The sequence below is a fragment of the Methanofollis sp. W23 genome (genome assembly GCF_017875325.1).
Taxonomy (GTDB): Archaea; Halobacteriota; Methanomicrobia; order Methanomicrobiales; family Methanofollaceae; genus Methanofollis.
In genome coordinates this window covers 1552683-1610353 of sequence record NZ_JAGGMN010000001.1, presented here as the reverse complement: position 1 = coordinate 1610353, position 57671 = coordinate 1552683, and the positions used below count along the sequence as shown (strand labels likewise).

At 58.9% G+C, this 57671-nt stretch carries 43 protein-coding genes and 2 tRNA genes (1 of these 45 only partly in view); 25 read left to right on the top strand and 20 right to left on the bottom strand.

All coding sequences use genetic code 11. The annotated features are described in order from the left end of the window. Positions 1–1104: 1104 nt before the first annotated feature. Positions 1105–2385 carry a HAMP domain-containing sensor histidine kinase gene (locus J2129_RS06840; protein WP_209630152.1) on the bottom strand — a complete coding sequence of 427 codons (1281 nt, stop codon included), beginning with the start codon at positions 2383–2385 and terminating at the stop codon, positions 1105–1107. 235 nt (positions 2386–2620) lie between these two features. On the opposite strand from J2129_RS06840, the gene J2129_RS06835 reads away from it, so the two are divergent. After that, a complete protein-coding gene (locus tag J2129_RS06835; protein WP_209630151.1) occupies positions 2621–3313 on the top strand; it encodes a 2,5-diamino-6-(ribosylamino)-4(3H)-pyrimidinone 5'-phosphate reductase in 693 nt (230 codons plus the stop codon). Between the two features lie 444 nt (positions 3314–3757). Here the strand turns inward: J2129_RS06835 and J2129_RS06830 are convergent, their stop codons facing one another. Together J2129_RS06830 and J2129_RS06825 are read right to left on the bottom strand one after the other, a co-directional pair. Continuing rightward, positions 3758–4252, bottom strand: a complete 495-nt coding sequence (locus J2129_RS06830) for a hypothetical protein (protein WP_209630150.1) — start codon at positions 4250–4252, stop codon at positions 3758–3760. Between the two features lie 943 nt (positions 4253–5195). Continuing rightward, positions 5196–5783: a Yip1 family protein gene (locus J2129_RS06825; protein WP_209630149.1), complete on the bottom strand. Its 588-nt coding sequence runs from the start codon at positions 5781–5783 to the stop codon at positions 5196–5198. 173 nt (positions 5784–5956) lie between these two features. On the opposite strand from J2129_RS06825, the gene J2129_RS06820 reads away from it, so the two are divergent. Genes J2129_RS06820 through J2129_RS06810 form a run of 3 tightly spaced genes read left to right on the top strand, consistent with a single transcriptional unit; the run spans position 5957 to position 9011 of the window. Next, positions 5957–7159, top strand: coding sequence for a hypothetical protein (locus J2129_RS06820; protein ID WP_209630148.1), 1203 nt, complete (start codon positions 5957–5959; stop codon positions 7157–7159). Then, a complete protein-coding gene (locus J2129_RS06815) occupies positions 7159–7836 on the top strand; it encodes an ABC transporter ATP-binding protein (RefSeq protein WP_209630147.1) in 678 nt (225 codons plus the stop codon). Before J2129_RS06820 ends, J2129_RS06815 begins: the two co-directional genes overlap by 1 nt. Then, on the top strand, positions 7833–9011 hold the full coding sequence (locus J2129_RS06810) for an ABC transporter permease (protein WP_209630146.1): 1179 nt from the start codon (positions 7833–7835) through the stop codon (positions 9009–9011). Before J2129_RS06815 ends, J2129_RS06810 begins: the two co-directional genes overlap by 4 nt. Before the next feature lie 1533 nt (positions 9012–10544). Here J2129_RS06810 and J2129_RS06805 read toward each other — a convergent pair. Together J2129_RS06805 and J2129_RS06800 are read right to left on the bottom strand one after the other, a co-directional pair. Then, entirely contained in the window at positions 10545–11210 is a 666-nt protein-coding gene (locus J2129_RS06805) for a dihydrofolate reductase family protein (RefSeq protein ID WP_209630145.1), read from the bottom strand. A 288-nt stretch (positions 11211–11498) separates the two neighbouring features. Further along, positions 11499–11572: transfer RNA gene (locus J2129_RS06800), tRNA-Phe, on the bottom strand. Positions 11573–11660: 88 nt separating this feature from the next. Here J2129_RS06800 and J2129_RS06795 point away from each other — a divergent pair. Next, entirely contained in the window at positions 11661–12626 is a 966-nt protein-coding gene (locus J2129_RS06795) for a phosphoesterase (RefSeq protein WP_209630144.1), read from the top strand. 661 nt (positions 12627–13287) lie between these two features. Here the strand turns inward: J2129_RS06795 and J2129_RS06790 are convergent. Beyond that, positions 13288–14058 carry a hypothetical protein gene (locus tag J2129_RS06790; protein WP_209630143.1) on the bottom strand — a complete coding sequence of 257 codons (771 nt, stop codon included), beginning with the start codon at positions 14056–14058 and terminating at the stop codon, positions 13288–13290. Between the two features lie 625 nt (positions 14059–14683). Here J2129_RS06790 and metG point away from each other — a divergent pair. Beyond that, positions 14684–16684: a methionine--tRNA ligase gene (metG, locus tag J2129_RS06785; RefSeq protein WP_209630142.1), complete on the top strand. Its 2001-nt coding sequence runs from the start codon at positions 14684–14686 to the stop codon at positions 16682–16684. A 1697-nt stretch (positions 16685–18381) separates the two neighbouring features. Here metG and J2129_RS06780 read toward each other — a convergent pair. The 3 genes from J2129_RS06780 to J2129_RS06770 form a co-directional block, all read right to left on the bottom strand. Next, positions 18382–18456, bottom strand: a tRNA-Arg gene (locus J2129_RS06780). A 56-nt stretch (positions 18457–18512) separates the two neighbouring features. Then, positions 18513–18905: a DUF473 domain-containing protein gene (locus J2129_RS06775; RefSeq protein ID WP_245320671.1), complete on the bottom strand. Its 393-nt coding sequence runs from the start codon at positions 18903–18905 to the stop codon at positions 18513–18515. 11 nt (positions 18906–18916) lie between these two features. Next, complete coding sequence (locus tag J2129_RS06770; protein ID WP_209630140.1) at positions 18917–19642, bottom strand: proteasome assembly chaperone family protein; 726 nt, start codon at positions 19640–19642, stop codon at positions 18917–18919. A gap of 514 nt (positions 19643–20156) precedes the next feature. On the opposite strand from J2129_RS06770, the gene J2129_RS06765 reads away from it, so the two are divergent. Further along, the gene (locus J2129_RS06765; RefSeq protein WP_209630139.1) at positions 20157–20465 is read left to right on the top strand and encodes a DUF5611 family protein; all 309 of its coding nucleotides are present in this window, start codon (positions 20157–20159) and stop codon (positions 20463–20465) included. Between the two features lie 674 nt (positions 20466–21139). Here the strand turns inward: J2129_RS06765 and J2129_RS06760 are convergent. The 4 genes from J2129_RS06760 to J2129_RS06745 all read right to left on the bottom strand — a co-directional run bounded on the left by J2129_RS06760 (position 21140) and on the right by J2129_RS06745 (position 31513). Beyond that, positions 21140–22183, bottom strand: coding sequence for a hypothetical protein (locus J2129_RS06760; protein WP_209630138.1), 1044 nt, complete (start codon positions 22181–22183; stop codon positions 21140–21142). Positions 22184–22200: 17 nt separating this feature from the next. Then, positions 22201–25848 carry a NosD domain-containing protein gene (locus tag J2129_RS06755; RefSeq protein WP_209630137.1) on the bottom strand — a complete coding sequence of 1216 codons (3648 nt, stop codon included), beginning with the start codon at positions 25846–25848 and terminating at the stop codon, positions 22201–22203. Between the two features lie 35 nt (positions 25849–25883). Continuing rightward, positions 25884–27065, bottom strand: a complete 1182-nt coding sequence (locus J2129_RS06750) for a hypothetical protein (protein WP_209630136.1) — start codon at positions 27063–27065, stop codon at positions 25884–25886. Positions 27066–27415: 350 nt separating this feature from the next. Further along, a complete protein-coding gene (locus tag J2129_RS06745) occupies positions 27416–31513 on the bottom strand; it encodes a NosD domain-containing protein (RefSeq protein ID WP_209630135.1) in 4098 nt (1365 codons plus the stop codon). A 1150-nt stretch (positions 31514–32663) separates the two neighbouring features. Here J2129_RS06745 and J2129_RS06740 point away from each other — a divergent pair. Continuing rightward, entirely contained in the window at positions 32664–33377 is a 714-nt protein-coding gene (locus J2129_RS06740) for a DNA alkylation repair protein (RefSeq protein WP_209630134.1), read from the top strand. 827 nt (positions 33378–34204) lie between these two features. On the opposite strand, the gene leuS is transcribed toward J2129_RS06740, so the two are convergent. Genes leuS through J2129_RS06720 form a run of 4 tightly spaced genes read right to left on the bottom strand, consistent with a single transcriptional unit; the run spans position 34205 to position 40154 of the window. Beyond that, positions 34205–36997 (bottom strand): leucine--tRNA ligase, encoded by a 2793-nt coding sequence (gene leuS / locus J2129_RS06735; protein ID WP_209630133.1) that lies wholly within the window; start codon positions 36995–36997, stop codon positions 34205–34207. A gap of 26 nt (positions 36998–37023) precedes the next feature. After that, on the bottom strand, positions 37024–38964 hold the full coding sequence (locus J2129_RS06730) for a PINc/VapC family ATPase (protein ID WP_209630132.1): 1941 nt from the start codon (positions 38962–38964) through the stop codon (positions 37024–37026). Between the two features lie 27 nt (positions 38965–38991). Further along, on the bottom strand, positions 38992–39354 hold the full coding sequence (gene hisI / locus J2129_RS06725; protein WP_209630131.1) for a phosphoribosyl-AMP cyclohydrolase: 363 nt from the start codon (positions 39352–39354) through the stop codon (positions 38992–38994). A gap of 5 nt (positions 39355–39359) precedes the next feature. Beyond that, complete coding sequence (locus J2129_RS06720) at positions 39360–40154, bottom strand: A24 family peptidase C-terminal domain-containing protein (protein ID WP_209630130.1); 795 nt, start codon at positions 40152–40154, stop codon at positions 39360–39362. 64 nt (positions 40155–40218) lie between these two features. Between J2129_RS06720 and J2129_RS06715 the strand changes: the two genes are divergently transcribed. The 13 genes from J2129_RS06715 to J2129_RS06655 all read left to right on the top strand — a co-directional run bounded on the left by J2129_RS06715 (position 40219) and on the right by J2129_RS06655 (position 52275). Beyond that, positions 40219–40512, top strand: coding sequence for a 4Fe-4S dicluster domain-containing protein (locus J2129_RS06715; protein WP_348632305.1), 294 nt, complete (start codon positions 40219–40221; stop codon positions 40510–40512). Continuing rightward, positions 40512–41072 carry a hydrocarbon binding protein (contains V4R domain) gene (locus tag J2129_RS06710; protein WP_209630128.1) on the top strand — a complete coding sequence of 187 codons (561 nt, stop codon included), beginning with the start codon at positions 40512–40514 and terminating at the stop codon, positions 41070–41072. The genes J2129_RS06715 and J2129_RS06710 overlap by 1 nt, the downstream gene beginning before the upstream one ends. A gap of 5 nt (positions 41073–41077) precedes the next feature. Next, complete coding sequence (locus tag J2129_RS06705; RefSeq protein WP_209630127.1) at positions 41078–42001, top strand: F420-nonreducing hydrogenase; 924 nt, start codon at positions 41078–41080, stop codon at positions 41999–42001. Continuing rightward, positions 41998–43401, top strand: a complete 1404-nt coding sequence (locus J2129_RS06700; RefSeq protein ID WP_209630126.1) for a Ni/Fe hydrogenase subunit alpha — start codon at positions 41998–42000, stop codon at positions 43399–43401. The genes J2129_RS06705 and J2129_RS06700 overlap by 4 nt, the downstream gene beginning before the upstream one ends. Positions 43402–43410: 9 nt before the next feature. Then, positions 43411–43758, top strand: coding sequence for a roadblock/LC7 domain-containing protein (locus J2129_RS06695; protein ID WP_209631286.1), 348 nt, complete (start codon positions 43411–43413; stop codon positions 43756–43758). A gap of 3 nt (positions 43759–43761) precedes the next feature. Then, positions 43762–44469 carry a roadblock/LC7 domain-containing protein gene (locus J2129_RS06690; protein ID WP_209630125.1) on the top strand — a complete coding sequence of 236 codons (708 nt, stop codon included), beginning with the start codon at positions 43762–43764 and terminating at the stop codon, positions 44467–44469. 386 nt (positions 44470–44855) lie between these two features. Further along, positions 44856–45065 carry a hypothetical protein gene (locus J2129_RS06685; protein ID WP_209630124.1) on the top strand — a complete coding sequence of 70 codons (210 nt, stop codon included), beginning with the start codon at positions 44856–44858 and terminating at the stop codon, positions 45063–45065. A gap of 125 nt (positions 45066–45190) precedes the next feature. After that, entirely contained in the window at positions 45191–45976 is a 786-nt protein-coding gene (minD, locus tag J2129_RS06680) for a cell division ATPase MinD (protein WP_209630123.1), read from the top strand. 116 nt (positions 45977–46092) lie between these two features. Continuing rightward, entirely contained in the window at positions 46093–46710 is a 618-nt protein-coding gene (locus J2129_RS06675; RefSeq protein WP_209630122.1) for a hypothetical protein, read from the top strand. Further along, on the top strand, positions 46703–49171 hold the full coding sequence (locus J2129_RS06670) for an ATPase, T2SS/T4P/T4SS family (protein WP_245320668.1): 2469 nt from the start codon (positions 46703–46705) through the stop codon (positions 49169–49171). Before J2129_RS06675 ends, J2129_RS06670 begins: the two co-directional genes overlap by 8 nt. Then, positions 49168–50091 (top strand): type II secretion system F family protein, encoded by a 924-nt coding sequence (locus J2129_RS06665; RefSeq protein ID WP_209630121.1) that lies wholly within the window; start codon positions 49168–49170, stop codon positions 50089–50091. Before J2129_RS06670 ends, J2129_RS06665 begins: the two co-directional genes overlap by 4 nt. Before the next feature lie 3 nt (positions 50092–50094). Continuing rightward, positions 50095–51132: a type II secretion system F family protein gene (locus tag J2129_RS06660; RefSeq protein ID WP_209630120.1), complete on the top strand. Its 1038-nt coding sequence runs from the start codon at positions 50095–50097 to the stop codon at positions 51130–51132. Positions 51133–51906: 774 nt separating this feature from the next. Continuing rightward, entirely contained in the window at positions 51907–52275 is a 369-nt protein-coding gene (locus J2129_RS06655; protein ID WP_209630119.1) for a hypothetical protein, read from the top strand. A 56-nt stretch (positions 52276–52331) separates the two neighbouring features. On the opposite strand, the gene yciH is transcribed toward J2129_RS06655, so the two are convergent. After that, complete coding sequence (yciH, locus tag J2129_RS06650; RefSeq protein ID WP_209630118.1) at positions 52332–52637, bottom strand: stress response translation initiation inhibitor YciH; 306 nt, start codon at positions 52635–52637, stop codon at positions 52332–52334. 210 nt (positions 52638–52847) lie between these two features. Here yciH and J2129_RS06645 point away from each other — a divergent pair, with 210 nt between their 5' ends. The 3 genes from J2129_RS06645 (at position 52848) to J2129_RS06635 (ending at position 55741) form a co-directional block, all read left to right on the top strand. Next, the gene (locus J2129_RS06645; protein WP_209630117.1) at positions 52848–53096 is read left to right on the top strand and encodes a hypothetical protein; all 249 of its coding nucleotides are present in this window, start codon (positions 52848–52850) and stop codon (positions 53094–53096) included. A gap of 777 nt (positions 53097–53873) precedes the next feature. Next, the gene (locus tag J2129_RS06640; RefSeq protein ID WP_209630116.1) at positions 53874–55358 is read left to right on the top strand and encodes a cobyric acid synthase; all 1485 of its coding nucleotides are present in this window, start codon (positions 53874–53876) and stop codon (positions 55356–55358) included. 38 nt (positions 55359–55396) lie between these two features. Continuing rightward, positions 55397–55741, top strand: a complete 345-nt coding sequence (locus tag J2129_RS06635; protein ID WP_209630115.1) for a type II secretion system protein E — start codon at positions 55397–55399, stop codon at positions 55739–55741. Positions 55742–56436: 695 nt separating this feature from the next. Here the strand turns inward: J2129_RS06635 and J2129_RS06630 are convergent. Beyond that, a complete protein-coding gene (locus J2129_RS06630) occupies positions 56437–56658 on the bottom strand; it encodes a hypothetical protein (RefSeq protein ID WP_348632304.1) in 222 nt (73 codons plus the stop codon). Between the two features lie 38 nt (positions 56659–56696). Beyond that, on the bottom strand, positions 56697–57194 hold the full coding sequence (locus J2129_RS06625) for a YkgJ family cysteine cluster protein (protein WP_209630114.1): 498 nt from the start codon (positions 57192–57194) through the stop codon (positions 56697–56699). Between the two features lie 81 nt (positions 57195–57275). Here J2129_RS06625 and J2129_RS06620 point away from each other — a divergent pair, with 81 nt between their 5' ends. Further along, positions 57276–57671, top strand: the beginning of a protein-coding gene (locus J2129_RS06620; protein ID WP_209630113.1) for an NDP-sugar synthase. It continues 783 nt past the right edge of the window; 396 of the gene's 1179 nt are visible here — the first part of the coding sequence; the start codon lies at positions 57276–57278; its stop codon lies beyond the right edge, outside the window.

The window sequence follows — 57671 nt, the reverse complement described above, 5'->3', positions numbered from 1 at the left end:
CTGGATCGATTCTTGCCCCTCATCCATTTTGTTCGAGAAGCGGATCGAAGTCGAGCACCATGTCGCCCCCAGGACCCCCCTGGCATGAAGATGGAGACTGGAAGGCAGAATATGACTATGATGAGAAGGTCATCCCAACACTCTCCCGCCCTCCTCCACCCAGAAGAGAGCAGTAGAGAGGATGAGAAATTCCTCCCCTTTTCGTTGCGGATCCATGCATGCCTTCTGCCTTCCCACACCCCCGCCCCGGGGGGCGGCTCGCCCCCGGACTCCCAGGATGGCGATTGGGGCGGGAAGGCAGAGCGATGATCGTGACGATGGGATGTGAACCTCCGTCACTCTTCATCAGTGGGGGTTGGGGGGTGGGACGCCCAAGGTGTAGGATGGGTCAGAATTTCTGGAAGAAAAGATTTTGGTTCGAAGAGATATTCGTCCCAGGAAAGTTTTGAGATTTGATCATCTTTAAAACTTCGGTGTTGCTTTTCGGCGAAAAGGAGAGGGAAGCGGTTCTGTAGAATTGGACATGAACCCCTGGCTCATGCATACGCGATGAAAACTCTGGTTGGGCTCTGGAAGGTGGATCCTTGCTCCCTCTTAGGAGTAGGACACCGGGAGGACCCCCACCCAATTGCCGCCCCGACCCTATCTTCGCCGTGGGGGGTCCGGGGGGTGCAACCCCCCGGTGCGAGATGACAGGAAAGAATCTGCGATGGGGGGGTACGTTCTGATCATCATGCCTTCCCTCACCATACGCCCCGGGGGCGCTGCCCCCGGACCCCTGGGATGGTGATTGGGCCGTGAAGGCAGAGGCCCGATCACAATGATGGATGTTGTATCCTATTTTTTTTGGATTAAAAGGGATCTGGTGAGCTCAAATACTTGTGAAAACCGAAAGCGATGATCTTCTGGATCATTTTCATGGTAAATCCTCGTGATGAATCTCTCTGGTTGGGGCTTGGCCGCCCCCCACAAACCCCCGCCACACGATAGGTCAAGGACAGCAGCGCCCCCGGCCAAAGAGGGTAGGAAGGCGGGTGACACACATCCCTTCCGCATAATAGGTGAGGGTTTCTACAGAGTCAGGGAAGCATCGATTCAGGCCCATCAGGCTACGTCGCTCTCTTCTCGTTCCAGCATAAGAGTGAAGGTGCTCCCTTCGCCCGGCACACTCTCCACCTCGATCCACCCGCCGTTCTGGCGGGCATACCGCTCGGCGATCGGCAGGCCAAGCCCCATCCTCCCATACCTGCGGCTCAAGGTCTCACTGTCGCCAAGGGAGAAGGGCTCGAAGATCCGCTTCAGTTTGTCGGGTGTGATCCCTGGACCATTGTCCCTCACCCTCACCCACTGCCGCCCCCCCTCCTGACCGCAGGTGATCGCAACGACCCTCGGGTCGTCGCTGTACTCGACCGCATTGGAGACGAGCCCTTCCAGGACCAGGTAGAGGTGCTCCTTATCGACCCGGACCGTCATACCCTCCGGGACCGAGACCTCGCACCTGGCCCTGGTGGTGAAGCCATGGCTCTTGAGCACTTCTTCGATCAGCGCGGCAAGGTCCACCTCGGTGGGCCTGCTCTTCACTTTTCCACTGTCCAGAAGGCTGAGTTCAAGCATCCGGTTTACGATACGCCGTTCCCGGTTGACATTCTCAAGGCAGACGCCGAGCATCCGCGCCGCCTCATCATTGATCCCATAATGGGTATGGTCGTCATGGAGGAGACCGAGATAGCCGAGCACCGGTTGGAGCGGGGTCCTGAGTTCATGGGCCGCCGTAGTCGCAAAGTCCTGCCACCTGGCCGCTTCGACCCCGGCCTTCTGCTCCATCTCCTGGTATGAACGAAGAGAGGTAAGGTCGAGGACAGAGCACCGGCATGTCGCGCCTTCACTGACGCAGGTGAGGAGGACCGGTACCTGCTCCCCTGCACGCCCCCTGAGGACGAGTTCACAGGGGGACCCTTCCATCATCCCGCTACGGGCCCGCCCGACGAGGACCCTGGCATCTCCGGGATCGACGCAGAGTGATGCCAGCGGGACTGTTTTTCCAGGGGAAAAACCTGGAAATCCCAGACGGTCAGCAAGGTCATGGCTGATCCCCCTGACCTCAAGGGATACCGGGTCCAGTGAGAAGAAGAGAGACGAGTCGTAGAGCGCGCCCGCACGATATGGCGGTTCAGAGGAGAAGAGGATGACCGCTGTCATCCCCCAGAGGTAGAGGAGAGTGAAGAGGAAGAGGAGGACCGGGTCAACAGAATACCCCCCGATGGCCAGGAAGAGGGTGACGACGACGTACCCCAGGGAGAGGGCCGCCGCCGTCCAGATCGAGCGGTTGGAGTACCAGACCGCCACTATGACAAGGGGTATGTAATAGAGGGATGACTGTCTCAATTCTACATCGTAGAAGATCGAATAAAAGACGGTAAGGATCAACAGGGCCAGTAAAAATCCTATTACACCTATTATGCGGATATCTGATGCCCAGTGATTAAAAGAGACATCTGATATGTTTGAACCCCTTGAAAACATTGTACAATTGAGAGGTAAACAGGATCGTTATTTATGCCCTTTCATTTCTTTCCGGGCAAAGCACACGAATAAGTAATTCTCCGTCAAACCTCAGGGCATGCGTCCATATATCTTTGTCAACCTCGCGATGAGCGCGGACGGCAAGATCTCGACACGGGAACGGCGGCAGGTAAAGATCTCTGGCGCAGACGATTTTAAACGGGTGGATGAGATTAAAGCCGGTGCTGACGGGATCATGGTCGGGATTGGCACGGTCCTTGCCGACGATCCGTCGCTCACTGTCAAATCGTCCGAACTGAAGGCCGCGCGCAGGGCGCGAGGGGAGGACGAGCATCCCCTCAGGGTCGTCGTCGATTCGATGGCCAGGACCCCCTTAGATGCCGACATCCTCTGCAAGGGGGAGGGGCGGCGGGTCGTTGCGGTCTCGGCGGCGGCACCGGCAGGACTGGTCGAAGCCCTGCAGGAGAAGGCCGAGGTCGTCGTCGCCGGCGAGGAGGGGATTGACCTCGCCCGCCTGATGCACGAACTGGCCAGCCGCGGCGTGAAGCGGTTGATGGTCGAAGGCGGGGGAACGCTGATCTGGGGGCTCTTCCAGGCAGGGCTGGTGGACGAACTGATCACCTATGTGGGTTCGGTCATCATCGGGGGAGAGGGCGCCCCCACCCCGGTCGACGGCGAGGGGTTTGTGAAAGAGTCCGAATTCCCGCGCCTCGAACTTGCCGGGGTCGAGCAGGTCGACGACGGCGTGCTGCTGCACTGGCGTGTCGAAAAAGAGACTCAAGCCCTGTAGAAACTCTTGCTCTTTCTGGGTGCGAGCGCGATTCAACCGTCTTCCCCCCTCTTCTCGTCCCGGCAAGAGACTATGGGGCGGCGGTCCAATCGCGCTCACACTAAGAATAAGTGAGGGTTTATTTTGGTTTGCATGAGAATCTGAACACATCAGATCCCATTAAAGCCAGGACGTAGAGGATAGAACATTCTTCAGTGTGATCGACCTGTCCGAATCGTCAAATCTTTATTGCCATCTCGCACCGGGATTGCGCCCCCCGGTCCCCCGGGATGAGGACTGGCATGGGTGGGGCAGTCGAGTGGTGGTCCCCCCGTGGTGTCCCTGCGTCTCAAGGGGAGCAAGGATCCCTCTCCTCCTGAGAAATTCAATCATTTTCATTGTGTTTACTTGAGCCCAGGATTCATGCCGAACTTTACCGAGCACAAAAAAAAGAGGTGAACAGGGTCAGTCGATGGGCAGGACCGAGTCGTAGATCTTGAACTCAGTCTCCCCGTCGGTACCGAGTGGGCGGTCCATGGTGACCCAGACCTGGATCCTGTCCTGCTGTGCAGTCCCGTTGAACTCAAGGGTCGACCCGGTCGCGACCGATTTCCCTGACGGCTTGGTCATGCTCTTTGTCTCGATCTCGTTGTCCGAGCGGGTGACCGTCGCTGTGAGTTCCTTCAGATTCATCTGGCCCTTGCCGCCGTCAAAGGTGACCGTGATCGTGTGATAGATCGGGTCTTTCTGGGCGGATGCCCGGACCAGATAATTGTCAGGCATCTCGTCGGTCGGTTCTGGCTGGATGGACGGGGCGGGCGTGGTCTCGGTCGGGGCCGCCGTCGTGGCCTCGGTCGGGGTTGGGGTCGGGGTCGCCTCGGGCGATGTGCCCGTGCATCCCGCAAAGACCGCCGCGACGGCTACGAATCCAAGAGCAAGGATGAACAATACATTTTTCATACCTTCGTCTGTGTAGAGTTACTCTATTTCTGTGTTGCGGTTCTCCCTTTGCCTGCATGTGACGCGGGATGAGGCTTCATGAGGAGCAGCACCCGCATTAGCGCAATTTTGACTCTGTAGAATATCTCGTCTTCTAAAGGGCCCGCAGATCAAAGATAGTCTTGAATGCTCGAAATTTGAGATTTCGGCCCTGTAGAAATCCATCTCGAGGGCTCTCTTCGACGGGGGGCTTGGCCGCCCCCCGAACCCCCCCGCGCCGAAGATAGGCGGCGAACGGCAATACTCTCTTCATGATCATTGATAGTGCCTTCCCGGTCCAATCTTTGTTCCAGGGGTCCGGGGGCAGCGCCCCCGGCACAAACATGGGGGAAGGCACGTCGATCAGGCGTGCCGCCCTCAATCGCAGCAACTTCCCTGGAATCTCGCACCAGGGGGCGAGTGCCCCCCGGACCCTCCACGACGAAGAGAGGTGGGGGCGGCGATGGAACATGATCCTCACCAATTCTCCGGTCTTAAAATAGAATGATCCAGCAACGAAAAATGTTCATCTCGTATGCTTGAGGCATGTTCTCGCCTCATGCTCATTCTACAGAGCCGAAATTCTGAACCCTCCTACACTGGGGGGCGTGCCGCCCCCGGTCCCCTCGCGGATGAAGGTCTGCAGGGGGCCGCCTCTCGTCTTCACACTCATCGCCCTTGTTTTCCCATTTCAATCGTCGTCCTGGGGGCCAATCAGGGGACGAGCGAGAGCGGACATGAGAAGACAAAACATTCGATGAACCCCTGGCAAGAAACTGAGGGGAAGTTGGAGCATTTTACTCGCGTCGGGAAAAGGAAGCCACTCTACAGGCCCCAAAAAAGAAGAGGTGGGATGAGGGAGAGTTCGTGTCCCACCGATGATGATGTGTGCGGGTTGGAAGGTCCAGGGGTGTGTTGCGCCCTCTCAGAGCAGGATAGAGAGGGCCATCGAGACGATGAAGACGATCGCGACGATCATGCCCGCCTTTGCAGTGGTGAGTTCATGGGCATGCTTGAACCCGAAGAACCAGATCACCACCGACCAGAGGGTGAAGATGAGTCCCAGGACGGTGATGCCGAGGGCGGCGCCCAGGTTCTCGATGTCCATATGGTAGACGAGGAGAAGGGCAAGGGCCAGGATGCTCACCAGGATCTGGGGGAGGTTCCCGTAGCCGATGACGGCGAGGGTCGACTTGAATGACCCGGTGCCGCCGAGAACCTTCGCGATCACGTGGAGGACCAGTGACTGGAGGCCCCAGCCGATGAAGACAGCGATGAAGGCGAAGACAGCGGCGAAGGGGGCGATCAATGTCTTGAACGCTTCTGCGTCGGCACCGCTTATCCCGGTCATGGGCACGGCCCCGGCAGCGAGGTAGCCGGTCATCGCCGCAAGCAGTGCGGTGATGAAGATGATGAGGCCCGGTACCTTGATATTCTCGATTCTCTCGCCCAGCGACCGAAAGAACCGGTCGGGGGCGGTAAGGATGTCGATAAGAGATGCGTCTGAATCCATAATGTGCTCCATATAGCAGTGGCCGCGGCCGCGGCCTGGTGCAGAGAAATGTAAGGTGGGTTTGTCTATATGAATGCTCCCCTTGACATATGGTAATGTATTAAATACAAAATGTACAACCTACTTTACACAAGGGTGGGCGCCGACGTCCACCCACGGAGATCAGTATATCCATGACATCTCGCACACCCCTCGCCCTTATCATAGGGCTGATGGTCCTTGTCTGCTCTGCTGCCGCCGCCGTCCCTGCGGCGATGACGGCCGGAGCGGCATCACCAGTATCGGTCACGAACACCAGCGTCTCCCCCGCGACCCTCATGCCCGGTGACACCGGCACTGTCACTGTCGAAGTCAAGAACGGCGGCCTCGAACCGGTCAAGATCAGCAGGGCCGTGCTGAAAGGGAATGATATCAGAACCCTCAGCGACACGAACTATGGAGCGGCAGGGGCCATCGGGCCAGGGAACACCGCCTCGTACACCTTCACGGTCAAGGCCGACCAGAACACTCGTGACGGCGTCTACTACCCCTGGTTCTCTCTGGACTATGGGGGAGACGGCACTCTCAACACCAATGTCCCGGTGAGAGTCGAGGAGACACCGCTCACCACGGTCGTCACCGGGCAGCCCGACGCCTTCACCGAAGGGAAGAAGGAACATATCACCCTCGTCGTCGGTAACCCCCGCGCCTCGTCGGTGACCGGGATCACCGTCACCCCGACCGGCGAAGGGATCGAGGCCGCCCAGACCGGATGGTTTGTCGGCACCCTCGCCTCCTCGGCCCAGGCCAATGTGAGCCTTGACGTCACCGCCCACCAGGAGACCGACCTTCACTTTGACGTCGCCTACCATACCGGGCCCAACACCCACACCGCCACTGTCACCATCCCGGTCGTCTTTGGCCAGTCCAACACCAGGGCCGAACTGGTGGTGAACAATATCGAGGTCCATGGCGGGTTTGGCTCGTACTCGGTCAGCGGCGACATCACCAATGCCGGTCTCGAGGCCGCGAAGTCGGTCGTCGTCACCTCAGACGACCCTGCCGTGCCTGAGAACCCCTACCCTGAGTACGCCATCGGCAGCCTCGACCCTGACGACCTTGCAAGCTTTGAACTCGACTTCAGTGCCGAGGACGCCACCTCGGTCCCCATCGTGATCACCTACCGCGACGCCGAGGGCACCCCATACACCAAGACGATGCAGGTCAACATCGACCAGCACCAGACCTTCTCAGGTGGTGCGCACGGCGCCGACGCCACCCAGCCCAAGGACGAGTCCATCCCCCTGCCGGTGATGATCCTCTTTGGCCTGGTCGGGCTTGGCGTCATCGGAGCGATCCTGAAGAGCACCGGGCTCCTGAACAGGTGGAGGAAATAATGGGAGACGAGCCGGTCATCCGCCTCGTTGACGTCGTCAAGGTCTATCCCAGGGTCGCCGGAGACGTCAGGTCGCTTGACGGCGTCTCGCTCTCCATCGACCCCGGGGAGTTTGTGGCGATCATGGGCCCGTCCGGCTCAGGCAAGTCGACCCTCCTCAACCAGGTCGGCTGCCTGGACACGCCGACCGAAGGAGACGTCATCATCAACGGGGTGAACACCAGGACGCTCTCTGACGACGCCCTCACCGAACTGCGCCGGGACGCCATCGGGTTCATCTTCCAGAAGTTCAACCTCATCCCGGTCCTGACGGCCAGGGAGAACGTGGAGTATCCCTATATCATCAAGCACAAACACCAGGAACAGAACGGCCGGGGTCTCGCCCTCCTGGAGAAGGTCGGACTTGACGCCGAACTGGCCACCCATACCCCCAACGAACTTTCGGGCGGGCAGCAGCAGCGGGTGGCCATCGCACGGGCCCTGGTCAATGACCCGGCGATCCTCCTCTGCGACGAACCGACCGGGAACCTGGACTCGAAGATGAGTGTCCAGATCATGGACCTCCTGAAGAGACTGAACGAGGCCGGCAAGACCGTGGTGATGGTGACCCATGACCCGAGCACGGCGGAGTACGCCGGCCGGGTGGTCAGGCTCAAGGACGGGAGGCTGGTGGCATGATCGGCACCGACATCTACTTCGACCTGGCCAAGCGCAATGTCCGTCTCCATCTCCTGAGGTCGGTCCTTGCGGCGATCGGGATCGTCATCGGGGTCTTTGCCATCACGACGATGGGGATCCTGGGCTCGGCCCTCCAGGTCTCGGTGACGAGCGGTTTCGGCGACGAAGGTGGGCAGATCACCGTCACTCCGGCAATGGAGGGGGGCGGGTTCTTCGGCGGGAGCGAGGAGAAACTCAGCATCCCTGAGATAAGAAAGATCGAGCGGGCAAGCATGGGCAACCCGGTCGTCCCGTTCTCTTCGACATTTTCGAGTATACGGGCTGCCGGCGAGGACACCTATGCCTCGGTCTATGGGCTCGACCCCGGCGATATTCCTCTCGTCCTTGAGGTCGAGAAGGGCGTGATGATCCATGGCGGCGACCGCGCCCTCATCTCCTCGGACATCGCCGAGGCGCATGACCTCAAGATCGGGAGCAGGATCACCATCGGCGATGAGGAGGAGGGCAAGAAGGTGAGGGTTGCCGGCATCCTGAAGAACACCGGGTTTGGTGGCGGGATCTCGACCTACAGTTCGATCATCATCACCGACCGGTTGTACCAGGACATCAACGGGAAAGACCGCGGCTACGACAAGGCCCTGGTCATCGTCGAGGACCTCGACGAGGTCGAGGCGGTGCGGGAGAACCTGGACAAGAGTCTCAACGGGAGAAAGGAGACGGTCGATATCTCGGACCCCAAGGCCCTGATTGAGATGATTTCGGGGGTCCTGGGTGCGGTCTCGCTGGCGGTCACCGGGATCGCCGGGATCTCGCTCCTGGTCGCGGCGGTGAGCATCTTCAATGTGATGATGATGTCGGTGACCGAGCGGACCCGCGAGATCGGGATCCTCAGGAGTATCGGGGTCAAGAGCAGGGAGATCATCAAGATGTTCCTGTACGAGGCCGCGATCCTGGGAGCGCTCGGGGCAGTGATCGGCGGGGTTCTCAGCCTGATCGCGGGGGGGATCCTCGTCACGGTGATGCTCGAAGATATCTCGTATCTCTTCGCCCCGTCGGTGCTGATGAATGTGGTCATCGGGATCGGGGTGGGCATCGGGATCTGCGTGCTCTCGGGTGTGTACCCTGCCTGGAAGGCCTCGCGGCTCTCCCCGATCACGGCACTGGCGGCCGAGTGAAGGGTTCGTCTCTCTTTTTTTTCTGGTTCTGAAGAATTTCTCAAGAACTCCTGGTTCAGGCATATGGAATAAAAGTTCTGAGCGGCGTACCGTCCCACCTCTCCGTGCTTGGAGACTCTGCCCTCGAACGCAGGGGATGAAGACCGGGGCGGGAAGGCACACTCAATGATCATGGAGAAGGAAATGCCGTCCGCCACCGATCTTCACGCGGGGTGCGAGCGGAGCGAGCATGAGAAAATCTTCAATTTTCGGGTTTTTTAGAAACTCTCACTTCTTCTCGGTGCAAGGGTGACTCAATCGCCTTCCCACACAGTCATGCTGGGGGCGGCCAGCCCCTCGTCGAAGAGAACCATCAAGAGGGGTTCTACAGAGCCGTTTTTCGAGCTGTCGAGATGATTGGAAATCTTCGAGTGGTCATTCACTCGGCGAAGAGAACTGTCACGATGATTTCTACAGAGCGGTTCTGTAGAATCTGGCATGAGCCCCCGGCTCACGCATACGTGATGAACATGATCATTGGTCTCCAGAGTGTGTGGATCCGTGCTCCCCTGTTAGAGCAGGACCCCCCATGGGACCACCACTTTGTTGCCGTCCCCGGCGCGAGATGACAGGAAAAATCTACGATCTGAGGTGGCACACCTGATCATCACGCCTTCCCTCACGTTCTCGCCGGGGGCGAGTGCCGCCCGGACCCCCAGGATGGCGATAGGGTCGGGAAGGCAGAACACCGATCATGATGAAGGCGTCTCTGTAATCTGCATATAATCTTCAAAGAGATCTGGATGGTTGAAATTCTTATAAAAACCCGAAAAGATTATCGTCAGGATCATTTTCATGGTAAACCCTCACGAATTCCTGGAGTGAGCGTGACTCGCCCCTCTTCCCCATCATCTCACCAGGGGCGGCCAAGCCCCCCACCAGAGAGATTCATCACGAGGATCTCTACAGGGCTGGATTTCTTGAAAGATGGGATGCCGTCCTCTGCCCATCTCCACACGGGGTCGGGCGCCTGGGGAGTTGGCACATGTGCACCCGCTCTGCACCGGGATTGCACTGAAAAAGTACCATGGACGCGGACAGAGGAACGGGCGTGGAGTACCTATTCTAAAGAGAGGAGAGAGATCTCTCTCTCTCATAGTACTATATTGCACCAAAAAGAGAGCACACGCCCCACCCTTGATCTCTCCTGGTCTCTGTGGGTGTGTGTGTGCGGTCTGGATCCGGGTGCACACGAAGACGAGAACTGAACGAATGGAGCCATAGTGATGAACGGCGTTCTAAAAATCATTTGTTCGGTGGCAGGTATGGGGTGCGAAGAGGTGTATGCCGGTGCACAGGTGCGAACAGGGCGACAAAAATTCTCTGGCCACCCCCCGAACCCCCCGCCACATGATAGGTCGAGGAGGGCAGCACTCTCTTTAGGGTCATCTATTCTGCCTTCCCGCCCCGTGGGATGCCCCCCGGCCAGAGGAGTAACACATGTCTCCCCCACACAAGAGGAGAGGGGTTCTACAGAGCCAGTTATGCGCCTCTTCACCCGACCTGGTAGACAAGGTGGACGCACCTGTCTCCCACTTTGCCGGCACGCTCCAGGACAAAGTCCTCTCTCTTTGACTCCAGACCTTCGAAGAGGTGTGTCGCCCCCCTACCGGCGACGAAAGGAGTGATGACGAGGCTGAGGGTCTTTGCAAGGCCCGCTTCCAGGAGTGCGGAGTTCAACCGCTCGCCGCTATCCGAGACGACGACCTGCACGCTGAACCGGCGGCGGAGTACCTCCAGCGCGGTCTGCAGGTCGACGTGGTCGCCCCCGGTCCTGATGATGGGATAGTCGCGTGCGCGGAGATATTCGAGGTACGACGCCGGGGTCTCTTCGGCGACGAGGACGACGATGTCCCGGCAGTAGTCTGAGCGCCGGTATACATGGAGGAGACCCTGCAACCTCCCTCCGCTGTCGACGAAGGCCCAGAGCGGACGGGTGTCCCCGGCATGCGCCGCCGGCCGTGCCAGGTCTCCGTCCTCTTCTGGCGGGACCTCCTCCAGGTAGTGCTCGATGCCGCTCTTCGCGGTCCTCGACCCGACCAGCATGGCGTCGGGCGTGAACTCAGCGGCGACCTCGTAATGGAGGGCGATGTCGGGTTCGAACCCGGTGACCGCGCCGTCGATGCTCACGCTCGTATGGATGATCACGTCTGGCAGCATGGTGCTCATCTCCCCTCTCGGGCAGGGCAGGGATAAGGGTGTCGTCCTGTGTGGGGAGCGTGTGCGTCATCTTTCTTCTCGGCGGGGGCGGCCGCCCCTGGTACCGCGGGGCATCATGAGGAGTTCGCCAGGCCCGATCCATGCGCGAGGTGCGTGCCCGGTTTATGGCTGATCGATCTTGTTACCGGACGTTCTTTACGGCCGCGGGTATCTGGGGTATCTGCTACCGGGCAGAAAAAAAGCATTTATGCTAACGTGTTTGGTTTTCGAATCGAAAATGAGAAGAAGTGCCCCAGCCCGGATTTGAACCGGGGACAACCAGATCTTCAGTCTGGCGCTCTCCCAGTCTGAGCTACTAGGGCAGCCATATCATATTGGTGGTCCTGATTAATAAACGGTGCGGTCTCGCACGCCGCCCTTTTTATCCCTCTCCGGTTCCAAGAATAGATAATGGTAAGCGTCATCGTAGGCAGGAAGACCACCGACGAGGATCTTGTCGCCGCGGTGGAGGGGCGGAAGAACGGGATCCTCCACCTCACGCACAACGACCTCGACGCCGCTGGGGCCGACGCCATCCACCGGATGGTGTATGGGAAGATCACCACGATCTTTGCATCGGTCGGCGGGTATACCTCGATCCTTGCACTCATCGCCGGACTCCCTGGCCGGGGTGACGTCCTCTCGATCAGCGACCTTGGATATAAGAAAGGAGTCGAGGCGTCGGTGAAGGCCGCCGCCGAGAACGGATGGAAGGTTGAATGGCGGGACCACCACCGCTGGACCGATGCCGAGGCCGACCTGGTCAGGCCGCACTGCGCCCACCTCACCATCGACACCTCGGTCTGCGCCACCGGGATCGTCGCAAAGGAACTCAGGCCCGGCGACCATACCGCCGCAGAGGTGGCCAGGGTCGTCTGCGACTATGACCTCTGGAAGAAAGAGGACCCCCGCGCCGACGTCCTCGGCCTGGTAACCCAGCGCCGTCACCTCCTCCCGCATGTCAGAAACCTCCTCTCGCAGGGGAAGTTCTCCGATCGCAAGGTCGAGGGGATCTATGCCGAGATCAGGGCAGAGATGGACGCGGCGATCGGGGCCAGCATCAAGGAGGCGAAGGTCTACCGGGAAAAATATACTGTCGTCTTTGCCCCCCTCCACGGCTACCCCTCAGAGACCGCCCACGCGATCAGGGACGCTCTGGGCACCGACATCGAGGTGATCGTCTCTAAAAACGGACGGTTCTCCATCCGCTCGGTCCCGCCGGTCAGCCACCTCATCGCCAGGAAGTTTGGCGGCGGCGGCCATCCCAATGCCGCAGGCGGGAACTTTTCCTTCTCCCTCATGGACCGTTTCTTCTTCTGGCTCCTGAAGCGCAACCGCCACTATAAGGAACTCCTCAAAGTCGCGGACACGCTCTAAAGGGGTTGATCAGAATGCCGCGGCCTCCGGGCCGGGGCGAACCCTGTACCCCCTTCTGTGATGGCTCTGTAGAATCCCTCACCAGTTCTTGGTATGTCGCCCGCCTTCTTTCATCTTCACACCAGGAGTTCCTCGAAATCCTCCGGTTTTCTTGTGTTCGCTCCGCTCACATATTGAAACTTGAAAATTTTCGGCTTTGTAAAATAACTCTGGATGACTGCCTCTGCGAGGAGGCGTGCCGTCCCCCCGATCCCTCGAAGCCCCTACAGGTCTCTCATGTTTGGTCCGTTTATACCCGCCACATGATTGGTCGTAGATGGCGAATCCCTCTTCAAGTCTATTGGTTCTGCCTTCCCGACTCTATCTTCCTCCCGGGGGTCCGGGGGCAGCGCCCCCGGCGTGATGATGGGGGAAGGCATGATGATCCGTCGGTGTGCAGCTCCTATTACAGCATCTTCACCGCTGTCTCGCGCTGGGGGATCTTGCCCCAAGAAACTCGAAACTCTAAGATTTTATCGAACTTCTTCGGTCGTTCCGCCACGCAGAGGGGATCGGAGAAGCGGCAGGCCAAGAGATTTCTGGCTGTGTCACAGGGAGAAGGATCAAAGATCGATCCTTCCCACGCGCAAGAACCCTTTCCTGGTCCCAGGTGCGGAGAAGTTCACTTGAGGACGTACGCCTCTTCGAGGAGCGCGGCCCAGGCCTCCTCCTCGCCCGCCGCGGTGTAGCCCCCTGCCGAGATCTCGTCAGGGTCGAAGAACCCAAGCGCCTCGCCGAGCGCCTGGTGGTCGGGGTGGAGGAGCGAGAGTTCGCGGACATCATAGCAGTCGATGAGGTCCTCGGCCCACCCGAGTTCTGACGGGGCGAGTGGGAGGAGGGACTGGTGTTCGAGCACTGCTTCGAGGGTGGTGGGACTGCGCCTGAGCGGGAAAACGATACACCTGGTCCCGGCAAGGAGGTCGAGTTCGACCTCGTCGACCTCGTCGATGAGGAGCACGTGCCCGCCCACGCCGACGTCCCGCATCTCGCGCAGCAGGTGGCGGAAGGCACGGCAGACTTCCTCCTTCGCCTCCTCAGGATCGCCATAATAGCGGTCCTCGAACCCGAGCACCGAGGGGGCGGGAAGAGAGAGCCAGGCGCCCTTCCACCCCTGGAGGTCGTCGAACACGGCGTCTGGGGCGGCCCCCACTTCCCCGGTCACCGCCCCTTCGACGACCCCGGCAAGACACTGGCGCACCCGCGCCCCATAGAAGACCCCGCCGGCGGCCGGGAGGTCCACGCCCTCCTGGAGTGTGGCCGAGCGTTCGATCTGGTATGCAAGCAGGTCGCCGCCCCGTCCTTTTCGACTTTCCACCCACCGGGCCAGGTCTGCCACCGCCGGCGTCCCGACCTCGGCCCCAAACCCCCGTGTCCTGACCGGTATCCGCTTCATCACCAGAAATGTTCCTTCCCTCCATATAGGGATGGCGCGAGGGCCGGGAAGGCAGAATAAAATCCATGAAGACGGGACGCAATCCTCCACTATTCATCAGGAGGAGAGCGTTTCGAATTTCTGGAAGGACGCACTTTTGTTCGAGGGGATGTTCACCCAAGAGTTTTTTGGGATATGCTCTTTGTAAAAATGGCTCTGTAGAAATCCTCGTGATGAATCTCCCTGTCGGGGGGCCTGGCCGCCCCCCGAACCCCCCGCGCCACGATAGGTCGAGGACGGCACCACTCTCTTGATGGTCATCGATTCAGCCTTCCCGACCCTATCTTCCTCCCGGGGGTCCGGGGGCAGAGCCCCCGGCCAAAGGGGTAGGAAGGCGGCTGAATCATATGTGACCCACGAAAAGGCGAAGTTTTCTCCAGGGTCAAAAAATGCTCAGGTTCGAGGAGGGCGCGACCACACTGACAGATCACCGATGCCTGCCTGCAGGGGAGGGTGCCGTAAGGCTGTGCTTCGAGGGGTACACGCCCGTCCCCCTGCACCAGGTTTGGCGTCACCACCCTCTCACCAGGACCACTGAATCTGGTTTAAATAATCTATCTATATCTTCACCACCAAGAGGTATGAGATGAGTGGCAAACCGTTGCTGGTGACATGTGGGCTCCCTTATACAAACGGCCCCTGTCACCTCGGACATCTCCGGACCTATGTCCCTGCTGACTTTTATGTCAGATATCTCCGCCGCTGCGGGGAGGACGTGGTCTTTATCTGTGGGTCTGACAACCATGGCACACCGATCGTGATCAGCGCCGAGCAGGAGGGCACGACCCCCCGCGAACTCGCCATGCGCTACCACGCGCACTTCGACGAGACCTTCAAGCGCATGGAGATCACCTTCGACCACTTCGGGATGACCGACGACGAGATGAACCACCAACAGACCCAGGCGATGGTCCAGGGCCTTGTGGACAAAGGCTACATCTATTCTGAGATAATCCAGCAGAGTTACTGTACCACCTGCAAGCGTTTCCTCCCTGACCGGTATGTCGAGGGCATCTGCCCGTACTGCGGCGCCGAGGCACGGGGCGACGAGTGCGACCGCGGCTGCGGGCGCCACCTGGAGCCTGGCGAGATCAAAAACCCGGTCTGCAAGGTCTGTGGGTCGCCGGCCGAGATGCGCGAGCAGGAGCACTACTTCTTCAAACTCGGGCAGTTCAAGGAGTTCCTCCTCGACCACCTCAGCCACCTTGGGGGCACGGCCAACGCCCGCAACTACGCCACCGGATGGGTGCGCGAGGAACTGCGCGACTGGTGCATCACCCGCACCCTCGACTGGGGCGTGAAGTTCCCTGGCCGCGACGACCTGGTCGTCTATGTCTGGGTCGACGCTCCCATCGGCTACATCTCCTTTACCAGGGAGTGGGCCGAGGAGACCGGGAACGACTGGAAGCGCTACTGGTGCGGCGACGGCGATATTGTCCACTTCATCGGCAGCGACATCATCTACCACCACTGCATCTTCTGGCCGGCCCTTCTCAAGGGTGCGGGGTATGGCATCCCCTCGGCGGTCGTGGCCTCAGGGATGGTCAAGATCGACGACCAGAAATTCTCGAAGTCGCGGGGCTACGTGGTCTGGACGAACGAGGACTACCTTGACCAGGGCCTCCCTGCCGACTACCTCCGTTACTATCTCCTCTCGTACACCAACCACACCAAGGAACTGAACTTCTCGTGGAAGGTTTTCCAGGAGCGGGTGAACTCCGAGATCGTCAACACCCTGGGCAACTTCCTGTACCGCACCCTCCACTTTGCCCACAAGTTCTTCGGCGGGGTGCCGGCGGGGACGGCAGCGCCTGAGGTGACGGCCGAGATCGAGCGTTCGCTTGCGGCCGTCGAGGCCGAGGTGCGGGAATACGAGTTCAAGGGTGCGGTCGACGCCATGATGGCCCTGGCCGCCTACGGGAACTCCCATATCCAGAAGCACGCCCCCTGGAAACTGGTCAAGGAAGACCGCGAGGCCGCCGCCCAGGTCATCGTCGACTGTCTCCAGGTGGCCAAGGCCCTCACCCTCCTGGTCGAACCGGTGCTGCCCGAGGCCGCCCAGCGGGCCTGGGAGATGTTCGGCCACGAGGATGCCGTCTCTGACCACCCGATCGACGAAGGGCGTGTGCCGGTGCAGGAGGGTCCGCTCCCTGCGCCCTCGCCGCTCTTTGCCAAACTTGAGGACGACAAGGTCGCCGCCCTCGAAAAGATCCTTGAGGGCCGGGTGGAAGAAGCGAAAAAGAAGGAACTGAATGTTATGACAGACGCAGACCAGATTTCTATTGACGACTTTGCAACGATGGACCTGCGGGTTGCCCGCGTCCTCACCGTCGAACCGGTGAAGGGGTCCAAGAAACTTCTCAAGTTCCAGCTTGACCTCGGCGATGAACAGCGCCAGGTGGTCTCGGGGATTGCGCCGTTCTATAGTCCTGAAGACCTCGTCGGGAAGAACGTGGTGATGATCGCCAACCTCAAGCCCGCGAAGATCTTCGGGATCGAGAGCAATGGCATGATCCTTGCCGCCGGCGAGGAGGCCTCCCTCCTGACGACCGTCAGGGACGTCAAGCCGGGGACAAAGATCTGCTAAATTTTTAAATTTCTTTTTTTGGCTCTGTAGAATCGGGCATGAACGTGGGGTTCAAGCATACATGATGAAAATTTCTCGTCACGTGCTCTCTTTCTCTCTCTTTTCAAGAGAGGAGAACCGGTGGGGATCGTGTTTCATCGCCGCCCCTCGGCTATCTTCGTCGTGGGGGGACCGGGGGGTTTCCCCCCGGCGCGAGATGGCAGGGAAGATTCTATGATCAGGGCGGCACGTCGGATCATCACGCCTTCCCACAACACCATGTCGGGGGCGTTGCCCCCGGACCCCCCACGACGAAGATAGGACAGGGAAGGCAGAGGCCTGATCATTCGGAAGATGTATCCGAAATCTTCGTGTCAGTTCAGACGGTGTTTGGTGGACTCAAATCATTATGGAAACCCTGAGAGGCGATCTTCTGGATCATTTTCATGGTATTCCTTTAGATGGAACTATGTCGCGGGGATGGCACCTCTCTCTTCATGATCGTTGGTTGTGCCTTCCCGCCCCAATCTTCATCCTGGGGGTCCGGGCGGCACTCGCCCCCGGGACGAGCATTGAAGAAGGCGGTCGAGGCACGCGTGCACCTCGAAGAGTACAGAGAGAGACGCGTCTCTCTCTCTATACTATAGTAGTGTGAGATCCCATGCCTTTCCCTGGAGATTGATCTTTCCCTCAGATGCTGAAATTTTGCTGGAAAGGTGCGAAGATCGATTCTGTAGAGACCCTCGCCAATTTTCGATGCAGGTGCAACTCACCCCCCTTCCCAGATCATCTCGCCGGGGGCCGAGCTCCCGGACCCCCGGGAGCAAGATAGAGTCAGGAAGGCAGAATAAATGATCGTGAAGGGGGTACTGCCGCCCTCACCCTATCGTGTGGTGGGGTGTGAGCGGAGCGAACTCGATGGCTAGCCCTCAGTCAGAGGGATTCATCGAGAGGATTTCTACAGAGCCCAAAGATCATCGTCAGTGAGGTCGCAGTGAAGACGAATAGAAGATGAAGGTTGTCCTCCCTCTTCATCGTATCGCGGACTGTTCACATGTTCGAGAGTTCCTGCTCTGGAAAAATTCTCTGGAGTGATCACTCAACGGGAGTGCGAAGATGAGAAGAAGAATGTCTTCGATGAATCTGTGGTGTGAGATGGCTGATGAAGATCCTTGAAAATATTTCCAAGTTCTTTGTGCTCGACAGTGAAAGTTTATGGCTTTCCCCACTATCGATAAAGGGATATCTCTCTCTGGCGTGGGACTGACCATTTGAAGATCAGAGATCTTCTCGACTCCTTCCAGTCGTCCTCCTGAACCCCCCGCGCACGATTGGTCGTGGATGGCACTCCCTCTTCATTGATTTTGAATATGACTTCCTGATCCAATCTTCATCCCGGGGGCGTTGCCCCCGGACCCCCGAACAGAGGAGCGGTGGGGGCGGCAGGTGGGTTGATCATCGCTGACGGCCAGAGGGAGTTGGGAAGACAAATTCTTCGCAGGCCGATGGAAACGAACGAATGGGTTCAAGAAAATCTCTGCTTTTCGATCTGTGAGCGGAGTGAACACTTCAAAGTTAGGGGCTTTTGAAGAGCCCAGGCAAGAGACAATTGGGCGGGCGGGGGAGTCACACTTGTGCGGGAAGGGCAGGAGAGATCAGGTACGACTGCATGAACAGAGTCGTGCAGAAAAAAATTATTGAAACGTCGCAGAATAAGACGGGCCTGGAGGGATTCGAACCCCCGGCGTCCGGGTTAGAAGCCCGGCGCTCTATCCTGGCTAAGCCACAGGCCCCGGCTGAGCCAATAACTATTGTTCTTCAAGATAATTAAATTTTTGAAGGGGGGAGGTCAGATCGCCCGGTAGTGGGAGGCCTTGACCACCTCGACTTCGATCGGCTGACAGATCGGTCCGGTCCGCACCGTCTTCACCATCGAGTTTGCGCAGGAGCGCAGCTGGACCCGCGCCGTGAGCCGTTCCCGCTCCTCATAATAGACCGGGTGGATATAGTCGACCACCCGTTTCATGCTGACGCTCACCGAGAGCACCCTCGCGATGATCCCGACGTCGCCTGGAGAGAGGTCCTCGAGGTCGACGTTGGTGAGGAAGAGATAGGTGTCGGGCCCGGGTTCAAGCGAAGCGATCGAGATCACGTTATGGGCGCTCTGGAGTTCGAGGGTTCTGGGCTTGCCCATCTTGAGTTCATTGAGTACGGGGCCTGAGATCCCTGTCAATGCAGTCATCTTCATCTCGATCACCCGTACATCGGAAGATACTCTTTCTTCTGCTGTACAGGCTCGGTCCGCTGCACCTCTTCGGCGAGTTTGTGCATCGTCGCCTCGATATCGGCCGCCTGTTCAAGGAGCGGGTCGATATCGACCTCAAAACCGTAGAGGGTGTTGAGGACCGCGAGGGTGGCCGCCGACGACCTGGGGTCAGGGGTGTTGACGGTCTCGCCCAGGAACCCGAACCCCGGGATTTCCCTGATCTTGCACTCGGTCAGGATGCTTCCGGCGATCCCCGAGATGCTCCCCATAGGGAGAACGACCGTGTGGTCCTGGATGCGATCGAGCATCGCCTTCTGGGTGGCAACCCCAAAGACCCGTTTTTCCGGTTCGTTCGTGACGATCCCGGCGATCGCGATGACCTCCCTTGGCTGGTAGGGGGTGATCCAGTCCATGATCCCGTTGGCCACCTCATAGCAGATCATCGGGTGGATGGGGATATCTGCGACGATGGCCACGACATTGTCTTTCTCATAGATCCTGACCGGTACGTTGATGACCCCGTTTGCCATCATGGCGACCGGCGGGAAGTATTTGCTGGTGATATTCCCGATCAGGTCGAAGTCCAGTTGTTCGACGAGGTACTGGAGGGCGATGCTCCCGACAAGCCCGTTGCCAGGAAAGCCCATGAGCACGACCGGGTGTTCCCCGCGGAGGGGTTCAGATGTGACTTTGACATCTGGTTCGGACGACATCAACCTACCATGGGCAGGGGAGCATAAAAAGATTCTCAGGCTATGGCGAAGACGTCTGGATCGGTGCGGGCGATGGGTGGTGGAGGTCACATCTCTCTTCAGATTCATCGGTCCTGCCTTCCTGCTCTGATCGTTCTCATGGGGGTCAGGGGGCGCCGCGCCCACGGCATGATCGATGAAAGGTGAGGGGTTTTCCAGGGCCTCAGGAACAGGAGCCGTCATCTCGTTTAGAATGGAGGGACGGCATCGAGATCCTCACCCCCTGCCCAATTTCATCCTGAGGGGTGGCGCCGGAATACGTCCACCCAGGGGCGAGGGGTCAGCCAGACTCAGAGATCCTGATCTATGGTGAGGGGGAGGAGAGGAGGGTCTGGCCTTCTGCCTCTCCCAGGCATCTCTGGTCGCGCGCTCGACCGCCCCTGGAGATGGGGTTTTTATGCGGTCCCTGGAATGTTTTTAGCCGGATGCCTGCCTGGTCTAAGGGTTTATCCGGTCGGCCTGCACACCTGATGGTATGCAGGAGTACAAGATCAAGCGGGGGTTCACGAAAGGGATGGAGGAGCGGATGATCGCCTCTTTCTCTGAGTGTTTTGGTGTGGAGCCCGAGGAGAAGGACGGGCACTATGTCATCTCGTACGGGGCGCTCAAGCGGCTTGACGTCTCTCTTGGCGAGAAGGGAAAGACCGTGGTGGTCGACACCGAGTCTGACATGGAGGCCGAGGACGAGGCGATCCTGGACACGAACCGCCGCTTCAGGAAGTACCTTGATGCCGTCACCGGGTACAACTCCAAGGAACGGGCAAAGAAGTTGCAGAAGAGCTGAACTCGTTTATTCTTTTTTTCCCTCATCTCAGGGGGCGATCGCCGCAGAGTGTGAGCGGTTCTGTTTTTTTGACCCTGGAGAGATCCATATTCCCTTCAGGAGAGCGTGTGCATCAATTTCCCTCTCTATCGATCGTGCCAGGGTTTCGGACTCGTTTTTGTTTGTTTTCACCTGGCCTCGAGGACGAGGAGTGGACCTGGAAGGCCGAGAAAGGACGGACAACCCCTCTTCAGGTCCAACGATTCTGCCTTCTGGAATTCATCTTCATCCCGATGATGCGGGCGGCACGCGCCCCCGGCGTGAGTATAAGTGAAGGCGATTCTGTCAGGCATATTCTAAGAATTGGCAAGGGTTTCTACAGAACTGAAATTCTCATACTTTTGACAGAGAGCATATCCCAAAAGTCTCCAACTCTCTCCCTCTCAGGAGATAGCGATGGATGTGGTGGAAATATCCTCTCCTCTTCGTTGCGCACCCATGCGTTCATGCCTTCCCACACCACTGTGCCGGGGACGAGTGCCGCTCGGACTCCCGGGATGAAGATAGGGGTGGGAAGGCACAAACAATGATCATGAAGAGGGGATTGCCGTTCCCCGCCTATCCTGGACGGGGGGGTTCGGGGGGCGGCGAGCCCCCCGCCGAGATGGCTATCTAGAGGAATTCTACACAGCCGTTTATTCTTTTTTCTTCTTCAGATAGAGTCCGGCGCCCGCAGCGACGACCAGGACCAGGACGATCCCGATGACCGGGATGGTCCAGTCTGTGCCTTCGCCGCCGCTGGCATCTTTCCCGGTCTGGTCGGTGACCCTGGCGCCTGGAAGGTCGGCGTTGCCGGCAGTCGGGGCCTCGGTGAAGAGGGCGAAGGTGCTGAAGTGCGAGACCTCGGCGGTGATGGTCATGGTCTCAGGGTCGACGGTGGTCTCAAGGTCCACCCATCTCCCTGCGGCGGGGTCGTACCATTTCACGACAAGGCGGTCAGGGTCGAGGTCTGCCCAGGTCTCTGCCGGGACGGTGAAGGTGAGCGAGGCCGGTGGGTCGAAGGCGGTCCCTTCTGGCCCGCACTCGACCGCAAGTCCGGCGAAGGTGAAGGTCGCGTCCGCCGGGATCTCGGGCAGGTCGCCTGCCGTAAGTGGGGTGATGGTGATCGCGTCGAGCGGGTCAGGGGTGTCGCTGCTGACCCTGGTGCCTTCGAGGACGGTGAGACAGGCGGTGCGGTCGTCGGCGGTGACGGTCAGGGTGGTGTTGACGGTGACGGCCCCTGCCCTGAGGTCAGGAGCGAGGGTTTCCGCGGCCGATCTCCCCCCACCTCTTCCTCCAGGGCTGCTCGGGCCTCCTGGAGAACTCTCATCGCCCTTTGCCGTCAGGGCAATGGCGTGCACCTCGCCGGGCCTGAAGGTGGTGGCATGCCCGGCAGGTTTCCCGTTCACCGTGAAGGAGACGGTCTTGCCTTTGTCGTCGGCATACCCGGTGACTGCCAGGTTCTGGTCGATGTTTTTGTTGCCGCCGAAGGTGCCTTCCTTATCGACGGTCAGGGTGCCGCGCACCTCGCCGTCGATGAGGGCGGTGATGGTGGTGCCCGCAGGGGCCAGTTTGCCGTCGATGGTGACCTTGCCTTTGTACTCGTCTGGCATCTGCGGCACCTCTTCTGCCGCCATGACGCCTGCGACAAGGGCGAGGGAGAGGATGAGAACGATGGATACTTTTGTTGTGTTCGTCATGGATCTACCTCAAAAAATTAGGTGCTGATGGCCGCCAGGGTGCCGTCCGCACGGACATACAGCCAGTAACCCTTCCCTGGAATCATCGGGAGGGTGTCGGTGTGGCTTCCGACGGCGCCGTTGATGGCCGAGTGTTCATATGCCTGACTCTCGGCGTCGTAGCCGATGAGGATGGCCCAGGTATCTTTGACCGAGGCGAGGGCGTCTCTGGTCGGTTCTGGATTGGTGTCAGAGTAGCCGATGGCGTTCCAGCCTTCGGTAAGCCGTTTGGTCGGCGGGGTCTCTGGTTTGGCCGGGTCGAAGATGAGCTGGGTGCTGGTGCTCTGGGTGGCATAGATCCAGATGCCGTCGAGAGGTCTGACCGTGTCGTTCTTGCCAAGGGTCTTCCAGAGTCCGGTGGCGGCGTCGAAGGTGAGGATCGAGTGGCCTGCCGAGTCGATACCTGCGAAGATCTCTGCGGTGTCGTTGCCTGGCGCGAGGGTCCGCGGGACCGAGACAAAGTTCCAGCCCCTGTGGAGCGTGAGAGCCATGCCCTCGTCGCTGCCGGTGAGGCCGTCGAGCCTGATCGCGTCGACGCTGCCAAGCCGCTTCTCGGCCGGCACGTCGTCACCGACGAGTTTGAGCGGCCAGTCGCCCTCTTCGAGCGGCCACTGGTTGATCTCGTTGGCAAGGATGATGTTGTTGTTCTTCTTCACCTCGGCGCTGGCGAACTCGACGGCGCGGTCGTCTTCGGTGCCAGCGATGCCGTCATCCCCGTAGTCAGTGAGGACGACGGTGTAGCCTGCGTCGGCGAGGTCGTCGCGGAATGGGGCGTGCTGGTCGGCGTCGTCGACCCATCCGCAGAGGAGCCAGAGGGGTACGCCTGACCAGGTCTTGCCGTCGTCGGTCCAGGTCGCGCCGTGTTTGGCGGCGGAGCAACTGACGGCCTGCTCATAGTAGGAGCGGTCGATGGTCCTGACGACTGCACCTGAGAGGTCGAGGTTCCAGTCTTCCCTGGGTTCGGGGACGATCTTGATGGTGGCGATCTTCTTGACTGACATGCCTGCGGCAGAGGGCCACTTCATCCAGTAGTGGTGGTAGGCCTCGTCGAAACAGACTCGCATGTCGTCGTTGCCGAAGACCCTGTCTGGAGTGAAGAAGAAGAGCTGCGGGCCTTCGCTCCATTCGGGGTACTCGCCGTCTTCGGCGTCCCACCATGCGATCATGGCCGGGCCCTGGCGTTCGTGGGGGGCGAGGACTGCGGAGGATGGAAGTTTTCCGGGGAATTTGTCTCTGCCGGTGAACTGGATCTCGCCGCCTTCGTAGACCCCTCCGACGAGGTCGCAGAGGTCGGCAAGGGCCGTGCCTTTCACAGTGTTGTTGATCTTGTCGAGGTTGATGGTCTCTTCAGGGTTCCAGAGGTCGTCCTCGTCGAGGGTGATGCTCTGGAAGTGGAGTTCGGTGCCGTTCTCCCCGCCGAGCACCGGGAGGTGGCGCTGCATCCACCTGATGGTGACGCTCTTTTTCTCCTCGACGGTGATGCCGTCAGGGGCGTACCTGATGATCTCGATGGAGGGGAGGGAGTCTGGGGCGACGACGGTGACCTGGGCGGTGCCTTCGACCCCGTCGCATGCGGCGGTGAGGGTGGCGGTGCCCGGTGCGACGGCCTCGAACCATCCGGTCTCGTTCACGGTGCCGACGTCAGGCTCGCTGCTCGCCCATGTGAAGACGAGGGGTCCGGGGATCTCGGTGCCGTCCCAGTTGAGGCCGGTGGCGTTGAACTGCCAGGTCTCCCCGGTCTCGGCCTCGAAGGTCTCGGGTTCGATGGAGACGGTGGTGAGGATCGGCTCTGGTGTTGCGATCGCATCGCCCTGCCAGATGCCCATCATTGGGTACTCATCCTTGTAGTCGCCGAAAGACATCGGATCGTCGCCGATGCCGTTGTTGTCCTCGTCGATGCCCTCGTAGCCACTGTAGTAGTTGCCGACATAGCCGGTGTGGTCGGTGCCGTCATAGGTGTAGGTCACCTCGTCGGGCGAGTGGTAGGTGTTGACGTTGAGGCACTCGACGGTGCCGAAGAAGGCGTTGGCCCAGATGACGTTGTCGGCGGCTTGGTCCTTGACGCAGAGTTCGTCGTCTGCGTTGTTCCAGCAGGTGTTGTTGTACACCGTGGTGCCGGTGACGTCGTCCCTGAGGCTGATGCCCCGGCGGGTGTTGTCATGGCAGGTGTTTGCCTCGATGAGGGTGCCGGTGGCGTCGCCGCCGAGGTGGATGCCGTTGTAGCAGGCCCCGCCGCAGTCGTTGCCGATGATGCGGCAGTCGTCGTAGCCGACGCTCTCGATGCCGGCGACATGTTCGTTCGTCGGGCCGCGGACTGAGAAGCCTTCGACGGTGATGCCGTCAGCCTTGAGGTCGAAGACCGGTTTCTCAGGGGAGGCGGCGGTGACGGTCACGGCCTCTGTCCCGTTCTCGGCCCTGATGGTCAGGCCCTTGTCGACGAGCACGTTCTCGGTGTAGGTGCCGTTCCTGACGACGATGGTGTCGACGAACTCTGCGGCGTCCACTGCCTCCTGAATGGTGGTGTAGACGCCGTCCCCGCCGTCGTCGTCGACGTACCGCGTCTGCGGGACGAGGACGTTATACTTCTCGCCTGCTGCGGTCAGCGGGGCGTAATCGGTGCCCAGGCCGTCTGGGAGGTCGTACTGGGTGTCGATGACGCCGTCGCCGTCCTCGTCGATGTCCTCGTAGTCGGACCAGGAGTTGCCGAGGTAGCCGGTGTGGGTGGTGCCATCGTAGGTGTAGGTGAGGGGGGCGGTGGAGTTCCAGTGGGTGAGGGTGGGGGCGACGGTGCCGTCGTGAATGGTGAAGGCTCCTTTATTGTCAGTGAAGGTGTTGAGGAAGATCCTGTTGTTGTCGCCTGCCTCTCTCCAGTAGATGATGCCGCCGTTTCGTATGAAGGTGTTTCTGGTGATGGTGTTGTTGGTTGCTTCTGCTTTCCAGATTCTGATCGCGTCACCCGTGTTGTCCTTGAAGGTGTTGTTGGTGATGGTGCAACCTGTCGCATATTGGAGAGTCGTGGTGTAAGGACATGTGCAGTTCTCGAAGACGTTGTCTTCGACGGTCGCGTTTGCAGCTTCTGTTCTGAGATATAGGGCACTGTGTCTTCCTGGGAAGTTGACGAAGGTGTTGTTGACGATCGTGGGGGATACGCCTTTTACATTGATTCCTGTGCTATCTGATTTTAGATCTTGGATTTTGTTGTTTACAACCGTACAATTCGACGCACGAATATCTATGGCATTTGATCCTGTCATCGCGTCAAAGACACAGTCTCTGATAATGCAATCTTGACCATATACCCACAGCATAGAGGCTTTGAGGATCGTAAGTCCTTCGAGTGTTGTTTCTGTTCCTCTGATCTCGAGGCTAACTCCATTTAAATCGACCGTGACGAGATCAGCCCCTTCACCTGAGATGGTGAGGTATGGCTTATCAGTCTGAAAATGAGAATAGGTTCCAGCTCTGATAATGATCGTGTCGCCTTCTGCGGCGGCGTCGAGCGCTCCCTGGATGGTGGTGTAGACTCCCTCGCCACCGTCGTCGTCGACATAGAGAGTCGTCGCCGCCGCCGGTGCGATGAGGAGAGCAAGCAGAATAAGACAGAAAATTCCAATCGATTTTTTCATGAAAATCACCATAGTGAAAAGAAAAAAAGGGTTGATTAGTGGTGGTGGGTCACCACGAGCTTAACGTAGTCGGTTGATAGAAGAGAAAGGAATGTATTCTCGTCTTCGTCCTCGAACTGCGCCGTGTTCTGCTTCACGAGCACCGTGACATTCCCATTGACGACGTAGTCACCGATGTTTGAGGTGATGTCGCCGGAGAGGGTCTCGTAACCGGTGCCGTTCTTCCAGATGTAGGTGGTGGCGCCCTGGTCTGCGTTGGGGTTGTCGTGGCTGCTGGTGCCGTCCCAGGTGAAGGCGAGCTTCTCGATGTTGCTCGCACTCTCGGTGACGTTGAAGACGAAGCGCTGGGCGGCGTACTCGCCGTTGACTTCACTGGCGGTCTGCTCATAGACGCTGTCATTGGCGGCGATCTTCGAGGTGTCGACAGTGGTAGCGCTCGGCACATCGTTGGCGGTCGGCAGGCCGGTCACGCCGCCCTCGTACGCGTACTTGACGGTGTCGCCGCCGGTGGCGAAGTCATAGCGGTGCGGGGGGTAGATGTTGATGGTGTCGACGGTCTGAACCGAGAGGCCCTTTGCCGACGGACCGGAGAAGGACTCGTTGTTCTTGTCGGTGGAGAACTGGTAATACCATGGGGCGAAGACTTCCTTCATGTCCATGTTGCTGAGTTTGAGGTCATCTGGGGTGTAGAAGAAGAGCCGCATGCCTTTCTTCCAGGTGTCGGCAAAGCCGTACTCAGAGTCCCACCAGCAGAGGACCATCTCGCCCTGGCCAGTGGTGGGGGTGTAGACATTGGTCTTGCTGAAGTGTCTGGTCGCCCTTGGATAGGTCGAGTCGGCGACTTCAAGTTCTGAGCCGTCGGGCATGCCGCCGATCTCTTCGACGATGTCCTCGACCAGGGTGCCGTTGTGGGCGCCGTAGTAACTGAGGCGGACGCTCTCAGTGGGGTCCCATCCTGAGTTCTCTTCGGTGTAGAACTCGGCCGGGTCCATACCAGCGTCGACCCAGTCATCGTAGGTGACCAGGCCCTGCATGATGACCTCGCCGTTGCTCTGGTACTCGCCGATGGTCATGAGTTCCTGGTACGTGAAGTTGTTCGAGATGTCGACGACAGCATAGTTGTTGTCGCAGTACCGGGTCACGGTGACATTTGTCGTCCCCGCCGCCGCCGGTACGACCAGCAATGCGATGGCAATGCATAGACAGAGCAATGCCATGGGGGTTCTTTTTGTAAGACGGATTCTAATGGAGTTCATAATTTCTTACCTGTCGCATCAGCGACAATGAATACTCGATCGGGCGGGCTATAAATCTCTTTTCATGGATGTGTAAAATATATTAACCAAATTACCTTTACGTCGTTGACCTGGATGTGCCGGTTTGAGGGCATCGAATCTCGAAATTCCTTGTATAAAGTCGATTATTCTCTCTGAAGTGTCGGCATTATTGGAAAAGGAGAGCATTCATTGGGGGATATGCTCTGTTTCAATCATCTGGCCATTATATCGTGAACAACGAAAAAAATAAACAGATTTGTATTCTGCGCTACCGATCATATCGGGTGCGCTCAGAGTGCGGTCCCCGCGAGGGTGCCGTTCTCGTTCATGCCGAGCCAGTAGCCGCGGCCAGGGAAGAGGGCGTGGTCAGGGAGGTCGGCGGTCACCGGCGCCTCGTAGACCTGGCGCAGGGCGTCGTAGCCGGTGCACTGCTCCCACTGCCCCTCAGCCGAGACGAGGGCGAGGGCGGCAGGTTCTGGATCGGTCCCGGCCGCACCGACAAAGTTCCAGCCCCTGGAGAGAGATTTTGCCGGCGGCGCATGAACGGGGTCGGCGTCGAAGGTGAGGGGCACGGCGGCCGCATCCTCGGCATAGACAAGCACCCCGGTGAGAGGCGTGACCTTGTCGTCTGGGCCGATGGCCTGCCAGCACTGCGTCCCGGCATCGAAGATGCAGAGCGAGTGCCCGGCCGAGTCGACCTCTGAGAAGATCAGGGCCGTGTCATTGTCTGGCGCCAGTCGCTTCGGGACCGAGACAAGGTTCCAGCCAGGGGCGAGTTCGACCACCCCTTCTTTGAAGGCCGGGCCCTCGCCTGGCGAGAGGACATAGAGCTGCTTTTCCATCACATTGTTCTCGCGCTCGTACTCGCCTGGTGGCCCCTCGACCATGGCCACGAAAGTATGAGGCCCTGATTCCGTGGGTGCCCAGGCGAAGGCGAAGGTCGCTGTCGCGCCGGCAGGAAGACTCTCGGCCTCCTGCTCCCCGAGAGGTGCGTCATCGACGGTGAGGTTGACCGCAAAGTCCCCCGCCTCGGTCCCGCCGATGTTCTTGACCGTCACGACCACCGTGGCATTCTCCCCGGCCACCGCCGGGCCATCGGTCGTGATCGTCACCGGCGCCAGGTCGACCCCGCCGGCCCCGCCGATCACTACCCGGTCGAAGATCTCGCCTGGCGGGCGGATGCCGCCGACTTTCTTGCCGCCATCTGTGATGTCGGCCACCGGCACGAACTCCATCGTCACCGTGGCGTTCACCGGGTCCACCGTCACCCGCTCATAGCCCAGGATATATTCCATCCCTGCCTGGTACTCAGGTTCCTTCTCCTCGTTGAGTTCGTACTGCATCCCCCCGCCGGTCGCCACGGTGAGGAACTGCGTGCCATTGTCCGCATGGCGCTGGTATGAATGGACATGGCCGTTGAAGATGGCGGCCGTCTCCTTCTCCTTGAAAACCTCCTGCCACTCGGTGTCTGGCCACCCGCTCGCATGGTGTCCGCCCGAGTTGTACGGCGGGTGGTGGAAGGCGCCGACCGTCCAGCGGGCCTTGTCATCCTTGAGGTCGTCCTTGAGCCATTTGGTCTGTTCGGCCATCTCGCTGCCCTTCATGCCGGTGGAGTCCAGCACCACCACATGGAGGTCGCCGCAGTCGAAGGAGTACCACTGAGGCAGGGCGAAGGTCGTGTCGGCGAGGTCCTTATAGTCCTCCTCATGGTTGCCGAGGACTGTGTACAGCGTGGTGTTCGCAAGCATCGGCTTTGCCGATGCAAAGAACCGGTCCCACTCGGTGGGGTCGTCCGCCTGGCTCACCACATCGCCGAGGTGGAGGATGAAGAGGGCGTCCTCCTCCTCCTCTGCGATCCTGTCCGCAACGAGTTTGTGCATCTCCAGTTGTGTGTAGTAGGGCTTCTGCTCCTGCGAGTCGCCGTAGGTGATGAAGGTGAACGTCTCCCCTGCCTCAGGGAAGGTCTCGAAGGTGAAGTCCTGCGTCATATTCCGCCCGGCCGTCACCTGGTAATGATAGGTCGTCCCAGGTTTGAGGTCGGTGAGGCTGACATGGTGGAGACAGGTCTCCTCTCCGTCGGTGACGCTCAGGGTGTAGTTCCTGTCCGAGTACGCCGCCGTCGGGGCATAGTCCACCCGCCCGGTCGTCGGGACGTCGGTCCGCCAGTTGATCGTCGTCTCAGTCCCGGTGGTGCCGGTGATGTACGGGCCGTGGACGATCGTCTGCATCGGTGGGAGGATCTTGTAGTTCTCGGCCGGGGCGACGAGCGGGTAGGGGTCGTAGACCTCTCGATAGCCCATTTTGTGTGGAATGTCTCCGATCCCATTCAGGTCCGCATCAGGCTGAGCACAGTTCCAGTAGTTGCCCAGATATCCTTTCTGATCGGTATTGTTGTAGGAGTAGTCGAGAGGAACAGTGGAGTTCCAGGAGTTCGGGTACATTGCGGAGTAGTGGTAGTTCAGCCCCTCCCCGCAGAGTACAGTGTTGAGATAGATCTCGTTGTCGGCTGTTTTTGCTTCAAAGGTGAAACCACAATCTCCTTTGAGGGTATTTCTGGAGATCGTGTTGTTGGATGAAGATTTGAGAAAGATGGGGTTATACATTTTTGATATCTGATTGTGCGTGATCGTACAGTTGTCTGAGGACGTCATCCAGATCCCGAATGTCCCGCCCTCGACGGTGTTGTTAGTAATGGTGTTGGTGTTCGATGAGATGATCTCGAGCCACTTTACGTTGTTGTCGACGATGGTGTTCTCTGAGGACGAAGAGAGGACAATCCCCTCCTCATCGATACTGGTGACATGATTTCCTCTGAGCGTGCAGGACGCTGAGGAGTTCAGGTGGATCCCGCGGTAACATCCGGTGGCGACATTCCCTTCCACCGTACAATTCTCCGCCCCTTCAAGCCCGATCCCTGCCGCCGGGTTGCCGGTCTGCTGGACCGTCATGCCGCTGACCGTTGCATTGTTCCCGGTCACCATGATCGGGGGCTTTACAACACTTTTTGCCGTCACGACCGTCGTCTCAGGACCGTTCTCCGACCTGAGCACGATCGCCCGGTCCACCACCACGTTCTCGGTGTACTCGCCGTCCTTCACCACGACCGTGTCGCCGGGGTTGCAGGCATAGACGGCCTCCTGGATGGACGTGAAGTTCGCCGGACCGTCGTCGTCCACGTACCAGGTCTTTGGTTCGGGCGGGACTGGGACCACGCTGACCTCGGCCGTCCCGCTGATCCCGGCGGCCGAGGCGGTGACTATTGTCGTCCCCTCGGCCAGGGCCGTAAAGACCCCGTCGTCGATCGTCCCGACGGCGGTGTTGGAACTCGACCACTCGACCGCGACGTCCTTCATCACGCGTCCCTTCTGGTCGCGGACCATCGCCGTGAAGACCTGTGTCCCGTCGATGAGCACCGTCGCCTCAGGAGGGAAGACGTCCAGAGTCGTCGCAACGGGTCGCTCCTGCGCCGCGATGAACTGGTGGCGGGTCTTTGTCGCCGTCCCGTCTGCGGCCGTGACCGTGAGGCTCACATCGAAGAGCCCGGCCTCCTCATAGGTGTGGGTTAGGTTCTGCCCGTCTGCAGACGTCCCGTCGCCGAAGTCCCAGTGCCAGGCCTTCGGCGACTTTGCCTCGGTCGTGCCGGTGAACTGCACGGTCAGGGGGAAGTAACCGGTGGTCTGGTTGGCCTCGACGGTGATCGGGAAGAGGGGTGCCGGCTCATGGCTCTTGATCTCGATTTTCTTCACGTACTTCTGGCACTGTGACTTTGAGCACGGAAATTCCTCATAAAAGGTCCAGTACTCCTTGTCCAGGAACCGGCGCATATCGTCGTTCCCAAAGACGTACTGCCCATCCGCGTTTGTCGTGGTCGCAAAGAAGAAGGTGCGCATCCCGCTCTGATAATCAGGCACATACCCGTCGTCTGGCCGCCACCAGGTCAGGACCAGCGGCCCCTGCTCGGGGTTGCCCCCGTGCTCGGTGTCGGTGTAATAGACGTTCTTGTACGGGTGCCTCGCCGCTCCGTAGTTGTCGTTCGGGTAGATATAGATGATATCATCAGGCCCCATCCCGCCGACCAGGTTGCAGAGGTCGCGAACGTCGGTGCCCCGCATGGCATGGTAATCCACGATATTTTCCTTTTCTTCAGGGTCCCAGAGATTATCCAGGTCGCATGTTATCCCCTGCATATAATAATGCGTCACGCCGTCCCCGACCACCGGGAGGTTCTCCTCCATCCAGGTGTAGTTCACGGTCCGCTCGTCAAGCACGGTCTCCCCGTCCTCGGCCAGTTTGACGACCGTCACCTCGGTCGTCTGGAATATCTCGGACGCCGCCGAGACCGGCGCCGCGAGGAGGAGACCGGCAAGGAGGAGCACAAGGAGAAACAATCCCGGTTTTATCCACTGTTCTGGATGAGAAGAATGTGATAATGTATATGGTCGATCTTTTTTCGATTTCATGTGATTTCGTCCTGTAAATTATAGATCGATACCATCTCTCGATGGACAATATAAATGGATTTTGATTTTTCGGTCAAATATGTTAAACAGATTGTATGAATTTCCCGGACCCGGTGCGACGCAAGAATACGACGAAATATGGAGTTTGGTCTGTGAAATGGGGCTTGATTGCGTGGTTCTCTCTGGTGGGGCGGCAATATCAATGAAAGAACGGTATTCTCTATTTTTTAGAGAGGGATTTCATCATGTCAGGTATTGTGGCCAGATATTCTGGATGCGCTCTGATAGCTCGGCGGGAGGTCTGTATACTCGGCTCTGGAGAAGGATTCCTGATAGGTCTCTGTGGGAGGATGGTCGGCTTCGAAGACAGGCACAGGACGGCGCACTCTCCTTCGAGAACTTCGACTCTGCCTTTCCTACACGATTTTTTCCATCTCAGGGGATCCGGGGGCCGCGCCCCGGGCGTGAAGATGAGGGGAGGGGGAGATGCACACTCTCCTCTGGAGAGAGGGAAGATTTCTGTGTCGCGGCATTGTAGAAATGTTCTTGATGATCTCTCCGGGGCACCCTCATGTGAAGACGGGCGGCGGATTGTACCTTCTTCTTCATGGCCATCTCTCTGCTTTCCCTGCCTGAACCATATTCTCTGAAATTCGGGTTCTGTAGAGATCCTCTGGACAGGTATCTCTGGCTGGGGGCTTGGCCGCCGCCCCCCCGGTCCCCCGCGTGCGATTCGAGAGGTGGTGGACGGCATTACGCTCTTCATGGCGATTGAGTGTGCCTTCCCGGCCCGATCTTCATCCCTGGGGTCAGGGGGGCACGCGCCCCCGGCGAAAAGATAGGGGAAGGCGGTTGAATCGCCCTCGCACCGAGAATTGGTACGGGTTTCTACAGGGCCGTTTTTTGACCCTGAAGTCCATGCCGCACCTTCGCCTGGACGTGCCAGTCCCCTGGTATGTCTCCAACCCTACAGGAGAGTCCATCCAGAATGGGAAGTGAAGATCACCAGACCTTCTCGTCTCCCCCGCCCTGACGGTCTTTTCACAACTCTTATTGTTTCCGCCCCCAAGCACTCCTCATGGACCCGGTCATCACACAGATCCGCGAGGAACTGCGGGAACAGGCAGACCCCGCGGTCCAGAAGAACTCGGGACGGTTCTTCAGGGAGGAGGTCGTCTGCTATGGCCTCAAGACCTCGGCAGTCCACGTGATCGCAAAAAAATACTGGAAGGAGATCAAGGCCCGTGACAAACCCGAGATCTTCGGCCTCTGCGAGGAACTCTACCGCTCGGGATATATGGAGGAGGCGTTCATCGTCTCGAAGTGGGCGCACCTCCTGAATGACCGCTACGAACCCGGAGACCTCGCCGTCTTCAGGCACTGGATCGAGACCTACATCTCGAACTGGGCCGAGTGCGACGGGCTCTGCACCCATGCGGTGGGCGACTTCATCCAGGAATACCCCGAGTATCTCGATGAACTCAAATGCTGGACGCAGTCTGAGAACCGCTGGATGCGGAGGGGCGCCGCGGTCTCGTTGACCATGCCGGCGCGACGCGGAAAATTCCTGGACGAGGCGATCGCGATCGCCGACCTCCTCCTCACCGATAAAGACGACCTGGTGCAGAAGGGCTATGGCTGGCTCCTCAAGGAAGCGAGCAGAGCGCATAGGCAGGAAATTTTTGCATATGTGATGGAGCACAAGAAGGGGATGCCGCGCACGGCGCTGCGGTATGCGATCGAACTGATGCCAGAAGAGATGAGGGCGGCGGCGATGAAGAAGGACTGGTGACGGGAGAGGGTCTGGCGGGGGTATGAGATGACGCGTGGGGTGCGTGAGGAGATCTGGTAACATTTCTTGTGGCAGGGAAGATGTATTGGTCGCTGTCCCCCGGCGCGAGAGAATGGTGTAAATTCTCCAATGAGGGCGGCACATCCGATCATCACGTCTTTTTTCGTCTTCATGCTCGGGGTGCGGCTCCCCCGGCCCCCTGTGACGAAGAGTGGACCGGGAAGGCAGAATTGAGAGCCATGAAGAGGATTAATGCCGTCCACGACCTATCTTCACGTGGGGGGTCCATGGAGTGGCACCTCTAAACGACGTGCCTTCCCCTCACCCTTGGGTCCTGGTCTCTCCCCGCCGACCCCCCCCCCAAATACGGCCATATCGTCCCCAGATCCCGGGACTGACCCTCTGATCCAGGGCCGGATCAGGCTCCATTTCAGATCCTGGCGGAATGCCGGTATTTTCTCCAACGCGAGGGGGAAACCGCCCCCCACAAGGCCCACAGGAGGAACATATGATCCATAGTAATACAAAACGCCATGGACCAAGAGTACGCCCCTGAAAAGGGAGGAAGAGAAGCCTGGATCAGGGGTGGATTTTCAGAAACCCCGGATGTGCAGAGAGGGGCTGTGCAGAATCCCTCCCCTCTTCCAGGTGCGAGCGTGACCGAATCGCCTTCCTTCATGCTCGCGCCGGAGGCGAGTGCCGCCCGGACCCCAGGGACGAAGATAGGACCGGGAAGGCACAATAGACGACCATGAAGAGGGGGTTGCAGTCCCCGCTCTATCATGTGGGGGGGAGCGGGGGGCGGCGAGCCCCCGGCCAAATAAAAATTATTCGATGACGATCGCCGGCTTGAACGGCAGAGCGGCGTCGGCCTTCATCTCGCCGCTCCCCTCGGCCTCCAGGATCCTGACCGGGACCTTGACCTCGCGCTCCAGGAACTCCTTTGCCGCGGTGAGGACCGCCACCTCGTCGAGGTCATGGGCGGCGATGGTCTCGACCAGTTCAGGGGGCAGGCGGTGGATGAACTTCGTCACCTGCTTGGCCGCATCGGCCGCCGCCTTGCCCCTGCTGCGCAGGTCCTTGTCTGCCATCACCAGTGTGATCGCCTTCTTGGGGTCCGCGGCGCCTGCGATGATCGAGAAGACCTGCCGCTTCCATGCCGGGGCCACGTACAGGTTCACCGCACGCGGCTCCATCTGGATGATCCGCACAATCGACTCGATGTCCTCCACCGTCCTCGCCAGGAACTCCTCGGCCAGTTCGGTCTTCTCGTCGATCTTTGCGGCATCCGCCACCGGCCACCGGGCAAAGGCCACCGACTCCTCGTGCCCGAGTTGGTGCCAGAGTTCCTCTGAGGTGTACGGGACCACCGGGGCGAGCAACCGCACCCAGACCGAGCAGAGCTCCTTTATCGCCGCCGACCCCGGGGCGATCGTCGGCAGACGCCGACGGTACCACTTCAGGTCGGCCTCGATCCCGAAGAACGCCTCCTGCAATGCCTGCCGCGTCTGGAAGTTCTGCAGCGCTAGCGTGGTGTGCTCGATCCGGTGCTGGAGCCTTGAGATAAGCCACCCATCGATCTCGCGCCCGTCGTTCTCCTCGACGGCGATCCCCTCAGAGACCGTATTCCAGAACCGCTCGATCTGCTTCTTTGCACCGATGACCAGTTCATTACGCCAGTCGAAGTCCTGCCAGGGCTCGGCCGAACCCACCAGGAACATCCGCACCGTGTCAGGCCCGAACTCGTTGAGGGCATCGTCCAGGAGCACCACATTCCCCTTGGACGAGGACATCTTCGCCCCATTCAGGAGCCCCATCCCGAAGATGACCATCCCCTGCGGCTGCTTGTCCTCCTCCATCACCGCACGGTGGTGGAAGAGCTGGAAGGTGAGGTGGTTGGAGATGAGGTCTTTTGCCGAGAACCGGTAGTCGTAGGGATACCAGTACAGGAACTCGGCCCTGATCGCATCAAGCGTCTCTCTTGGCACCGTCGTCGGATTCCCGGTCCCATAGATGATATAGTCATAGACCTCAGGCGTGAGTTTCTCCGGCTCGATCTTTTTGATGTGGTGGGCGATCGTGTAGAACGCCATGTACAGCGTCGAGTCTGAGAGCGGCTCGATGATCCAGTTCTGGTCCCACGGGAGCTTTGTTCCCAGGCCCACCCGGCGGGTGCAGGCCCAGTCCTTGAGCCAGTCCACCGTCCTGTCGAACTCGGCGCGGACCTCCTGGGGCACGATCTTCATCTCGTCGATCTGCTCGTGCACCTGGGCCTTCCATGCCGGGTCAGAGTACTGGAGGAACCACTGGTCATGGAGGATCTTCACGTACACCCGCCCGCCGCACCGGCAGACCACGTTCTGGGTATCGAACTCGAACATCACCTTCGAGCCATAGTCTTCGAGCATGAGGGCGGCCACATCGTCGCGGGCCTGCTTCACCGGTTTGCCCGCCTGGTCCCCACAGTTTGCGAGGAGCGTGCCATGGAGCAGTTCGGCGCCATAGACTTCGCGGGTCACCTCGTCCATCCGTGGGTCGAGCTGGTGGGTGATCCCGGCCCGCTCGATGGCGTCCTTTGCCGGGATGTCGCCGTAGCCCTCTGAGGTGATGATCGCCACCGGCGTGACCCCGGTGAACTCCCCCTGCTCCTGGAGATCGCGCAGCGCGATATAGTCGAAAGGCGCGTGGGCCGGCACCGACATCACCAATCCAGACCCCACGTCAGGGTCCACAAAGGCCGCCGGCAGGACCGGCACCTCGCCGCAGAGCGGGTGCGAAGCCTTCGACCCCACGATCTCCGCGCCCGAGACCTCGCCGGTCACCTCGACCGTGTGGTCCTGCATCTCCAGTTTGTACGCCGCCTCGCGCGAGAGGATCCATGCCTCGCCGTCGACCTCTGCCCGCAGGTAGGTCACCTCCGGGTTGGCCCAGAGGTTCGTGACCCCATAGATCGTCTCGGGCCTGAGCGTGGCGCACGGGATCTTCGCCCCCTGCCACTCGAAGAGGATGAGGGTGAACTTCATGATCTCGGCCTTCTCGCCCTCGAGAAGGTCGTGGTCGCCGACCGGGTTGTCACAGGACGGGCAGTACTTCACCGGGTGGACCCCCTTGACCACATGCTCGCCCTCCTTGAGATGGGCGTACTGCCACTCGATGTACTTCGAGTACTGCGGGTTCACCGTGATGAACCGCCGCCGCCAGTCGATGGAGAGCCCGCACCGGTGCATGATCCGCTCATAGTCCCTGGCAAAGTACTGGACGATCGTCATGGGGTCGCCGAACCGTGCCAGCACGTCCTCAGGCACCCGGTAGAGGTCGCGGTACAACCGCACCGTCTCGGGATCGCCCTTCGCGATCCGGCTGGAGATCCCGATCACCGGGGTTCCCGTCACATGGAACGCCATCGGGAAGAGGACATTCTTGTCCTGCATCCTCCAGAAGCGTGCGATCACGTCGGGCACGATATAGGTCCGGCCATGCCCGACATGCATCGCCCCGCTCGGGTACGGGAAGGCGACATTCAGGTAGAACTTCTCCCTCTCGTCGGGGTCGGCCTCAAACATCGCCGGCCAGGTATCGCGATACTTCTCTTCCAGTTTCTGTATGTCCCATTCTGCCACGTCTTGTCACTCCTGCACTTCACTACTTATACTGCTCTCAGCCTGATGCTCTCATGGTTGTTGTATCTGCGAATCAACTCCTGGGCGATACTGCTGCTCTTCGCAAGATCGATCTCGCCCTTCTCGTTCACCGTCGCCGTAAAGAGATACTCTCTCCCGGCAAAGACGTCCACGATCATCTCCCTGTATTCGGGGGCGACAAGGGTCAGGTGTCTCTTCTCGATACGGAGACGAAGCCCGTCGCTTGCCTCGAGTTCCTCGGCCTCGGCCTCGGCCTCGGCCGGTTTCGGGAGTTCTGACCTGGGCCTGATATCGATCCCGACCCCGATCTTGTTGACGACCGCCGCGATGTTCTTCCCGCCGCGCCCGATCGCCGCCGGCACGTCCTTGTCCTCGATATAGGCGACCGCCTTGGTGTCGCTCTTCATGAAGACCTCCACCGGCCCGAAGGTATAGCGCCCGAGTTCGTGCTGGATGCTCTGCTCGGTCGCTTCCTTGCTCCGCTCCTCGGTCTCTTTAGGGGGCTCTGCCCGCGGGGCCTGGGGATGCTGTGGCGCTCTCTCGACCGCCCTGGCCTTCTTTGGCGCTTCTTCCTCTTTCTTCTCGGCCGGAAGGGTAGACTTCTCGACCGGCATCACGATCGTCTCGCTCTCGTACTTGAAGACCTCAAAGACCGCTTCGCCCGAGATCGCGTCCTGCACCCTGGTCACCGGCCTGATATGGAGGTCAGGGTTCATCCCTTCAGGTACCTTAATAGAGGACGAGACATCGAAGACCCTGGTGATCTCCCCGTCTTCCACCTGGATGATGGTGCTCACGACCTGGGGCAGGACCACCGAGTCGATCCGCTCGAAGAACCGCTGGAGAGCGTCCTGCACCTGCATGGCATGGACCACGCCGATCATCCCGACACCGGCAAGCCGCATGTCGGCAAAGACCCTGAAGTCCTCGTTCTTGCGGAGTTCGTCGAAGACGACATAGTCGGGCCGGACCAGGAGGAGCACCTCGGCGGTGTTCTCCATGCTCCCCTCAAGGGCCGTGTACTGGGTGATGTTGTCAGGCACCTGGAGGTCTCGCGGCGCCTCCATCGTCTTGACGATATATTCCTCGTCTGCAAGATAGGTCGCGATGCTCTGGGCCAGCGTGCTCTTCCCGGCACCTGGCGGGCCTGCGATCAGGACCCCGCGGCGGGTGTCCCTGACCCGCTCCTTGATGAGGTCGGCCATGGCGTACTGGTTCAGGGTCACGTCCCTGATCGGCCTGACCGCCGTGATCTCCATCCCGTCGGAGAACGGCCTGCGGGCGATGGAGATCCGGATCGACCCGATCTGGACGACCGTGATCCCGCGGCGCTCGATCTCGATAAACCCGTCTGGGTCGCGTTTTGCCCGTTCAAGGATCTCCTGGGCCATGGTGCGCAGTTCGTACTCGTTCATCGGGTTCTCGCGCAGATGCACTAGGTGCATCGTATTGGGGTATCCTTTCCTTGCCGCCGGCGGGACCCGTTCTTTAAGGTACACCGCGACCGTGTCCTCGTCGAAGTACTGGTCGATAAGAAGAGGGGTCGCCTCCCCGGTCTGGGGCCTGAGATAGAGGACATCGATCCCCTTGGCCTTTGCCACCTCAGACTGGACCACGTCGCTGGTGATGAACTTTGCATCATATTCGATGGCGACATTCCGGATCAGGGCGTCGATCTCGCCGCCGCTGGCAAGTTTGACCTGGTTGAGATTGGGGCGCTCGCCCACATACCGCAGTTCGATCGTCTCGTCTGCAGCCATTTTGGAGAGCGCTTGAAGTTCGTTCAGTCCAGAAAAGCCTATTTCACGCCCCTGGTTGGCCTGAGCCTCGAGTTCTGCGACGACTGCCTCGGGGATAATTATTGTCGCACCCGTATATTCTCCGGCTTTTATCAGGGAGGTGATGCGTCCGTCAATGACGACACTGGTATCAGGTACTATTTTCATAAAAAATTCACCATAGTTTACGTGTCTTTATTCCTTATTAGCATATACTTCTGCTGGATCAAAGACGGGTGCACTGATCTCTTCCCCGTCGATACGTCGATAGAAACAGGAATAATGTCCGGTATGGCAGGCGGCTCCCGTCTGCTCGACAAGGTAGAGGAGGGTGTCGGCGTCGCAGTCGACCCGCACCTCCAGGACCTGCTGGACATTCCCGCTCTCTTCCCCTTTTTTCCAGAGTCTGTCCCGGCTGCGTGACCAGTAGTGAGCACACCCTGTCTCCAGGGTGAGGTGCACCGCCTCGTCGTTGGCATAGGCGAGCATCAGCACCTCGCGGCTTGTCGCCTCCTGCACAATGACCGGGACCAGTCCGTTGGTATAATTCAGTTCCATCTGTATTAGGCCCCTATAAGGATCATCATGATCATATAGAGGAGGTCGCCAATAAACAGCGCGGTGAGAAACCCTGCGGTGATCGGGATGATGAAGGGGACGGCATAACTGATCCAGACCGTGCCGGCCCGCGAGTACAGGGAGAGTTCTTTTCGGTATTTATCCGGGTGTTCACGCAGGTCTTTGGTGTACATCCGCCGCTCGCCCCCTTTGACCGTCCGGCGCAACGAGTCCCTGATCCGCAGGAACCGGCGGGTGAGGGTGCCGTCGTTCGCCTCCTCGATCTCTTCCATCACAAACCCGTAGTGGTCCCTGATCCGGGGCCCGTCTGCTGGATAGCCAAGGAACATGTACGGGAATGGGGCGAAATCCCGGTTGACGACATTCTTGAGAAAGAGGAGCACCGGTGCGGCAAGGTTGAGGATCAGGGCATTGGTGAGGACCGTGAAGGGGAAGAATCCAAGCGGCGGGATCCCGAAGAGCGGGTCAAGTGGGAAGGCCGGGATGCAGGCTGAAAGAAAGATCAGGGCCCATGCATCGGCGCCGCCGAAGAGATGAAGACTCCCGAAGGTATAGAAGACGACAGAAAATACCAGGGAGAGCGCGGCGAAGTAGATCGCTATTCTCAGGTCCCCGCCAAGGATCAGGCCGGCGTAAAAAAAGAGTACCGACGGGAACGCGACGGCGAGCATCGGGTACCAGGTCTTGAAGGGTACCCGCCGTTCGCGGTGGTCGAGGACCGATGCATAGAGCAGGGTAATCACCACCGCGGCCGAGGCAACGAGGAGGGAAAGAATCATGGTGCTTTATTCTTATTATTGGCACCGTTTTTAACCCTAACGATTTTCAATAGGTTTTAATACGGTGGGGTCTGAAAATTGTATCGTCCTACAATTATGTTTGGTGGTGTGTGTGATAGAGATATCAGTTGACTCAGCAGCCTGCAATGGCTGCGGCCTCTGTGTAAAAGACTGTCCTATGCGGGTCTATGAACTCCAGGACGGTGTCAGTGTTCCTGTCCGTCCAGAAAACTGCATGGGATGCCTGTCGTGTCATGAGATCTGCCCGGCCCAGGCGCTGGAACATCGCGGCGTCTATCCTTCAAAGCGGCATTATATCGACCTACGCGTCTGCGAGATGCTCAACCGGGTGATCTGATGACCGAGAGTGTTGATGAGATAAACAAGCAATTTAAGACAGGGTCCGTCTTCAGGGCCGAAGACGTCCCCATCTCGTGTACCCCCTCAGCAAAAGAGCTTGAACCGACCCTCCAGGGTACCATGAGGATGAACGGCCTGATCATCAGGTCGCTCCAGGAGATCGCCGGGAGGGGCGCGAATGCCGTCACCTTCAGGGCCGGCAAGAAATTCGGTCACGAGACCGCGAAGTACTTCAGGAAGATCGACGACGTCGAGGAGGCGCTCCGCGAACTCTCGTACATTCTCCACGGCCAGTACACCTTCGAACTCTGGAAACCAGAGGACAAGGAGAACTATGTGGTCACCGAGAACGGGGAGACCTTCATCTTCCTGGTCTTTCACGACTGCATCGTCCGCCAGACCCTCCGCTACAATGGCATGGACCAGGGCGGCCCCCTCTGCCAGACCCTGTACGGGTATGTCGTCGGGGCGATCGAGGAGATCACCGGCCGGCGTGCAAAACTCGAGATCGTGCATACCGGGCCGAACGCCTGCCTGAAGAAATTGATCCTGAAGTGATTGCCATGAGCGTAAAGATTGCAATCGAAGAACTGGCTGGGTGTTCTGGCTGCACCATCTCGGTCCTCGACCTCCACGAGGCCCTCCTCGACCTCGTCGCCCAGGCCGAGATCGTCTATTCCCCGGTGATCATGGATGCCAAAGAACCCCCCGAAGGGATCGACATCGCCTTCGTCACCGGTGCGGTGAGGAACGAGGAGAATGAGGAGCGGTTGAAACTTCTCAGAAAACGCTCAAAGACTCTCATCGCCTTTGGCACCTGCGCCTGCTACGGCGGGGTCTCTGGCCTCTCGATGCTCGGGAAGCAGGAAGACCTCTTCAAATATGTCTACCAGGAGGTGGAGAGTGCGGCCCCCGACAATGTCGTCCCCACCGATGTCCCCTCCTTCCTGTACCGTGCCTTTGCCGTCGGCGACCTCGTGAAAGTGGATTATTATATCACCGGGTGTCCGCCAAAGGAACAGTTCCTCAAGACTGTCCTCCCTGCCCTTGTTGCTGGAGACAAGACCGAACTCTCGAAGAAGTCGGTCTGCTCTGAGTGCAACCGGAAGATGGGCGAGATCAAGGACTGGCACCTCAAGCGCCGCTACGAAGGCGTCCCCGACCCTGAAACCTGTCTGCTTGGCCAGGGCTACCTCTGCCTTGGTCCGGTCACCTTCGGGCGGTGCGGAGCCTCGTGCCCGCGCAACAATGTCCCCTGCCACGGGTGCAATGGCCCATCCCTGGACATCCTGCGCGAACCCTGCCGCGACATCTACAATATGATGGTCAGGCGGATCGCCGACCTCACCGACCTGCCTGAGAAGGAGGTCGAGAAGCAGGTCTACGATGTCGCCCATACGATGTACCCCTTCACCATCGGAAGCCTGGTGATGGAGGACAAGGACATCTCCAAGATCCGTGACATCGTGAAGGGGGGTGCACAATGACGCGGCTGACCATCTCGCCGGTGACCAGGATCGAGGGGCATGCCCAGGTGCGGATCGAACTCGACGAGGCCGGCGAGGTCGCCGACGCCCACTTCAACGTGGTCGAACTCCGCGGGTTTGAGAAGTTCCTCCTCGGCGCCGCGGTCGAGGAGGCCCCCAGGATCACTCCCAGGATCTGCGGGATCTGCCCGACCTCTCACCACCTGGCCGCGGCCGCGGCCTGCGACCAGATCTTTGGGGCGGCGCCCCCGCCGACAGGGAGGAAGCTGCGTGAACTCCTGCTGGCAGGGCAGTTCATCCACTCGCATGCGCTCCATTTCTTCATGCTCGCCGCTCCCGACTTCCTCCTCGGCGACGCCCCTGCGGCTGAACGCAATGTCATCGGCCTTGCCAGGCACTCGCCCGAGATCGCAAAAAAGGCGATCGAGGTGAGAAAACTCGGGCAGCGGATCACCGAGGCCGTCGGCGGCAAACCGATCCACCCGAGCAATGCCATCCCTGGCGGGATGTCCATCCCCCTCTCTGAGGAGCACCGCCAGACCCTCCTTGCCTCGGCACAGGACGGGCTTGCCATCGCCAGAGAAGGATGGGAGACCGCTCGTGGGTTGATGGACGGGATCGACACTTCCTTTGGTACGGTCGAGACCTCGTTTATGGGCATGGCACAGAACGGCGTCCATGCGGTCAGCGGGGGTGAGGTGAAGATCCTCGGTCCTGACGGCCAGGAGACCGGGTCCTTTACCGGTGCCGACTACCTGGACCATATCGAGGAGTACTCAGAGGACTGGTCGTACCTCAAGTTCTGCCGTCTTGCCGGCGGCGGCGCCTACCGGGTCGGTCCGCTTGCCAGACTGAATGTCGCCGAATCGATGGGCACGCCTGAGGCCGATGCCGCCCTCAAGGAGTACAGGGGTACCTTTGGTCGGGTGGTCCAGGCCCCGCTTGCCTACAATATTGCGAGATACATCGAGTTCCTCTCTGCCTGCGAACAGGCGGTCGCCCTCCTCGAAGACCCTGGCATCACCGGGACCGAGGTCAGGACGCCGGTCACTGGCGTCGCCGCCAACCGGGGCGTCGGGATCATCGAAGCCCCGCGCGGCACCCTGGTCCATGACTATTCGGTCAATGCCGACGGCATGATCGAGAAATGCAACCTGATTGTGGCCACCTGTCAGAACAACTATGCCATGGACCGTGGCGTCGAAGATGTTGCCCGGAAGGTCATAAAAGATGGAGAACTGACTGAAGATGGATCGAACAAAATCGAAATGGTCATCCGTGCCTATGATCCATGCATCTCATGTGCAACTCACGCCATCGGCAGGATGCCGATGCGCATCGAGGTGGTCAGGCGTACGGGCACCGGGTGTGAGGTGCTCGACGTTACTGAGGTGAACTGAATTATGGAAATCCTTAAACAGATTCTGATGGAATTTCTTAGACTGGACGGTGTAACTGCCGCGGTCGTCATCGGCAGAGATGGGTTCGTGATCGAGGACGCCGTCTCTGGCGAGATCGATACCGACGCACTTGGCGCCATGGCCTCGACCGGGATGGGGACCTCTGAGGCGATGGGTGCCGAACTTGGCAAGGGCGAACTGAACCAGATGCTTGTGGAATTACAGAACGGCCCGATCCTCCTCTCGCCTCTCTCAGAAGACGAGTTGATCGCGATCGTCGCGAACGACGGTTCCAATATCGGCAGGATCAGATACGAATTGAAGAAGAACAGAGACCGGATCACTGCAGCACTGTGAGTTATGACACTGCCTGATGGACAGAGCTTTGGCAGCATGACGGCCCCGCTGGAGGAGGTGCTCCCTTTCACCAGCGCCTTCCAGGCGGTCGTGCGCCTCCGCTCTGAGAACGGGGAAGGTTTTATCCTCTCTGACGAGGGAAATCCGGTGGCGGCCGGGTATCAGGATGACGACAGGGCCCTGAGAGGGGGTGCGGCCCTGGAGTATCTTTCTGCTGAGCCATCGCTCTCTTCCGAACTCAGCCGATATGGCCCTGACGAATATGCGCTGGCCCTGGCATGGTGCGAGGAGGGAGGATATGTCATTGGTGAAGAAGAGACGACAGAACCTGGTACAGGGGAGGAACATCCCCCTGATGCAGATCCGGGCGAGGGTGCCATCCCTGAACTTGACAGGGAGGCCCTCAACCTCGTCCTCTCCCAACCAGGAGTGAAGGCGGTGTCCGCGTTCTATGAAGGGTTTGCCGTCCACTCTGTCGGTGCGGCAGATTTTGAACGCGTGGCTGCGATCTCAGAGGACCTCCTCAGGGCGAGTTCACGGATTGCAGGCGATATGGAGATGGGTGCGCTCGACCAGATCATCCTTGAGACGCCTGGCGGGAAGTTGATCATCGCTCCTGTAGGGGATCTCTCGGTCTGTGTCTTAACAAAGGCGAACGCAAACCTGGGCCTGGTCAGGATCGCCCTCAAGAGTCTCAGTTGGAGGGGATAGGTACGCACCTGCCACCTGCCTGGAGGTCTGCGGGCACCCGTCTCCTTCCTCTTGCTGAGATCGTCACCGCCTGTCAGAAGAGGTCATTTACCGGGGCACTGGTCTTCTCTGCCGGCCGGTCGGGAGGCACGGTCCTGTTCAGGGGTGGAGCACCGGTCTGTGCCGAGTACGGGGGGCTGTCCGGTGTCCGGGCTCTTCAGAAGATACGCGCGGGAGACCTGATGGTGCAGGGAGAGTTCTTTCCGTGTTCGATCTCGGACATGGACACACTTATCCCTTCCAATGCCGCATGGAAGACCGAAGTGCCCTCTGATGTCAGGGGAGCGAGCACGACGGTCAGGCCGGTACGGGTGAAGGGGAAGACGTCCGGGGCCAGGGTGCGGACCGTGCGTACGGTCGAGAAGACCGCCGCCCCCTCGCGGCCGGATCAATCCCCCTTGCCTTCATCAAGTGATCAGAAAAAGCAGGTTCTGAATCCTGCTGCAGTGGAATCGCTCAGACATCTTCAGGAAGATTTTCAGAAAGATGCTTCTGTGCTCCTTAAAGAGATGAATATGGATCATCTCATCGCAAGAAAAGAAAAAGAGTCCCGATAAGGGCTTCATTTATTTTTATCTATTGTGGATGGTTAAATGAGTGTTTAAACTGCTCTATGCCTCCCACCCAATATCATAATCTTTAAGTAGCATCTTCCACAATCATTGGAGTAGAAGGTGTCGTATTGATCAGGGCATTCACGATCGCATCCGGGAAAGGGGGAACCGGGAAGACAACGGTCACCGTGAACCTCGGTGCTTCCCTCGCCAGGCTTGGCAAAGAGACCTACATCCTCGATGCTGACATTGGGATGGCGAACCTGGGCCTTGTGCTCGGGCTTGAGGAAGCTCCGGTTACCCTCCACGAGGTCCTTGCCGGGCAGGCAAAGATCGACGACGCAATTTACGAAGGACCGAACGGTGTCAAGGTGGTGCCGAGCGGGATCTCTCTCCAGGGTTTCCAGAACGCCGATCCCGACCGTCTCCGGGATGTCATGCGGTCCCTGGTGGACCGGTGTGACTATCTCCTTGTCGATGCTGCCGCCGGCATCAGCAAGGACGGGGTCGTCGCCCTCGCGATATCAGACGAAGTCATCCTTGTCGTCAATCCAGAACTCTCCTCGATGGCCGACGCATTGAAGACAAAGATCCTCACCGAGATGGTGGGAGGGACGGTCTATGGCGCCATCATCAACAGGTCAGGGATGGAGAACACCGAGATCAGGAGACATTCTGTCGAAGATGTCCTGGGCGTACGGGTCGTCGACATGATCCCTGAAGATTCCAATGTCAGGAGATCTGCGGCGTACAAGACCCCCATTGTTTTGAAATATCCTTCTTCGGAGGCATCACGGGCATTTCGGAGAATTGCTGCGGAGATGGCAGGCGTGACCTATGAGGAGGAGACCGAGGAGAGAAAACAGGACTTTGTTGACAGACTTGCACATACCCTCTTTGGTGGCAGTCGCTGATGGGGTGGGCCGGGGAGAGTCGTTTCTCTCCTGCATTCATGTTTTGCCCCCAATTATCAGATGGTCTCTGGCTTGACACCTTCGCGAGAGGGCCAGGGAGATGAAGAATGGACATAATGGATATTATCAATGAGGTTCTTGGTCGGTCACGCTATCTCGGGTCATTTCCTTATCATGAGATGACTGCACAGGCAGCGGGTGAGGCCGGAGCGCTTGGTATTCTCATTGACGGGAAAAGAAACTCAACAATTTTATTTTCCGGCGGAGAGCCCTCGGGGGCGATCTATTTTGACGAGATCGGTGGACTGTACGGTGATCCGGCGGTCTTGAAGATCCGGGAATCTGATGACTATGACCTCTATGCCACTGACCGGCGGGTGGCGGACCTGATCATCGCACGGTGCCGGGTCTTTCATAATAGTTATTTTCCCCACAATTTTTCCTCCGATCTCCCTGAGATCGGGGGGGTGCGACGGATACCCGGAATTCTCGCCCTTGTAATCATCAACAACGAGACACCCCAGGAAGGTGTCAGAGTATCAGTGCGGAGGGGCAGGCACGTCCTTGCGAGTGATACGACAACCGGCGATGGCCGGGTGTCGTTCAGACTCTTCAACGGCAAATATGACATCCTGCTCGTCGACAGCGCAGACGAGGTCGCCACATTCATGGTGGACTTCAAAGGCGAACGGAGTGAACTTGTCATTGAGATGGATGGTGTGACAGATGTCTGAGAGAAAGAAACCTCACAATCGTCTTCATGATATCCTTGAGAAGATGAAGGGCCCTGCCAAAAAGAACGAATGGGAGGAGTGCTCTTCTGAACCAGAACCGACAGATGAATCAGGCAATCTCAGATCCCTGGTGGGTGGGAAAGAAACTCTCGACCTTGAAGCCCTGATCAGGGACCCTCGCACCTATGGCGGCGGGGGAGACGGACCGTCGAAACCGGTGGACACAGGGGAACCTGCTGAAAAGATCAGGACGCCCGAGGCCTCTCCTTCTCCAGTACGGGAAGGATCTCAATCGACAGGATTTGATGACCAGGACCTTATGGAACTGAAGTCCGCAGTCGACGCCATCTTTGATGCTCGTAAAGAGGATGGCTCCCACGAGCCCGTGGAGGACGAGCCCTCTTCCCCGCGTGCGTCCTCTGAGGTCGTGTCCCTGGGCGACCTGCCTCTTGAGGAATTCTCTCTTGAAGACGTCCCTCCTGAAGAAGGACCTTCAGAAGACGATGTACTTCCTGAAGACGCACTTCCAGAAGACGTCCCTCTCTCTTCTCCTGTACCTGAACCCCATGCCCCCTCCAGGGCAACCAGATGGTCCTCCGGCGCCGGGGAGGGCGATGATTCAGAGGCCTGCGTCACCGACGTTGGAGATCTCGGGTTTTATTCAGAACTGATCCTGCCGAAGGCCGCGACCTTCGACGTCGAGGAGTTCAATATCAAACGCTCGACACACCACGACGCCCTTGGCGTGAACACCCTGCCCCCTGAGATCGATCAACTCTGGGCCGAGTCTGTCCCTGCCATCACCGAAGAGGCAAGGGCCGTGGTGGCGGCCAAGAAAAAACAGACGCCCCTGGGATTCCTCAGTAAAATTGAGTCCATAGGCAGCAAGACCCAGCATAAATCTAAAATTGAAGAATACGATCCCGAAGTTCACGGCCCGCTCGTCGACCTCACCTTCACCCCGCCCCCTGATGTCGAGGAGGTTGAACTCTATCCGGTCAACGAACCCTACGCCTTCGTGCGCATTTCCTATGACAACGCCTCCCATGAGTACAGTTACGACGTCCTCGAACCGGAACTGACCGCCGCGGAGACCGAACTCCTCGCCGAGATCAAGGAACGCCTCTTTGAGAGACTTGACATCAGCACCAAGGACCTCACGAGGGAAGGGGCGCGCAAGATCCTGCGTGACCTCTCCGATGAGATCCTCACCGACTTCGGGATCACGCTCACGCCCCTCTCCAGGGAGAAGATCTACTATACCATCGAGCGCGACTTCCTCGGGGACGGACTGATCGACGCGATCATGTACGACACCTATATCGAGGACATCTCCTGTGACGGTCTCGACAACCCGATCTTCATCTTCCATTCAGGGTATGAGTCGATCAAGACGAACCGGATGTACACCGACGCCGTTGAACTCGACTCGTTCGTCACCAAACTCGCGCAGCGGGCCGGGAAGTACATCTCCATCGCCGACCCGATCCTTGACGCCACGATGTCGGACGGTTCCCGTATCCAGATGACATTGGGCAAAGAAGTGACCGCCCACGGCTCGACCTTCACTATCAGGAAGTTCAAGGACGAACCGATCACCCCGACCGACCTCATAGGGTGGGGGACCTTCTCTCCCCTCTCGGTCGCCTTCCTCTGGCTGGCGGTCGAGGCCGGGAAGTCGGCGATCTTTGCAGGCGGGACGGCTTCTGGGAAGACCACCGCCCTCAACGCCATCTCGCTCTTCATCCCGCCGCAGGCCAAGATCGTCTCCCTTGAAGATACCAGGGAATTGAAACTCCCGCACTCCAACTGGATCCCCTCGGTGACCAGGGAGTCTTTCGACACCGAAGGCAAGGGCTCGATCGACATGTATGAACTCCTCCGTGCGGCCCTGCGACAGCGGCCCGAGTACATGTGTGTGGGTGAGGTCAGGGGTGCGGAGGCCCAGACCCTCTTCCAGGCGATGTCCACCGGTCACGTGACTTATGCCACGATGCACGCCGACTCGGTCGCCAGTGTGGTCCACCGTCTCGAAAACCCGCCGCTGGACGTGCCCAGGAACATGCTCAACGCCCTTGACGTGGTGTGTATCCAGGTGCAGGCCAGGATCGGCGGGCAGCGGATCAGGAGGAACAAACAGATCATCGAGATCCTGGACATCGACCCCAGGACCAACGAATTGATCACCAACGAGGTCTTCTCCTGGAACCAGGCCACCGACGAGATCCGCTACTCTGGCAAGTCGTACATCCTTGAGTCGATCATCGAGGCGAAAGGCTGGAGCGAGGCCAGGATGCGCGAGGAACTCAAGAGGCGCCAGGAGATCCTTGAATGGATGCGGGTCAAGAACATCAGGCACTATCAGGACGTGTCCAAGATGCTCATCTCCTACTTCCGTGACGCAGACACGGTGATCGGAGCGGTCAGGAAGGATCTCTATGGGAACGGTGATGGCGAATGAATGGCTTTGAACGGTTCAGTTTCAACCTGCTGGGACAGCAGGCGAAGGGAAAGAGAGACGAGTTTGTTGAGCTGAGAAGCGACCTGGTGCAGGCGCGGATGAAGACTCCCTTCGAGGCCTATCTTGCCACGGCCTATGTCGCTTCGATCTGTGTCGGGTTGACCATGGCCCTGCTGATCGGGGGGTTCACCTATCTCTTCAACATCCCCTCGATGATCACCTACAAGGGGGCGCTGCCCAGTTTCTTCATCGGTTTCTCTGAGTATCGTCTCCTCATCGGGACGACTCTGGCGATCATCCTCTCGTTGCTGATCTTTGGCGGCATCACCTACTTTTCCTTCCTCATGTACCCCAAGGTGGCCGCAGGGAACAGGCGGCGGAATATCGACGCCACCCTTCCCTATGCGATCAACTATGTGACCGCCATGTCGACGGCCGGGATCACGCCGGCCGAGATCTTCAGGCTTCTCGGGCAGAGCCGGATCTATGGTGAGACTGCGGTCGAGGCGCGCTACATCTCGCGCGAGATCGATATGTTCGGCAAGGACCTCATCGAGGCGATGCGGATCGCCTCGACCTTCACCCCGAGTCCGAGGATGAAGGAGTTTCTCCAGGGTGCGATGGCGACCATCTCCTCAGGGGCGAACCTCACCGACTATTTCAGGAACAAGGCGGTCCAGTACAGCAACGAGAATCAACGGCAGCAGAAGACATTTCTTGAAACCCTGGGGCTGATCGCTGAGTCATATGTGACGGCGATGGTGGCAGGGACGCTGTTCCTGATCATTCTCCAGTCGATTATGTCTATTATGGGCGGCGAATCGAACCCGATCTTTCTGATGATCATCATCTACCTGATTGTCCCCTTCGGGAGCATGATGTTCCTCATATTGATCAGTGCGATGACCCCGGAGGTGTGAGAGATGGGATTCAAGGCGCTTTTTGACGACTTCCTCAATCGTGACGGGACTGGTGCGGCGCCGGTCGAGGTGACCGACCTCGACCGCTACGAGCATCAGGAGCAGGACATCTTCAGCAAGATCGAGCACCAGCGCAAGATGGAGGTGGGGCTCGGCCGCCTGGTCAAGCATCCTATCCAGGTGCTCACCGAGACCCCGACCAACAGTCTCATCGCCACGGTCCCGGTCTCGTTCCTCTTCTTTATCGTGGGGGTCTCTCTGATCGTGGTAAATTACGGGTTTCAGGCCCTTTTCAGTACCACGCTTGTCGACGATGTCATCGTCTTCTCGATCCTCATTCCTGTGGTCCCGCTTGCGGTCCTTGATTTCAAGGAGGGGCGACGGGAGAAGAGTCTTGAAGAGGCCCTTCCGAACTTCTTCAGGGATGTCGCAGGGATGAACGACTCGGGGATGACCCTCCCCAATGCAATTCATATCGTTGCCGAAGGTGAGTATGGGATGCTCACGCCGTACATCAGGAAACTCGACATCGATATGTCCTGGAATGTGCCGTTCGTCGAGGCGATCACCAGTTTCGGGAAACGGATCGGCACCCCCCTCGCCGAACGTTCAGTCGACCTCATCGCAAAGGCGAGCACCGCCGGTGGTTCAGTCTCTGAGGTGTTGCGGGCTGCCGCAAGGGACAGTTACGAGTTCATCAACCTCAAGAATGAACGGGGGAGCAACATGCTCATCTACGAGGTGATCATCGTTGCCGCCTTCTTCGTCTTCCTCTTCGTGATCGCGATCCTGGAGTCGACTTTCCTTTCCACCATGGCCGACGCCGGGGCGCAGGCGGCGGAGTCCGGTGCAGGGAGCCAGTTCATCGGGAGTGTCGATATGGACCTGTACAAACGTCTCTTCTCCCATTCCGCGATGATCATGGGGTTCTTCTCCGGGTTGGTCGCGGGCCAGATGGGCGAGGGGCGGGCGACTGCAGGGCTTAAGTTCTCGGCATTGATGCTCCTCATCGCCTGGCTGCTCTTCAGGTTTGCGATCTGAGAGGCGGGATCCTTTTTTTGTCCTGGAGTCTGGCGGGGGTTGCACCCCTCGCTCCTTTCCCCACCATCATGGCGATGGGGGCGGGAAGACATCTTTGATAATCCAGAAGAAGGGATTACTGTCATCTTCCTTATTTTCCAGGGGGGATGGGGGACGGCAGGAATGTGTGTCACCCGCCTTCCCTTCTTTTCTTGCCAGGGCGGGGGGGCGTTGACCCCAGGTGCGACCGAAGTGGGAAGGCACGTGATCAGAAGGCTACTCTGACAGGTCCATCAAGGTCTACCATGAAAATGATCCTGACGATCATCAACCTTCCCCTCTCCTCTCTTCAGGGGAGCACGGCTCGCCCCGACCCCCAGGGAGTTATCGTGAAGATTTACCATGAGCATGTCCCAAAACCCTCTGAATTTTGAACTGAAACTGGAATGGAGCATGACCCTGAGGCTCACCCAGACGCGATTGAACATGATCGTGGGTCTCCAGGGGGTGTGGATCCGTGCCCACCCCTTCAGACCGCCGCCTCATTGCCGCCACCGCCTCTACTCTTTCCGTGGGGGTCCGGGGTGCACCCCCCGGCGCAAGACGACGATGAAGGTGCTACGCTGAGGGCGAGCGATCATTCTGAGAGGTCATCCCAAAACTCTCCAGCCCTCATTCTCATCGATGAAGAGCGATGGATGACAATGAAGAGATCCCAGGTTTTTCATCGCGCACCCATGCATTCGTCGCCTTTCCCCTCGCTCCTGCCGGGGGCTCTGCCCCCGGACCCCCTGGATGGCGATAGGGACGGGAAGGCAGAGAAAAGATCGTGACGACGGGATGCAATCCTCCACAATCTTCATCGGCGGGGGGTCCGGAGGGCGGCACGCCTCCCGGTCGAGGATAGCGTTTAGAATTTCTGGAAGGAAGCACTTCAGTTCGAGGAGATCTTCAACCCTGGAGAGTTTTGGGATATGCTCTGAGAGAGTTTCTGTATTCCGTATATCAGGTATGGAGGATCCAGGTGAGGAGAAGTCATCATACAGACCTCCAAGGTGGATGAGTCACGTGTACGTCGGGAATGGGCAGAGAGTTTTTGCAGAACCAGGAACAGAGAAAGAGTTGGTCATCGGGGTTTCATCAGGCGGCGCGCCCGGCCTGTGATCTCCCCGGCGGACATATAATGGAAAAAATATGATCGATAAGTAGGAGTCAAGGGATCAATTGATCTGCTCCAATTTGTACCCCTTTTGCGCGAGCAAGTCCTTGACCCTTTCTTTATGGTTGCCCTGGAGTTCGATAGACGTATCTTTGACAGTTCCACCGCAGGCGAGTTTTGCCTTCAGGAACTTGGTGAGGTCATTCAGGTCGATGTCGTACGGGTCAAGCCCTTCGATGACGGTGACTTCTTTCCCGTACCGGCGTCTATTGATCTTTACCTGAATCCTCTGTTGTTCCTTCGCTACCTCCTCACAGATACACAGTTCTTTGGGTAGTCCACATTTTGGACATATACCACCGTTCATTGGTTATACCTTCAAGTTCTCGTTATATATTTCTTGGCATGAATATCACTTCCATCCTGCCAGATATGTGTCTTGAGGATCAGAACAGGACCGATCTTCATCATTTCATGGTGAGAGGCCATGTCTCAGAGGGAAAAGGGATCTTTGTATGGCTAATGACAGGGGTCCGGTGAAAATGCAGGGAGAAGGGGGGAGGCAGAGACGAGGAGCGTGAAACACGCATCATTGCAGAGAGGAATGCAAAAGAAACCACTCGGTCCTGTAAATGCCATTCAGAGGGGCTCTGTAGAATCGGGCATGAGGGTGGGGTTCAAGCATACGCGGTTGAAAATCGTTCTGAGCAGCGCTACAGAGTTTAAGAGGATCTTTCTCCTCGCGATTGGGGATCTGGAAGATCTGGTTTCATCGCCGCCCCCTGACCCCTGGGATGGCGATAGGGGCGGGAAGGAAGAGGGCTGATCATGCAGGAGATGGATCTGCACTCTGCGTATCAGTCCCGGAGGTGTATGGCGGATTCAAACCCTTCTATAATCCAGAAGATCCTCATTTCAAGTTAGTATGAGAGTTTGACCTCTTCATATCACGTTGGAGCCAATACGCAGAGGATAAAAAAATTCTTCTGATGGGTCGGCCGCGCCCATCGTCGAGATTTCCCTGCCATCTCGCGCCGGGGGGTTTCACCCCCCGGACCCCCCACGGACTGAAGATAGGTGGGGGCGGCGAATTGAACACGATCCCCACTGATTCTCCTCTCTTGAAAAGGGAGAGAGCGAGTGACGAGATATTTTCATCCCGTATGCTTGAACCCAGGGGTTCATGAGCAATTCAACAGAGTCCAATGGTCATGGTATATGCTTGAGACGGGGTTCATACCCGATTCAAAAGAGCGGCGTGTAGTATCAGTCGTTTCATGGGGCACTACCGATAACTGAGGGGTTACCATGAACATGATCCTGAAAATCGCCTCTCTGGGTTTCCACAATGGTTTGAATCCACCAAACCCCTTCTGGACCGATATGCAGATTGCGAATACATCTCCTGAATGACCGGGCCTCTGCCTTCCTGTCCCTCTCTTCCTCTCGTAACGAAGAGAGGCAGGATGTGCATCGCGTATGCGTGAGCCAGAGGTTCATGCCAGATTCTCCAGAGCCAGAAGGAGTATTCTGATCCTGGATTCTACGAACGATGCCCCCCCACCGCACCACATATCCCTTCAGGCGATCAAGATCAATGACGATGTCACTGATGGTCCTCGGGACCGCCTCCCATGTCGGCAAGAGCACGATCGTCGCCGGGATCTGCCGGGCCCTGAAAAACCGGGGCATCGGAAACGCCCCCTTCAAGTCACAGAACATGAGCCTCAACTCCTGGGTGACCGTCGACGGGGCCGAGATTGGGATCGCCCAGGCGGTGCAGGCAAGGGCCGCCGGCATCGAACCCACGGCCGAGATGAACCCGGTCCTTCTCAAACCGAAAGGCGATCAGGTCTCCCAGGTCGTGCTCATGGGTCGGCCCTACAAAGACGTCAGGATCGGCAGATATTATCAGGAGACCGACGCCCTCCTCGCGACTGCAGTGAAGGCCTTCACCCGCCTCGAAGAAGAGCACGGGACCGTCGTCGTCGAGGGTGCGGGGGGTGCCGCCGAACTCAACCTCTATGACCGCGACATCGCCAATATCAGACTTGCCCGCGCCCTCAACCTGCCCATCCTCCTTGTCGCCGACATCGAGCGGGGTGGGGTCTTTGCCCAGGCCTACGGGACGATCGCTCTTCTCCCAGAGGACATCAAACCCCTGGTCGCCGGGATCATCGTCAACAAGTTCAGGGGGGATCCCGCCCTCTTTGCCGACGGCGTCGACACCCTTGAGGAGATCTGCGGCGTCCCGGTCCTCGGGGTCCTCCCCTATGCCGAGACAGGGCTCCCCTCAGAAGACTCCCTCTCCATCGCGGACAAACAGACACGGGAAGGAGGGGTCAGGATCGCGGTTCTCAGGCTTCCCCACATCGCCAACTTCACCGACTTCGAACTCCTGGAGCGGCGGGCGTCGGTCACTTATGTCAATCCTGGCAAGAGCCTGGCGGGCTACGACGCCGTCATCCTCCCTGGCACGAAGAACACCATCGACGACCTCGAAGTGGTGCGGACCTCTGGCACCGCCGACGAGATCTGTCGGGTCCGTGCCGCGGGGATACCGATCATCGGGGTCTGCGGGGGTTTCCAGATGCTGGGGCGCCGGCTTCTTGACAAGGGGTATGAGGGCGACGCTCCCGGCGAGGCCGAGGGACTCGGCCTCCTTGACGTGGCCACCACCTTCTCGGCCTATGCCAAGACCACCAGACAGGTGCGTCGCCAGGCGGCCGATGTTTCCCCCATACTCTCGCAGATGGGCGAGGTGAGCGGGTATGAGATCCATATGGGCACGACCGAGCGGGGTGGCGATGTCCCGGCCTTTGGCGAGGACGGGGCAGTGAGCCGGGACGGGCTGGTCATCGGGACCTACCTGCACGGGCTCTTCTCCGACCCCGCGGTGGTCGACACCCTTGTCGGCTACCTGGCAGGCCGGAAAGGGATCGAGTACCGCCCGGCAGAGGACGAGTGCGATCCCTATGACCGTCTTGCCGCGCTCTTTGAGGTGCACCTTGATATGGGACGAGTCGCCGCCCTTGCTCTCGGGAGCGGGCGCGAGGGTTACCTTTACAAGGAACGTGACCAACCGTGATTACTGCGTCCAGATATTCGTGTGTGGAGTGATGTCCTATGGTGATGCGGTGTTCCTTCACTCTTGACCCGGAGCTCCTCGACGCCATCGATTCCTATGCCAAAAAAGGATCGATCGGGCGGAACGAGGCTATCCTTGAGTTGATCGAGGCAGGTTTTGCCAGCCTTGAGTCCGGAAAAGAGATTGAGATCAAGAAGCAACGTACATTTGAGGAATATGTTACAATCAGAAAAGATGTCGAGGAGATGAAGGGACTTGTCCAGAATATGCGCGACGAGTTGAGGCTTGTCCATCATACCATCGAGTCAGACTACTGCAAGGAGGCGCATGGCGTTCCTTACCAGAGGCGAAGTCTCTGGGACTATCTGAAGGGACGGGACTGATTGATAGGCGCGAGGGGTCGAGTCATGCCCGCCTGGATGATGACGGCTTCTGGCCGCAGGGTGCGGTGCGGTGCTCTTGCGTGGGGCGTGAGCCCGGAATGTTGTCCCTCATTTCATGATCTCTCTTCTGTCTTCTCTTCTCACCGGTAATCCCGGTCGCCCCGCCATATGGTGCAGGGCTGGGGACTGTCATCCCCTTGTCATGTCTCTTGATCCGGCTCTGTAGAAATCTCCTTGATGGTCCACTTCGCAAGGGGGTGAGTGCCCCAGGCGTGACTTTGAGGCGAGAAGGCATGTGATCAGAAGGCCCCTCCAGTTACGATCTATGAGGGGTTATCATGAAAATGGTCCTGACGATAATCTTTCCAGGTTTTTATGAAAATTTGAACCATCAAGATCTCTTTGAATATTATATGTAGATTATAGAGACGCCTTCAGCATGATCGGCGTTCTGTCTTCCCCCTCCTCTCGCCATCCCGGAACCCGCTGCGGCGAGTGAGTGAGGTCTCCACCACTTCTTCTGTCTTGAAAAAGTGAAATCAAGCGACGAGAAGTGTTCATCCCATATGCTTGAGGCGCGTTCTCGTCTCATGACTAATTCTCCAGAGTCGTAATTCTCGCCCTTGCAAGAAGATCCGTCCCCCCCATACACCGGAGAGATCTGCCGCACCCCCGCGACGGCGATTGACCCGACGCTAACTGATCACCGTCATGATACTCCGAAACCCTTCGTTCCTCTCATCGTCGCACTCGACCGCGCTCACCCCGGCGAGGTCGACCTCGTCGGTCGCCTGCTGGAGCGTGCAGTAGGCGCGGGCCGGCGAGGGCACCCACCGGTCGTCCAGACAGAACCGCCTGGAGTGGACGCAGAACCGGCAGTGTTCCAGGGACCGGTCCCTGCCGTCAGGGCAGGGCACGCGTCCTCCTTTCAACTCCAGGACCCTGACGCCCGTGGTCAGTCCTCCTGCTGCCGGTACCAGACCGTCTCATACCCGGCACCTGAGAGGATCCGGTCGGCCTCCACCTCCCACTCTGGGTCAGGCAGAGAGAGCGGCCCGATCTCGTCGTCCCAGACCCGCTGCAGTCTCCTGTCATCGGTCTTGAGAGTCCGCCTGCCCTTCAGTTCACCTGCGATCTCGCCATCCTTGAGCACCCGCATCCTGGCACAGACATAGTCCCTGCAGAAGTCAGGACGGTACGAGTAGATCGTGCAGATGTACCTCCCGCTGTCCTCCCTGAGAAACGGGCATGCCGTCGGCCTGGACCACTGGACCGACGGTCGCCCGAAGAAGGGGAGATACTCGGCCTCGACTTTGGCCGTGAACTCCTGCCTGGTGATCGTCTCCTGGCACCGATACTCCTGTGGTCCGGTCCGTTTGATGATGGTGATGTAGCGCCCGAAGCCCATGCAGCATTTGCCACAGAAGGTGCAGGTGAAGGGCTCTTCTCTCATATGATGATACTGTCCCCCACGGAGCATAGCCTTTGTCTTATGGGCCAAGGTTCAAATGCTTTTTCGCGCCACACTATCCGTATGAAGGTCTGCATCATGTGCGGCGGTGAGGGCACCCGCCTGCGGCCGCTCACCTTTGAGCGTCCCAAACCGTGCATTCCGATTGTGAATAGGCCCTCGATCACCCATCTGGTCACACACCTCGCGGACCTCGGTTTCACCGAGATGGTCGTCACCCTCGGGTACAAGGGCAATGACATCGAGAATGCCCTTGGCGACGGTTCGCTCTTCGGTGCCGAGATCACGTACGTCCACGAAGAGATCAAACTCGGCACGGCCGGGAGCGTCAAGAACGCCCAGGAGTACCTGGACGGCTCGCCCTTCCTTGTCGTCGGGGGGGACCATGTGGCAGACCTCAATCTCCTTGAGTTCTACCGTGAGCACCTTAAGAACGACGCGATCGCCACCATCGGGCTC

Coding starts and splice junctions, on each gene's coding strand:
- J2129_RS06835 (WP_209630151.1), top strand. CDS start 2,621: ATGCGTCCATATATCTTTGTCAACCTCGCGATGAGCGCGGACGGCAAG.
- J2129_RS06830 (WP_209630150.1), bottom strand. CDS start 4,252: ATGAAAAATGTATTGTTCATCCTTGCTCTTGGATTCGTAGCCGTCGCG.
- J2129_RS06825 (WP_209630149.1), bottom strand. CDS start 5,783: ATGGATTCAGACGCATCTCTTATCGACATCCTTACCGCCCCCGACCGG.
- J2129_RS06820 (WP_209630148.1), top strand. CDS start 5,957: ATGACATCTCGCACACCCCTCGCCCTTATCATAGGGCTGATGGTCCTT.
- J2129_RS06815 (WP_209630147.1), top strand. CDS start 7,159: ATGGGAGACGAGCCGGTCATCCGCCTCGTTGACGTCGTCAAGGTCTAT.
- J2129_RS06810 (WP_209630146.1), top strand. CDS start 7,833: ATGATCGGCACCGACATCTACTTCGACCTGGCCAAGCGCAATGTCCGT.
- J2129_RS06805 (WP_209630145.1), bottom strand. CDS start 11,210: ATGCTGCCAGACGTGATCATCCATACGAGCGTGAGCATCGACGGCGCG.
- J2129_RS06795 (WP_209630144.1), top strand. CDS start 11,661: ATGGTAAGCGTCATCGTAGGCAGGAAGACCACCGACGAGGATCTTGTC.
- J2129_RS06790 (WP_209630143.1), bottom strand. CDS start 14,058: ATGAAGCGGATACCGGTCAGGACACGGGGGTTTGGGGCCGAGGTCGGG.
- metG (WP_209630142.1), top strand. CDS start 14,684: ATGAGTGGCAAACCGTTGCTGGTGACATGTGGGCTCCCTTATACAAAC.
- J2129_RS06775 (WP_245320671.1), bottom strand. CDS start 18,905: ATGACTGCATTGACAGGGATCTCAGGCCCCGTACTCAATGAACTCAAG.
- J2129_RS06770 (WP_209630140.1), bottom strand. CDS start 19,642: ATGTCGTCCGAACCAGATGTCAAAGTCACATCTGAACCCCTCCGCGGG.
- J2129_RS06765 (WP_209630139.1), top strand. CDS start 20,157: ATGCAGGAGTACAAGATCAAGCGGGGGTTCACGAAAGGGATGGAGGAG.
- J2129_RS06760 (WP_209630138.1), bottom strand. CDS start 22,183: ATGACGAACACAACAAAAGTATCCATCGTTCTCATCCTCTCCCTCGCC.
- J2129_RS06755 (WP_209630137.1), bottom strand. CDS start 25,848: ATGAAAAAATCGATTGGAATTTTCTGTCTTATTCTGCTTGCTCTCCTC.
- J2129_RS06750 (WP_209630136.1), bottom strand. CDS start 27,065: ATGGCATTGCTCTGTCTATGCATTGCCATCGCATTGCTGGTCGTACCG.
- J2129_RS06740 (WP_209630134.1), top strand. CDS start 32,664: ATGGACCCGGTCATCACACAGATCCGCGAGGAACTGCGGGAACAGGCA.
- J2129_RS06730 (WP_209630132.1), bottom strand. CDS start 38,964: ATGAAAATAGTACCTGATACCAGTGTCGTCATTGACGGACGCATCACC.
- hisI (WP_209630131.1), bottom strand. CDS start 39,354: ATGGAACTGAATTATACCAACGGACTGGTCCCGGTCATTGTGCAGGAG.
- J2129_RS06720 (WP_209630130.1), bottom strand. CDS start 40,154: ATGATTCTTTCCCTCCTCGTTGCCTCGGCCGCGGTGGTGATTACCCTG.
- J2129_RS06710 (WP_209630128.1), top strand. CDS start 40,512: ATGACCGAGAGTGTTGATGAGATAAACAAGCAATTTAAGACAGGGTCC.
- J2129_RS06705 (WP_209630127.1), top strand. CDS start 41,078: ATGAGCGTAAAGATTGCAATCGAAGAACTGGCTGGGTGTTCTGGCTGC.
- J2129_RS06700 (WP_209630126.1), top strand. CDS start 41,998: ATGACGCGGCTGACCATCTCGCCGGTGACCAGGATCGAGGGGCATGCC.
- J2129_RS06690 (WP_209630125.1), top strand. CDS start 43,762: ATGACACTGCCTGATGGACAGAGCTTTGGCAGCATGACGGCCCCGCTG.
- J2129_RS06675 (WP_209630122.1), top strand. CDS start 46,093: ATGGATATTATCAATGAGGTTCTTGGTCGGTCACGCTATCTCGGGTCA.
- J2129_RS06670 (WP_245320668.1), top strand. CDS start 46,703: ATGTCTGAGAGAAAGAAACCTCACAATCGTCTTCATGATATCCTTGAG.
- J2129_RS06665 (WP_209630121.1), top strand. CDS start 49,168: ATGAATGGCTTTGAACGGTTCAGTTTCAACCTGCTGGGACAGCAGGCG.
- J2129_RS06660 (WP_209630120.1), top strand. CDS start 50,095: ATGGGATTCAAGGCGCTTTTTGACGACTTCCTCAATCGTGACGGGACT.
- J2129_RS06655 (WP_209630119.1), top strand. CDS start 51,907: ATGGCGATAGGGACGGGAAGGCAGAGAAAAGATCGTGACGACGGGATG.
- yciH (WP_209630118.1), bottom strand. CDS start 52,637: ATGAACGGTGGTATATGTCCAAAATGTGGACTACCCAAAGAACTGTGT.
- J2129_RS06640 (WP_209630116.1), top strand. CDS start 53,874: ATGTCACTGATGGTCCTCGGGACCGCCTCCCATGTCGGCAAGAGCACG.
- J2129_RS06635 (WP_209630115.1), top strand. CDS start 55,397: ATGGTGATGCGGTGTTCCTTCACTCTTGACCCGGAGCTCCTCGACGCC.
- J2129_RS06625 (WP_209630114.1), bottom strand. CDS start 57,194: ATGAGAGAAGAGCCCTTCACCTGCACCTTCTGTGGCAAATGCTGCATG.